This is a genomic window from Streptomyces sp. NBC_00086 (assembly GCF_026343255.1).
GTDB lineage: Bacteria > Actinomycetota > Actinomycetes > Streptomycetales > Streptomycetaceae > Streptomyces.
Map to the genome: position 1 here is coordinate 6,822,582 of NZ_JAPELZ010000001.1, position 56,003 is coordinate 6,878,584.

At 71.9% G+C, this 56,003-nt stretch carries 53 protein-coding genes and 7 tRNA genes (2 of these 60 cut by a window edge); 37 read left to right on the forward strand and 23 right to left on the reverse strand.

Annotated features, from left to right (window positions below; translation table 11 throughout):
* Positions 1-277, reverse strand: partial view of a serine/threonine-protein kinase gene (locus tag OG276_RS30950; RefSeq protein WP_266910294.1) — the start only. Its footprint begins 977 nt before the window's first position; 277 of the gene's 1,254 nt are visible here — the first part of the coding sequence; its start codon is at positions 275-277; the stop codon falls past the left edge of the window.
* A 548-nt stretch (positions 278-825) separates the two neighbouring features.
* Here OG276_RS30950 and OG276_RS30955 point away from each other — a divergent pair.
* The 3 genes from OG276_RS30955 to OG276_RS30965 all read left to right on the forward strand — a co-directional run bounded on the left by OG276_RS30955 (position 826) and on the right by OG276_RS30965 (position 2,963).
* Positions 826-1,011 (forward strand): hypothetical protein, encoded by a 186-nt coding sequence (locus tag OG276_RS30955; protein WP_266910296.1) that lies wholly within the window; start codon positions 826-828, stop codon positions 1,009-1,011.
* A 372-nt stretch (positions 1,012-1,383) separates the two neighbouring features.
* Entirely contained in the window at positions 1,384-2,577 is a 1,194-nt protein-coding gene (locus OG276_RS30960) for a phosphotransferase family protein (RefSeq protein WP_266910298.1), read from the forward strand.
* A 65-nt stretch (positions 2,578-2,642) separates the two neighbouring features.
* Positions 2,643-2,963 (forward strand): zf-TFIIB domain-containing protein, encoded by a 321-nt coding sequence (locus OG276_RS30965; RefSeq protein WP_250744689.1) that lies wholly within the window; start codon positions 2,643-2,645, stop codon positions 2,961-2,963.
* Between the two features lie 124 nt (positions 2,964-3,087).
* Here the strand turns inward: OG276_RS30965 and OG276_RS30970 are convergent.
* The 5 genes from OG276_RS30970 to OG276_RS30990 all read right to left on the reverse strand — a co-directional run bounded on the left by OG276_RS30970 (position 3,088) and on the right by OG276_RS30990 (position 3,572).
* Positions 3,088-3,162: transfer RNA gene (locus OG276_RS30970), tRNA-Val, on the reverse strand.
* Between the two features lie 54 nt (positions 3,163-3,216).
* Positions 3,217-3,288 (reverse strand) — tRNA-Val (locus OG276_RS30975).
* Between the two features lie 19 nt (positions 3,289-3,307).
* Positions 3,308-3,379, reverse strand: a tRNA-Val gene (locus OG276_RS30980).
* Between the two features lies 1 nt (position 3,380).
* A tRNA-Cys gene (locus tag OG276_RS30985) sits at positions 3,381-3,454 on the reverse strand.
* 45 nt (positions 3,455-3,499) lie between these two features.
* Positions 3,500-3,572, reverse strand: a tRNA-Gly gene (locus OG276_RS30990).
* A 180-nt stretch (positions 3,573-3,752) separates the two neighbouring features.
* On the opposite strand from OG276_RS30990, the gene OG276_RS30995 reads away from it, so the two are divergent.
* The 3 genes from OG276_RS30995 to OG276_RS31005 are packed head-to-tail and all read left to right on the forward strand — an operon-like array spanning position 3,753 to position 6,570.
* Entirely contained in the window at positions 3,753-4,865 is a 1,113-nt protein-coding gene (locus OG276_RS30995) for a chorismate-binding protein (RefSeq protein WP_266910300.1), read from the forward strand.
* Positions 4,862-5,689: an aminotransferase class IV gene (locus OG276_RS31000; protein WP_266910302.1), complete on the forward strand. Its 828-nt coding sequence runs from the start codon at positions 4,862-4,864 to the stop codon at positions 5,687-5,689. The genes OG276_RS30995 and OG276_RS31000 overlap by 4 nt, the downstream gene beginning before the upstream one ends.
* A 56-nt stretch (positions 5,690-5,745) precedes the next feature.
* Positions 5,746-6,570, forward strand: a complete 825-nt coding sequence (locus OG276_RS31005; protein WP_266910304.1) for a GNAT family N-acetyltransferase — start codon at positions 5,746-5,748, stop codon at positions 6,568-6,570.
* 41 nt (positions 6,571-6,611) lie between these two features.
* On the opposite strand, the gene OG276_RS31010 is transcribed toward OG276_RS31005, so the two are convergent.
* Positions 6,612-7,112 (reverse strand): DsbA family protein, encoded by a 501-nt coding sequence (locus tag OG276_RS31010; protein WP_266910306.1) that lies wholly within the window; start codon positions 7,110-7,112, stop codon positions 6,612-6,614.
* 200 nt (positions 7,113-7,312) lie between these two features.
* On the opposite strand from OG276_RS31010, the gene OG276_RS31015 reads away from it, so the two are divergent.
* Both OG276_RS31015 and OG276_RS31020 read left to right on the forward strand, forming a co-directional pair.
* Positions 7,313-7,759, forward strand: a complete 447-nt coding sequence (locus OG276_RS31015) for a hypothetical protein (protein WP_266910308.1) — start codon at positions 7,313-7,315, stop codon at positions 7,757-7,759.
* Between the two features lie 115 nt (positions 7,760-7,874).
* A complete protein-coding gene (locus tag OG276_RS31020; protein ID WP_266910310.1) occupies positions 7,875-8,048 on the forward strand; it encodes a hypothetical protein in 174 nt (57 codons plus the stop codon).
* On the opposite strand, the gene OG276_RS31025 is transcribed toward OG276_RS31020, so the two are convergent.
* Complete coding sequence (locus tag OG276_RS31025; RefSeq protein WP_266910312.1) at positions 7,989-8,615, reverse strand: CGNR zinc finger domain-containing protein; 627 nt, start codon at positions 8,613-8,615, stop codon at positions 7,989-7,991. The genes OG276_RS31020 and OG276_RS31025 overlap by 60 nt on opposite strands.
* Before the next feature lie 231 nt (positions 8,616-8,846).
* Positions 8,847-9,260, reverse strand: a complete 414-nt coding sequence (locus OG276_RS31030) for an SsgA family sporulation/cell division regulator (protein WP_030011909.1) — start codon at positions 9,258-9,260, stop codon at positions 8,847-8,849.
* A gap of 177 nt (positions 9,261-9,437) precedes the next feature.
* Between OG276_RS31030 and OG276_RS31035 the strand changes: the two genes are divergently transcribed.
* Both OG276_RS31035 and OG276_RS31040 read left to right on the forward strand, forming a co-directional pair.
* Positions 9,438-9,920 carry a TIGR02611 family protein gene (locus tag OG276_RS31035; protein ID WP_266910314.1) on the forward strand — a complete coding sequence of 161 codons (483 nt, stop codon included), beginning with the start codon at positions 9,438-9,440 and terminating at the stop codon, positions 9,918-9,920.
* Between the two features lie 58 nt (positions 9,921-9,978).
* Positions 9,979-10,050 (forward strand) — tRNA-Val (locus OG276_RS31040).
* 95 nt (positions 10,051-10,145) lie between these two features.
* Here the strand turns inward: OG276_RS31040 and OG276_RS31045 are convergent.
* Positions 10,146-12,512 carry an SCO7613 C-terminal domain-containing membrane protein gene (locus OG276_RS31045; protein ID WP_266910316.1) on the reverse strand — a complete coding sequence of 789 codons (2,367 nt, stop codon included), beginning with the start codon at positions 12,510-12,512 and terminating at the stop codon, positions 10,146-10,148.
* A gap of 114 nt (positions 12,513-12,626) precedes the next feature.
* Between OG276_RS31045 and OG276_RS31050 the strand changes: the two genes are divergently transcribed.
* Together OG276_RS31050 and OG276_RS31055 are read left to right on the forward strand one after the other, a co-directional pair.
* Positions 12,627-13,169, forward strand: coding sequence for an SRPBCC family protein (locus OG276_RS31050; RefSeq protein WP_266910318.1), 543 nt, complete (start codon positions 12,627-12,629; stop codon positions 13,167-13,169).
* Positions 13,170-13,206: 37 nt separating this feature from the next.
* Positions 13,207-13,278: transfer RNA gene (locus OG276_RS31055), tRNA-Val, on the forward strand.
* Positions 13,279-13,348: 70 nt separating this feature from the next.
* On the opposite strand, the gene OG276_RS31060 is transcribed toward OG276_RS31055, so the two are convergent.
* Complete coding sequence (locus OG276_RS31060; protein ID WP_266910320.1) at positions 13,349-14,074, reverse strand: 3'-5' exonuclease; 726 nt, start codon at positions 14,072-14,074, stop codon at positions 13,349-13,351.
* A 255-nt stretch (positions 14,075-14,329) separates the two neighbouring features.
* Between OG276_RS31060 and OG276_RS31065 the strand changes: the two genes are divergently transcribed.
* Positions 14,330-14,920: a DUF4365 domain-containing protein gene (locus OG276_RS31065; RefSeq protein ID WP_266910322.1), complete on the forward strand. Its 591-nt coding sequence runs from the start codon at positions 14,330-14,332 to the stop codon at positions 14,918-14,920.
* Entirely contained in the window at positions 14,920-16,140 is a 1,221-nt protein-coding gene (locus OG276_RS31070; RefSeq protein ID WP_266910324.1) for a hypothetical protein, read from the forward strand. Before OG276_RS31065 ends, OG276_RS31070 begins: the two co-directional genes overlap by 1 nt.
* Before the next feature lie 17 nt (positions 16,141-16,157).
* Here OG276_RS31070 and OG276_RS31075 read toward each other — a convergent pair whose 3' ends face one another.
* Positions 16,158-16,781, reverse strand: a complete 624-nt coding sequence (locus OG276_RS31075) for a histidine phosphatase family protein (protein WP_266910326.1) — start codon at positions 16,779-16,781, stop codon at positions 16,158-16,160.
* 273 nt (positions 16,782-17,054) lie between these two features.
* On the opposite strand from OG276_RS31075, the gene thrS reads away from it, so the two are divergent.
* Positions 17,055-19,031: a threonine--tRNA ligase gene (gene thrS, locus OG276_RS31080; protein ID WP_266910328.1), complete on the forward strand. Its 1,977-nt coding sequence runs from the start codon at positions 17,055-17,057 to the stop codon at positions 19,029-19,031.
* A gap of 42 nt (positions 19,032-19,073) precedes the next feature.
* Here the strand turns inward: thrS and OG276_RS31085 are convergent, their stop codons facing one another.
* Positions 19,074-19,736, reverse strand: coding sequence for a potassium channel family protein (locus OG276_RS31085; RefSeq protein WP_266910330.1), 663 nt, complete (start codon positions 19,734-19,736; stop codon positions 19,074-19,076).
* A 67-nt stretch (positions 19,737-19,803) separates the two neighbouring features.
* On the opposite strand from OG276_RS31085, the gene OG276_RS31090 reads away from it, so the two are divergent.
* Positions 19,804-20,364 carry an HIT domain-containing protein gene (locus OG276_RS31090; RefSeq protein ID WP_254384876.1) on the forward strand — a complete coding sequence of 187 codons (561 nt, stop codon included), beginning with the start codon at positions 19,804-19,806 and terminating at the stop codon, positions 20,362-20,364.
* Between the two features lie 27 nt (positions 20,365-20,391).
* On the opposite strand, the gene OG276_RS31095 is transcribed toward OG276_RS31090, so the two are convergent.
* Both OG276_RS31095 and OG276_RS31100 read right to left on the reverse strand, forming a co-directional pair.
* Entirely contained in the window at positions 20,392-22,062 is a 1,671-nt protein-coding gene (locus OG276_RS31095) for a hypothetical protein (RefSeq protein WP_266910333.1), read from the reverse strand.
* A gap of 238 nt (positions 22,063-22,300) precedes the next feature.
* Positions 22,301-24,514, reverse strand: a complete 2,214-nt coding sequence (locus OG276_RS31100; RefSeq protein WP_266910335.1) for an elongation factor G-like protein EF-G2 — start codon at positions 24,512-24,514, stop codon at positions 22,301-22,303.
* A 322-nt stretch (positions 24,515-24,836) separates the two neighbouring features.
* Here OG276_RS31100 and pgsA point away from each other — a divergent pair, with 322 nt between their 5' ends.
* From pgsA to OG276_RS31175, 15 genes are all read left to right on the forward strand, one after another.
* A complete protein-coding gene (pgsA, locus tag OG276_RS31105) occupies positions 24,837-25,514 on the forward strand; it encodes a phosphatidylinositol phosphate synthase (protein ID WP_266910337.1) in 678 nt (225 codons plus the stop codon).
* A complete protein-coding gene (locus OG276_RS31110; RefSeq protein WP_266910339.1) occupies positions 25,514-26,437 on the forward strand; it encodes a phosphatidylinositol mannoside acyltransferase in 924 nt (307 codons plus the stop codon). Before pgsA ends, OG276_RS31110 begins: the two co-directional genes overlap by 1 nt.
* Complete coding sequence (locus OG276_RS31115) at positions 26,434-27,597, forward strand: glycosyltransferase family 4 protein (RefSeq protein WP_266910341.1); 1,164 nt, start codon at positions 26,434-26,436, stop codon at positions 27,595-27,597. Before OG276_RS31110 ends, OG276_RS31115 begins: the two co-directional genes overlap by 4 nt.
* Before the next feature lie 701 nt (positions 27,598-28,298).
* The gene (locus OG276_RS31120; protein WP_266910343.1) at positions 28,299-28,838 is read left to right on the forward strand and encodes a hypothetical protein; all 540 of its coding nucleotides are present in this window, start codon (positions 28,299-28,301) and stop codon (positions 28,836-28,838) included.
* Between the two features lie 152 nt (positions 28,839-28,990).
* Positions 28,991-29,908, forward strand: a complete 918-nt coding sequence (gene pdxS, locus OG276_RS31125; protein WP_112446777.1) for a pyridoxal 5'-phosphate synthase lyase subunit PdxS — start codon at positions 28,991-28,993, stop codon at positions 29,906-29,908.
* Positions 29,909-29,916: 8 nt separating this feature from the next.
* Positions 29,917-30,510 (forward strand): pyridoxal 5'-phosphate synthase glutaminase subunit PdxT, encoded by a 594-nt coding sequence (gene pdxT, locus OG276_RS31130; protein ID WP_266910345.1) that lies wholly within the window; start codon positions 29,917-29,919, stop codon positions 30,508-30,510.
* 57 nt (positions 30,511-30,567) lie between these two features.
* On the forward strand, positions 30,568-31,320 hold the full coding sequence (locus OG276_RS31135) for a YebC/PmpR family DNA-binding transcriptional regulator (RefSeq protein ID WP_266910347.1): 753 nt from the start codon (positions 30,568-30,570) through the stop codon (positions 31,318-31,320).
* A 129-nt stretch (positions 31,321-31,449) separates the two neighbouring features.
* Positions 31,450-31,986, forward strand: a complete 537-nt coding sequence (gene ruvC / locus OG276_RS31140) for a crossover junction endodeoxyribonuclease RuvC (RefSeq protein WP_266910349.1) — start codon at positions 31,450-31,452, stop codon at positions 31,984-31,986.
* Entirely contained in the window at positions 31,983-32,615 is a 633-nt protein-coding gene (gene ruvA, locus OG276_RS31145) for a Holliday junction branch migration protein RuvA (RefSeq protein WP_266910351.1), read from the forward strand. The genes ruvC and ruvA overlap by 4 nt, the downstream gene beginning before the upstream one ends.
* A gap of 210 nt (positions 32,616-32,825) precedes the next feature.
* Positions 32,826-33,887, forward strand: a complete 1,062-nt coding sequence (gene ruvB / locus OG276_RS31150; RefSeq protein ID WP_266910353.1) for a Holliday junction branch migration DNA helicase RuvB — start codon at positions 32,826-32,828, stop codon at positions 33,885-33,887.
* A 165-nt stretch (positions 33,888-34,052) separates the two neighbouring features.
* A complete protein-coding gene (gene yajC / locus OG276_RS31155) occupies positions 34,053-34,520 on the forward strand; it encodes a preprotein translocase subunit YajC (protein WP_266910355.1) in 468 nt (155 codons plus the stop codon).
* Positions 34,521-34,674: 154 nt separating this feature from the next.
* Positions 34,675-36,462 (forward strand): protein translocase subunit SecD, encoded by a 1,788-nt coding sequence (secD, locus tag OG276_RS31160; protein WP_266910357.1) that lies wholly within the window; start codon positions 34,675-34,677, stop codon positions 36,460-36,462.
* Positions 36,463-36,465: 3 nt separating this feature from the next.
* A complete protein-coding gene (gene secF / locus OG276_RS31165) occupies positions 36,466-37,518 on the forward strand; it encodes a protein translocase subunit SecF (RefSeq protein ID WP_266910359.1) in 1,053 nt (350 codons plus the stop codon).
* Positions 37,515-38,069, forward strand: coding sequence for an adenine phosphoribosyltransferase (locus tag OG276_RS31170; protein ID WP_266910361.1), 555 nt, complete (start codon positions 37,515-37,517; stop codon positions 38,067-38,069). The genes secF and OG276_RS31170 overlap by 4 nt, the downstream gene beginning before the upstream one ends.
* Positions 38,070-38,360: 291 nt before the next feature.
* On the forward strand, positions 38,361-40,811 hold the full coding sequence (locus tag OG276_RS31175) for a bifunctional (p)ppGpp synthetase/guanosine-3',5'-bis(diphosphate) 3'-pyrophosphohydrolase (RefSeq protein WP_266910363.1): 2,451 nt from the start codon (positions 38,361-38,363) through the stop codon (positions 40,809-40,811).
* A gap of 96 nt (positions 40,812-40,907) precedes the next feature.
* Here OG276_RS31175 and OG276_RS31180 read toward each other — a convergent pair whose 3' ends face one another.
* Together OG276_RS31180 and OG276_RS31185 are read right to left on the reverse strand one after the other, a co-directional pair.
* Entirely contained in the window at positions 40,908-42,137 is a 1,230-nt protein-coding gene (locus OG276_RS31180) for a DUF349 domain-containing protein (protein ID WP_266910365.1), read from the reverse strand.
* Between the two features lie 223 nt (positions 42,138-42,360).
* Positions 42,361-43,143, reverse strand: coding sequence for a peptidylprolyl isomerase (locus tag OG276_RS31185; RefSeq protein ID WP_266910367.1), 783 nt, complete (start codon positions 43,141-43,143; stop codon positions 42,361-42,363).
* Positions 43,144-43,296: 153 nt separating this feature from the next.
* Here OG276_RS31185 and OG276_RS31190 point away from each other — a divergent pair, with 153 nt between their 5' ends.
* Both OG276_RS31190 and hisS read left to right on the forward strand, forming a co-directional pair.
* Entirely contained in the window at positions 43,297-44,007 is a 711-nt protein-coding gene (locus OG276_RS31190; RefSeq protein WP_266910369.1) for an MBL fold metallo-hydrolase, read from the forward strand.
* Between the two features lie 10 nt (positions 44,008-44,017).
* Positions 44,018-45,277 carry a histidine--tRNA ligase gene (gene hisS, locus OG276_RS31195; RefSeq protein ID WP_266910371.1) on the forward strand — a complete coding sequence of 420 codons (1,260 nt, stop codon included), beginning with the start codon at positions 44,018-44,020 and terminating at the stop codon, positions 45,275-45,277.
* Between the two features lie 205 nt (positions 45,278-45,482).
* Here hisS and OG276_RS31200 read toward each other — a convergent pair whose 3' ends face one another.
* From OG276_RS31200 to OG276_RS31215, 4 genes are read right to left on the reverse strand one after another with little or no spacing between them, the layout of a single operon-like run.
* Complete coding sequence (locus OG276_RS31200) at positions 45,483-46,115, reverse strand: response regulator transcription factor (RefSeq protein ID WP_266910373.1); 633 nt, start codon at positions 46,113-46,115, stop codon at positions 45,483-45,485.
* Between the two features lie 13 nt (positions 46,116-46,128).
* The gene (locus tag OG276_RS31205; RefSeq protein WP_266910375.1) at positions 46,129-47,367 is read right to left on the reverse strand and encodes a sensor histidine kinase; all 1,239 of its coding nucleotides are present in this window, start codon (positions 47,365-47,367) and stop codon (positions 46,129-46,131) included.
* The gene (locus OG276_RS31210) at positions 47,325-48,194 is read right to left on the reverse strand and encodes an ABC transporter permease (protein WP_266910377.1); all 870 of its coding nucleotides are present in this window, start codon (positions 48,192-48,194) and stop codon (positions 47,325-47,327) included. Before OG276_RS31210 ends, OG276_RS31205 begins: the two co-directional genes overlap by 43 nt.
* Positions 48,191-49,069 carry an ABC transporter ATP-binding protein gene (locus OG276_RS31215; protein ID WP_266910379.1) on the reverse strand — a complete coding sequence of 293 codons (879 nt, stop codon included), beginning with the start codon at positions 49,067-49,069 and terminating at the stop codon, positions 48,191-48,193. The genes OG276_RS31210 and OG276_RS31215 overlap by 4 nt, the downstream gene beginning before the upstream one ends.
* 156 nt (positions 49,070-49,225) lie before the next feature.
* Here OG276_RS31215 and OG276_RS31220 point away from each other — a divergent pair, with 156 nt between their 5' ends.
* From OG276_RS31220 to OG276_RS31230, 3 genes are all read left to right on the forward strand, one after another.
* On the forward strand, positions 49,226-49,846 hold the full coding sequence (locus tag OG276_RS31220) for a vitamin K epoxide reductase family protein (RefSeq protein ID WP_266910381.1): 621 nt from the start codon (positions 49,226-49,228) through the stop codon (positions 49,844-49,846).
* A 68-nt stretch (positions 49,847-49,914) separates the two neighbouring features.
* A complete protein-coding gene (locus tag OG276_RS31225; protein ID WP_266910383.1) occupies positions 49,915-51,270 on the forward strand; it encodes a replication-associated recombination protein A in 1,356 nt (451 codons plus the stop codon).
* A 150-nt stretch (positions 51,271-51,420) separates the two neighbouring features.
* The gene (locus tag OG276_RS31230) at positions 51,421-52,131 is read left to right on the forward strand and encodes an HNH endonuclease family protein (RefSeq protein WP_266910385.1); all 711 of its coding nucleotides are present in this window, start codon (positions 51,421-51,423) and stop codon (positions 52,129-52,131) included.
* Between the two features lie 14 nt (positions 52,132-52,145).
* Here OG276_RS31230 and OG276_RS31235 read toward each other — a convergent pair whose 3' ends face one another.
* Complete coding sequence (locus OG276_RS31235) at positions 52,146-52,814, reverse strand: DUF2470 domain-containing protein (protein ID WP_266910387.1); 669 nt, start codon at positions 52,812-52,814, stop codon at positions 52,146-52,148.
* Between the two features lie 277 nt (positions 52,815-53,091).
* Between OG276_RS31235 and rpsD the strand changes: the two genes are divergently transcribed.
* Positions 53,092-53,703 (forward strand): 30S ribosomal protein S4, encoded by a 612-nt coding sequence (gene rpsD / locus OG276_RS31240; protein ID WP_008740451.1) that lies wholly within the window; start codon positions 53,092-53,094, stop codon positions 53,701-53,703.
* Between the two features lie 38 nt (positions 53,704-53,741).
* Here rpsD and OG276_RS31245 read toward each other — a convergent pair whose 3' ends face one another.
* Positions 53,742-56,003: the 3' portion of an AAA family ATPase gene (locus tag OG276_RS31245; RefSeq protein ID WP_266910389.1), read on the reverse strand. Its footprint extends 15 nt past the window's final position; 2,262 of the gene's 2,277 nt are visible here — the last part of the coding sequence; its start codon lies beyond the right edge, outside the window; the stop codon is at positions 53,742-53,744.

The window sequence follows — 56,003 nt, forward strand, 5'->3', positions numbered from 1 at the left end:
ACCAGGGACGCTCCGCCTCCAGGTCCGCGGCCACCAGGCGCGCGGTGCACCCGCCGCGGATCCGCCGGGCGGCGGAGACCTCGCGCGCGAAGCGCGAACGGAACTCCTGGTCCTCGGCCAGGTCCGGCCGGATCACCTTGAGCGCGACGCGCTGTCCGCGCCGGTCGGAGCCCAGATAGACGACGCCCATGCCGCCGGCGCCGAGGCGCCGGTGCAGCCTGAACGAGCCGACGACACGCGGGTCCTCGCGCCGGAGCCGCATCATCGCCATGTCCACCCCGCTGACCGGTCGTCCTGTTGACGTGGCACAGCTTACGGACCATCCGGCATGCGCGCTCAGAGGCCGCGCCCTCGCCGGGGGATTCGATTGTCAGTACGGGGCAGTCCACTTGGGGAATCGCCGGACCACCGGTAGGACGCATGTACGGAGCGGGGTGCTCCGGTCAAGCCGGGCCGGAGCCAAGGGAATTGGGGTTCGAGGCGGGGTGGCGGGGGAGCGGCGGCCGCAGGGGCGGCCGGGCCCGGCCCGTTGATCTTGGGAGTGCCTGGTCGGCGGCCGGACGTGTGCGGGGAGTGACGGAAGTGAGCGAAGTCACCACGCTCTGGTCATCCCCTCCGGGATGACCCTCAGAGCGGGGGGCCGGTCTCCACCCAGGGGAGTACGCGCGAGGTGGGCTCCTCATCCTCCTGGAGGCCAGGCAATGGGTACGAAGGCATGAGGCCAGGAGCCTTCCCCGCACCTAGTGTTGAAGACAAGCGGCGGGTGGAAAGTACTCGTCCCCCGAGGTCATAAACCCGCCGCTGCCAATCGACAGGGAGAGGACCATGGCGGACATCGCACGGCAAGGACGCAAGGCATTCGCGTTCAACAGCCATGAGTCCGGTCGTCGCCACCCACTGGTGGCCGCGGCCATGGTGCTCCCCCTGGCCGCCGTCCTGCTCTTCCTCTTCGGAGGCTTCGACCAGGTGGTGGCGCAGGCGTCGTCCGTAAGCGTGATGCTGGGGCGCTGAGCGGCGCCCCGGGCCCAGGAGAGCGGCCTGGGCCGGGACTATCACCGGCCGAACCCCGTGGGGACGGGGGAGCGGTCGACGGACGGCAGGTGAAGGGTGCTGCGCGTACGGCTGGGGAGCCGGACGCGCAGCACCCTTTTTCATGCCCGCCCCTTCTTCGCGCGTTCCGCGCACCGATCGGCGCCGGCGCGCTTCCCGGGCGTCGGGCCGCCGAGCCGGATGCTGTCCGGCTGATGTGACGTCCGTCCGGTGGCGTCCGTCCGGCGGTACCGCCACTGCCGCGCGGCCCCGTGCTGCGTACGCTCGTCCCGAGGAGCACCCGCCCGGGGTGCGGAGCGCGGGGAGAGCCGAGGCGTGGTTCCGCTGGAGCGAGTGAGTGCGGCCGAGCTCGCCGCGTACGCGGGCGCGGCGGAGTACGTACTCCTCGCGGACCGCGACGACGGCACGGTGGTCCGCTGCGGGGACGTGGTGGCCAAGGCGCACGCGCGCGACAGCGATCCCGACGCCCTGGCGGTACGGATCCGCGTGGCCGGGGACCCCGCTCTTTCCGGGGTGCTGCTGCCCCCGCTGCGGACCGGGCTCGGCCTGGTCGGATCCCGGCCCGTCTCCCTGTGGCCCTACGGTGCTCCGGTCGCTCCGGACCGCCCCGAGGAGGCCCCCTGGGAGCCGGCCGCCGAGCTCCTGGCCGCCCTCCACCGGACCCCGCTCCACCACCTCCCGTACCCGCTCCCCCCGATGCGCGGCCCGGCGAAACTCGCCCGCGCCCTCCACCGCCTCGACGCGGCGCACCCTCCCGCGGCCCCGGTCGCCGCGCGGCGCGCCGTGCCGGGACGCCCCGGGCCCACGGGCGCGGAAGCCGAAGACTCGGGCGGCGCGACGCGGGGGCGCCCGGCTGGGGAAGGCCCCGCCGGCCACGACCACGACCGCGGCGCCGGGGGCGGGCCGACCCGGACCGAGGCGGTCGCCGCCCTCCCCGTCGCGACGTCCTCGGGCCGGGCCGACCGGGCCCGCCGCGCCGTCCTGTCCATCCCCGCCGGGCAGGCGACCGCGGCCGGGCCGACGGGCGCGGACGCCGACGCCGCGGAGTTGGCGCGGCTCGTCCGGGTCGCCGCGGCCACGCTCCCCGGGTGGGCCCGGGGGGAGGAGCCGGCGCCGTCCGGCGGGGCGCTGTGCCACGGCGACCTGCACCTCGGGCAGCTGGTCCGGGGCCCGGCCGGGGGCTGGCGGCTGATCGACGTGGACGACCTGGGGCTGGGCACGCCCGCCTGGGACCTGGCCCGGCCCGCGGCCTGGTACGCCGCCGGGCTGCTGGACACCGGGACCTGGCTGCGCTTCCTGGACGCCTACCGCGCCGCCGGCGGGCCCGCCGCCGGTGCGGTAGGCAGCGATCCCTGGCCGGAACTCGACCTGGCCGCCCGTGCGCTCACCGTGCAGACGGCCGCGCTGGCCCTCGCCAAGGCCGCCGGAGAACGGCGCCGACTCGACGACGTGGAGCGGCTGATGGTGGAAGCCTGTGCCCGAATTGCCTCCCTCCCGCCCGACTTGGAGCCGAAGGCTCCGTCGTAGGGTGAGGCTCACGCCACCGGGTACGCATCCGGTGTCGAAGCGAACGGCGAGGAGTTGATCCGGTCATGCAGTGTCCGAAGTGTCACGCGATGATGCACACCTACAACCGCAACGGTGTCCAGATAGAGCAGTGCAGCGGCTGCAGGGGCATCTTCCTCGACTACGGCGAGCTCGAAGCGCTGACCCGCCTGGAATCCCAGTACACCTCCCAGTACGGCCAGGTCCCGCCCCCGGCCGCCCCGCCGGCCCCGGCCCCTGCGGCGTACCCGCAGCAGCACGCCGCCCCCGCGCCCGCCTGGGGCGCCCCGCAGCACGGCGGCTACGGCCACGGCCACGGCCACGGCCACCGCAAGGGCGGCTTCGGCCGGATGCTCTTCTCCTCCTGAGCCGCAAGGGCGGGACGGGAGGACCGGAACCGACCGGCACCGGCCCGCCCCACCGGCCTGCGGGCCCAGGGTCCCGAGCACGCGAAAGCCCCGACCGTGGGAACGGCCGGGGCTTGTCGACATCTGGTGCGCGATACTGGGATTGAACCAGTGACCTCTTCCGTGTCAGGGAAGCGCTCTCCCGCTGAGCTAATCGCGCGGGACCACACTCACGGTGAGAACACCGCAGGTGGCAAGTGTGAAGCGTACTGCGTGCGCGATACTGGGATTGAACCAGTGACCTCTTCCGTGTCAGGGAAGCGCTCTCCCGCTGAGCTAATCGCGCGGGGATCCTTGCGGATCAGTGGACGATACTGGGATTGAACCAGTGACCTCTTCCGTGTCAGGGAAGCGCTCTCCCGCTGAGCTAATCGTCCTTGGAGGTGGAGACGGGATTTGAACCCGTGTAGACGGCTTTGCAGGCCGTTGCCTCGCCTCTCGGCCACTCCACCATGGAGCAAGCAGGGGGTCCTCGGGAAGATGATCCCCCACCTTAGAGCGGACGACGAGACTCGAACTCGCGACATCCACCTTGGCAAGGTGGTGCTCTACCAACTGAGCTACGTCCGCAGGTCGCCGTGTTCGCTCCGGGGTTTTGCCCCTTCGCTCCCTGGCGACGAGTTGAACTCTAGCGGATTCCCGGGCCAGCTCAAAAACGCGTTTCCGCAGCGTGCTGCCGCCCGATCACCGCCGGTCACCCGGCGGACGCCTCACCGGCGCCCGGGCGTCACCGGTCATAGACTCGCAGCCGTGCACGACCTGCCTCCCCTCGCCCGCTTCGGCGGCCTCCTCGCGACCGATCTCCGAGATGTCACCAGTGATCCTGGTGCCCTCGACTCCACCGGCTTCTGGGCGGTGACGGCCGATTTCGAAGGCCGTCTCGTCTGCGCGCGCTTCGGGGACATACGCCCCGACCCGGTGCCGGCCCCCGTACCCGGGGCCTGGCGCGGCCCCGACGCCGACGCGTGGACCTCCTCCCTCGACCGCGCCGCGTACACCGCGGGCGTACGCCGCATCCGCGAGCACATCGAGGCGGGCGAGGTCTACCAGGCCAACCTCTGCCGCGTGATGTCCGCGCCGCTTCCCGATCCGGCGGGCGCCGATGTGGACGCCCTGACCGCGCTGCTCGCGCGCGGCAACCCGGCCCCGTATGCAGGAACGATTCGGCTTCCGGCCCACGGCGTGGAGATCGCCACCGCGTCCCCCGAGCTCTACCTGCGCCGCAGCGGCCGCCGCGTCGAGTCCGGCCCGATCAAGGGCACCGGCCGCACCGCCGCCGATCTGCTGCCCAAGGACCACGCCGAGAACGTGATGATCGTGGACCTCGTACGCAACGACCTCGGCCGGGTCTGCGCCACCGGCTCCGTGACCGTCCCCGAGCTCTGCGCGCTCGAAGAGCACCCGGGCCTGGTCCACCTCGTGTCCACCGTCGCCGGGGAACTCGCCGACGGCGCCGGCTGGCCCGAGCTGCTCGCGGCCACCTTCCCGCCCGGCTCCGTCACCGGAGCCCCCAAGTCCTCGGCCCTGCGGATCATCGAGGCCCTGGAGACCGCCCCGCGCGGCCCCTACTGCGGCGGCATCGGCTGGGTCGACGCCGACCGGGGCACGGCCGAGCTCGCCGTCGGGATCCGGACCTTCTGGATCGACCGCGCTGCCCCCGGCGGCCCCCGGCTGCTCTTCGGAACCGGCGCCGGGATCACCTGGGGCTCCGACCCCGACCGCGAGTGGGCGGAGACCGAGCTGAAGGCCGCCCGGCTGCTGCGGGTAGCGTCGGGAGCGATCGAAGCGCACACGACCGGTACGACCGGCATGACCGGACCGGTCGATGCACAGACGGACGAAAGCGGGAGGACCGTACGGTGAGGATCTGGCTCGACGGAGCACTGAGGGACGCCGACGAAGCGAAGGTGTCCGTGTTCGACCACGGGCTCACCGTCGGCGACGGGGTCTTCGAGACGCTCAAGGCGGAGCGCGGGACGACCTTCGCACTCACCCGGCACCTGGAGCGGCTGACCCGCTCGGCCCGCGGCCTCGGCCTGCCGGACCCCGACCTGGACGAGGTGCGCCGCGCCTGCGCCGCCGTACTGGACGCCAATGCGCTGCCGCTCGGCCGGCTGCGCGTCACCTACACCGGGGGCGTCTCCCCGCTCGGCTCCGACCGAGGCGAGGCCGGCCCGACGCTGATCGTCGCCCTCGCGGGGGCAACCCGCCGCCCCGACACCACCGCCGTGGTCACCGTGCCGTGGGTGCGCAACGAGCGCTCCGCCGTGGCGGGCCTGAAGACCACCTCGTACGCCGAGAACGTGGTCGCGCTCGCCGCCGCCCACCGGGCGGGCGCCTCCGAGGCACTCTTCGCCAACACCGTCGGGCGGCTCTGCGAGGGCACCGGCTCCAACGTGTTCGTCGTCCTCGACGGGCAGCTGCACACCCCGCCCGTGGCCTCCGGCTGCCTCGCGGGCATCACCCGGGCCCTCGTAGCCGAATGGTGCGGGGCCAAGGAGACCGACCTGCCCTTCGAAGCGCTGGAACAGGCGGAGGAGGTCTTCCTGACCTCCTCCCTGCGTGACGTCCAGGCCGTCGTACGGATCGACGGGCGCGAGCTGGGCTCCGCCCCCGGCCCCGTCACGGCCGAGGCCATGCGGATCTTCGACGCCCGCTCCGCCGAGGACGCCGACCCCCGCTCCTGACCGGTGCCTGACCTATTCGCTGTCCATCGGGCCGCAGGGCGGGTAGAACTCGATTGATGACCACCACCCTGCGGCCGAGCGGGCCGCTTCAGCAGAGCACCGGCGGGGCGCGCTCGCGCCCCTACGAGATCCGCGTCAACAGCAGGCGCGTCGGCGCCCTGCTGCTCGCCGCCGACACCCCCTTCGGGCCGACGGTGGCCGAGATCCGCGAACTCGCCGTCGACGAGCCCGACCGCCGACGCGGCCGTGCCACCGTCGCCGCGCTCGCCGCCGAGGAAGTACTGCGCGGCTGGGGCTGCCGGCGGGTCCGCGTCTCGGCCCCGGCGGACTCGGCGGGCGGCCTGCGCCTGGCCGCCGCCCTCGGGTACGCCGAGTACAGCCGCAACATGGCCAAGGAACTCCCGGCCGAGGCGCCCGCCCTCTCCGAGGGGGTCACGGGCCGCCCGATGACGGAGGCCGAGTTCGAGACCTGGCTCGCGGCGGGGCGGGAGGAGTACGCGCAGAACTGGATCAGCCGCGGCATGTCGGCCGAAGCCGCGCACACGAAGTCGGAGAACGACCACGCGGCCATGCTGCCCCTGGGCCTGGCGACCCCGGGCGTCAGCATCAGCGTGCTGGAGGCGGCCGGCGTCCCCGTGGGCACCGTGTGGGTCTCGCCGAACCAGGGGGACTCCTACGTCTACGACGTCGCGGTCGCCGAGGAGCACCGCGGCCACGGCTACGGCCGGGACCTGATGCTCCTCGCGGAACGCACCGCCCTGGCCGCCGGCCACCGGGTGCTCGGGCTGCACGTCTTCAGCGACAACGTCCCGGCCCTGCGGCTCTACGAGTCCCTCGGCTACCGGACGACCAACTTCAACTACGCCAAGGACCTGATCTGAGGGCCTGATCCGAGGAACCGGAGATTTCCTGCCGGGATGACCTAGGCGTCCTGGGCGAGCAGCCGGTCGGCGATTTCCTCGATGCGCTCGCGCAGGCCCTCCTGGCTCTTGCCGCCGTCGAGGCGCTCTCCGTCGATCACGTAGGTCGGGGTGCCGGTCACGCCGATCGCCTTGCCCTCGGCCTGGTCGGCGTCCACGATCAGCATGTGCCGGCCGTCGATCAGGGCGGTGTCGAACTCCTCGGCGTCCAGGCCCAGTTCGCGCGCGACCTCGACCAGTACCGATTCGCCGGCCTTGCCGAGCTCCGCGGTGCGGGCCAGCACGGCCTCCACGTAGGGCCAGCCCTGACCCTGCTCGACGGCCTCCTCGGCGGCCTGCGCGGCGGCGAAGGCGTGCTTGTGCTTCTCCAGCGGGAAGTGGCGCAGCCGGATGTCCAGCCGGTCGCCGTAGCGGGCCCGCAGGGCGCGCACGTCGTCCAGAGCGCTGTGGCAGTCCGGGCACTGAAGTTCGCACCAGACGTCGAGGATCACGGAATCGGTCATACGGACAGTCTCCCAGCCCGCGGGGATGGGTAAGGACCGGGACCTCGGGAGGAGACGGGACCCGGAGATGTCCCGGATATCCGCCCGCGGGGGGCTCCGGCCGTGGCCGGAGCGGGGGTCGCCGGTGCAGGATGGATGGGGACAGAACGCCCGGCCCGCCGGCCGGGCGCGACCGACCGATCCGCTCCTGGAGGCCCCGCATGCTCGCCGAGACCATTTGCTCCGCGGTGTCCGCGGCGGGCCTGGGCATCGCCGCGCTGACCGCCTACCGCAAGCGATTCCTCGCGGCCACGCGCATCGCCGCGTACTCGCTGGTGCCCGTCGGCCTGGTGATGACGGGCGTCGTGGCCTGGGCGACCGGAATCGTCTTCAAACCGACCGTCTGGGCCGGCTTCGCCGTGCTGGGACTGGCCTGGGTGCTCTTCACGACCACCCGCGCGATCGAGCGGCGCGGACGCGGCGCGGGGGAGGGGGAGCAGGAGAAGCCGAAGGCCGTCAAGGGACGCCCGGCACGGGAGGCCGTCGCCCCGGCCGCTTCCGCGCCCTCGCTGGGTGACGGTGCCCGTCCGCGGCCGACTCCGGCCGCCGCCGCCCCCGCCGAGGACTTCTCCGACATCGAGGCGATCCTCAAGAAGCACGGCATCTGACCGCACGGCCGCCGGGACGCGAACCACCTGATCTGACGGGATCCGGTGAACTCGCGGGTTCAGTCTGGCGTGTTGAGCGGCGCGCGCGGCTGCGCTGGGCCATCATCGCCCCGACATGCTCGACACATCACCGGGTGAGCCGGCCGTTCCCGCGCCGGTCACCGTCCCCGTCGCCGAGGAGCCGAGAGGCTGCCTCTTCGCGCTCTCCCAGCCGCCCCTGATGATCTTCCTAGGCGTGATCGGCTGCCTGCTCCTGCTCGCCGCCGTGCACGATCTGTTCCTGCTCTGAGCCCGGCTCCGTGCCCAGCTCCGATTTGCGCCGGGCCCGGTACGCCGCCACGTGCAGCCGGTTCCCGCAGGTACGGCTGTCGCAGTAGCGCCGGGAGCGGTTGCGGGACAGGTCGACGAAGGCGCGCCGGCAGTCCGGGGCCTCGCAGCGGCGCAGCCGCTCCTGCTCGCCCGAGACCACGATGAAGGCCAGCGCCATGCCGCCGTCGGCCGCCAGGTGGTCGCCCACCGAGGCGCCCGGGGCGAAGTAGTGCACGTGCCAGTCATAGCCGTCGTGGTTGGTCAGCTGCGGGGTGGTCCCGGCCGTCGCGACCAGCTCGTTGATCAGCACGGAGGCCACGCGGGAGTTCGGCGCCGCGAAGACCTGGGCGAACTTGCCGCGCACCGTGCGCACGCCGGCGAGGTCGCGGGCGCTGAGCTCGCCGACGTCGCTGATCGCGTACTCGTGGACGAAGGCGCGCAGCGCGTTCACGTCCGCCAGCGCGTCGGGCTGTTCCGTCTCGGCAGAGGTGTTCACCAGCGCGACGACGACGTCGAGCGCGCGACGGGTGTCGTGGGGGATCTGCACGGGGTCTCCCTGAAGGGCCGGGCCTGCGGTGACGGTCTGCTGCCGCCGCCGCTGGCCGACTCTAGCGGGTCCCCCCCAAAGCGCACCGGCGCCGCCCACGCGGGTGGCTTCCACGTGAACAGCGCCGGCACTTCCGTATGTGGTTGTCCGCCGTGCACCGTCGCCCCGAGTCGGACGGTGTCGTACGGCCCCCGGACTCAGCCGGGGGAGGGTTCCCTCTGTAGGCCTGGCTCAGGATTCGGCCAGGATGTGGGAGAGCTCCTTGTCGAGGTCGAAGTGCCGGTGTTCGGTTCCTGGTGGAACCGCGGCGTCCGTCCGCTTGAGGAACGACTCCAGTGCTCGGGCGGGTGCTTCGAGCAGGGCTTCTCCCTCCGGTGAGCTCAGGGCGATGCAGACGACCCCCTGACCGTGACTGCGGGACGGCCAGACACGGACGTCGCCGGTACCGGTGGGCCGGTGAAGGCCCTCGGCGAGGAGGTCGCGGGCGAATACCCATTCGACCGTCTCCTCGGCGCCGGTGTGGAAGGTGGCGTGCACGGCGTAGGGATCGGCCGTGTCATACCGCAGGCCCGCGGGAACAGGCAGTGAGGACTCGCTCGACACAACGAGGCGCAGGTGCAGCTCGCAGCTGACCGTGGTGTTCATAAGCGCCAGGGCCTTTCGCTCAGTGTGCGCTCGGGGATTCGCACGTCGGCGAAATCGACATGCCACCTACGGTGCCGTTGTAAACCCCTCTGACCGTTTTGCGGACCTCTGGGTCCCTCGGACGGCGGATCCAAACGACCATTCACGTGTGCTGGGACCTCGGGTAGATTCGACCTCATGAACACGGGGAGTGACCGCGAGACCAACGAGTCCGCAGCCGAATCCGCAGCCGAATCCACCGAGCAGTCAGCGGGGCAGTCGACGGAGGGGGGCGCCGCCGAGCAGGCGCCGCACGTCTCCAAGGCGCCGGCCTTCATCAAGGCCCGCCGGGGTCTGCACCTGAGCTGGCAGGTCGGCGTCTTCGTCGTCGGTCTCGCCGTCGTCGGCGCCGGCGTCGCCATGCTGGTGCTGCCCGGACCGGGCTGGGTGGCGATCTTCGCGGGCCTCGCGATCTGGGCCACCGAATTCGCCTGGGCCCACCTCGCCCTGCGCTGGACCAAGCGCAAGGTCAGCGAAGCCGCGCAGAAGGCCCTGGACCCGAAGGTCCGCCGCCGCAACATCATCCTGACCAGCGTCGGGCTCGTGATCGCGGGCGTCGCGATCGGCGCCTACCTGTACATCAACGGGTTCGTGCTGCCCTGGAACCGCGAGGTGGAGTGAGCCCGCACAGGCATGGCGGAGAGCACCGCTGACATGCGGTAATGTTTGCGGTGCGTCCGGGCGATTAGCTCAGTGGGAGAGCACTTCGTTCACACCGAAGGGGTCACTGGTTCGAACCCAGTATCGCCCACCCGGACCAGAGGCCCGGAGACTTATCAAGTCTCCGGGCCTCTGGCGTTTTCACCCGTCCGGCCCCGGCTCCGGCCCCGCCGGAGCCCCGCCGGACTACCTCAGTCGGCCGATGGCATCCCGCAGCCGGCGGGCGTCGCGCAGCCGCTTCTCGTAGGTGGCCCCCACCGCCAGCAGCAGCACCCCCGCCAGGGCCGGCGGCAGCCAGCGCGGCAGCGCGTCCACCACCTGGACCACGTACGGGGTCAGCTCGTGCAGGGCCACCGCCGCCAGCGTCGCCCCGCCCAGCAGCAGCGGCGCCCGGAGCCGGCCCCGGGCACCGGCCAGGGTCACCCCGAGCGCGGCCGTGCCCAGCAGCAGCGGCCGCAGCCAGTGCGGATCGCCCCACACCGCGAGGGTGCTCGGCAGCAGGGTCGCCGCCAGACCCGGCCCGTACGCCGTCCAGGACCCGGCCAGCGGATCGCGGCGCCGCCGCAGGAATCCCACGGCCAGCGCCGCCGCCGTCACCGGCAGGGTGTAGGCCTCGGGCACCGTCACCTCCGAAGCCGCGAGCCGTACCCAGGTCGCCGCCAGGAACAGCGCCCCGGCCGGCCAGCCCGCCGCCGACCGGCGCTCGGGCCGCACCGCCGCCGCCGCGCACACCACCCCGGCCAGCGCCAGGACCAGCGCGAGCACCGGAGCGTCCCCGGTGGCCAGGGCCACCGCGAGGAGGCCCGCCGCGGCCGCCGCGGCCTCCGCCGGGACCCGTACGGAGCCCAGCCGCGGCCCGAGCGCCGCCACCGCCGCCGGGATCACCAGCACCGGCGGCGCCCACCAGGCCACCGGCCGCTCCAGCAGTGCGCCCAGCGCCACCGCGAGCAGCGCCGCGTACCCGACGGCGAGCGCGGCCGCCCCCGAGCGGGCCCACGCCGGAGCGGGCCGGTACGCCGCCCCCGCCGCGCAGGCGGCCCCCAGCAGGCCGAGCACCCCGAAGGTGGCCAGTCGGCCGTCCAGGGCCGCCACGGACACGCTCCCGGCCCCCGCCAGCGCACAGGCGCCCGCGGCGAACCCGGCGCCCGCGGGAATGCCGCCCGCCGCCCCGGACCGCAGCGCGAGCGCCCCCGCCGCCAGCGTCACCGCGACCTGGGCCGCGAAGACCGCGCCCGGGGCCGGGTCCAGCACCACGGGTGCCGCGAACAGCGCCGCCCAGCCCAGGACCACCGCCGCCACCCCCGGCTCCCGGCGCCCCGGGAACACCCGGACCAGCCACCACGCCGCCCCGGCCGTCAGCAGCAGCGCCACCAGCGGAGCCAGCCCCGGGCCGTTCACGGCCGCCGCGGGGGGCGTCGTCACCGACCAGACCTCCTCCAGCACCCGCAGCCGGCCCAGCAGCACCGTCGCCACCCAGGCCGCGGCGGTGACCGCCTCCAGGACGGCCACCCCCGCACCGGCCAGGGCGAGGCCGCGCCGGACCGGCTCCGGGAGCGCGGAGACCCGTAGGGCTCCCAGCAGGGGCAGGGCCACCACCAGGTAGCCGACCGCAGCCCAGGGCGGGCGCAGCTCCGGCGCCGCCAGACCGCCCAGGGCGGCCACCGCCGCGAGGCCGCCCGCCGTCGCGAACGCCACCGGCATCCGGGCGCTGCGCCAGGCCACCGCCACCGCCAGTGCGGCGCCCGCCGCCAGCAGCGCCGACGGGCCCAGGGCCGCGCCCGCCGACCGTGCAGCCACCGAATCCGCCAGACCCGTCAGCAGCGCCGCCCCGGCCGCCACCGAGCCCGCCGTCCCCGCCCAGGAGGACCAGCGCCCCGGCCGGAGCAGTGCGAGACCCGCGTCCAGGGCCGCCGTCGCCAGCAGCGCCCAGCCCAGCTCCGCCCCCGACGCCCCGCCGGCCAGCGCCGCCAGTGGCAGGGGGAGCTGGGCCGTCAGCAGCGCCGCGGGCAAGGGGGCCCGCAGTTCCTGTACGGCCGGGGTCCGGCCGTACGCCGCCCAGCCCGCCGCCAGTACCGCGCTCGCGCCCGCCGCGTACGCCGTGCCGTCCACCTCCGGCATGCCGACGGCGTACAGCGCGTACGCGTCCAGCACCGTCAGCAGCAGGCCGACGGCGGCCACCGCCTCGGCGGTCGAGCGCAGCCCCCTGCGCAGCAGCGCCAGCGGGGCGCCCAGCGCCGCCGCCGTCACCACGGCGAGCACGGCGCTGCGCCCGGCGATCCCGAGCGAGCCCCAGCTGACCAGCGTGAACGCCAGCGCCGCGACGGCCAGCAGCACCGCGCCCAGGACCAGCAGCACGTTCTGCGCACTCGGGGCCGAGGCCTCCGTCGCCCGTACGGGCACCTTCGGCACGGCCGGCGCACCCCACGCGTGGGGGGCCTGAGCGCCCAGCAGCCACGCGCGGCGACTCAGCAGGAAGTGGCGCCGGGCGTCGAGTTGGATCAGTTCGCGGTCGATGAGCACGAGCTCCTCGGCCGGCGGCAGGGGGTTGTTCATGGTTCGGAGTGTGGTGCCCGTCACCCCGTCAGCACATGGGTGCGCGTACTCATCTCCGGACGGGTTCCCGCTGAGTACCGGGTGCGCGCCCCCGCCGCGCGCAAGACTGGAGGCATGGACCGAAGCAGCGGCGGCCCCGACGGCACCCACGGCGGCGCGGACGGCAGGAGCCGCGGCGCCCCCGCCAACCCCGGTGGCCGGTGGACCCGTTACCGCTTCCGCAGCGTGTGGGACCTCGACGCTGCGCCCGCCCGCGTCTACGCCGCCCTGGAACGCCCCGAGTCCTACCCCCTGTGGTGGCCCCAGATCCGTGCCGTCGCCCCCGACGGCGACGGGAGCGGCGGCACCGCCCTCATCCGCTCCGCCCTCCCGTACACCCTGCGCGTGAGCGCGGCCGAACTCCTGCGGGACCCCGTGCGCGGAATCCTGGAGGTCGCCCTGCTCGGCGATCTGGAGGGCTGGGCGCGCTGGACCGTGGAACCGCGGTCCGGCGGGACGCGGGCCCTGTACGAGCAGGAGGTCGAGGTGCGCCGCCCCCTCATGCGGTTGCTCGCGTTCCCCGGGCGGCCGGTGTTCCGGCTCAACCACACCCTGATGATGCGGGCCGGACGGCGCGGACTCGCCGCACATCTGGCGGCCCCGCCGGAAGCGGTTTGAACCAGCCCCGAGCCTTCTGTATTGTTCAACCCGTTCCGGGCGATTAGCTCAGCGGGAGAGCACTTCGTTCACACCGAAGGGGTCACTGGTTCGATCCCAGTATCGCCCACCGGGACAGGCCGGTCCGTCTCATGACGGACCGGCCTTCCGCATGTACGGCCCCTTTGCCGCACGGCCCCTCACGCCGCCGCGGGCAGCTCCGGCCGCAGCGGCCAGTTCGGATCCACCGACTCGGGCGTGCCCTGCCGCGCGAACCACGCCTGCAGGCCGCGCGCCTGCGCCGCGTGCCACACCTGCTGGAGCGTGTGCAGCTCCGCCGGCGTCAGCCGCTCCAGCCGGCCCGCGAACCGGCGCCCCACGGCCCGTACGAGCTCCAGCGATGCCAGCGCGTCCGCGCCCGCGTCATGGGCCCCCTCCAGCTCTATCCCGTAGTGCGCGCACAGGTCCGTCAGCGTCCGGCGCCCCTTGCGGTAGCGGTCCAGATGCTTGTCCAGCACCCGCGGATCCAGCACCGTCAGCGGCCGGTTGTCCAGGTACCGGGACAGTGAGGACGCCCGGTGCCGCCGCAACTCCCGGTCCAGCAGCGTCAGATCGAACGGCGCGTTCATCACCACCACCGGCCTCCCCGCCAGCTGCTGCTCACCGAGCGCGCGGGCTATCTCCTCCACCACCGGCGCGGGCCACCGCCCGTTGCGCTGGAGGTGCTCATCGGTCAGACCGTGCACTTCCGTGGCCCCCGGGGGTACCGGGATGCCGGGATTGACCAGCCAGCGCGTCGAGCGGATCCGGCCGCCCGCGCACTCCTGCACGATGAGCGCGGCGGACACGATCCGGTCCTGTTCCACGTCCACCCCGGTCGTCTCCGTGTCGAATGCGGCCAGCGGGCCCTCATACCAGCGTGTCATGGCGAACTCCTCGTCACCCGTCGGCAGATGGCCCCACCCGGGCACCGCGCCCCAGGCCCCGCCACCCTTGCCCGAAACGGTGATACCCGGGCTCTTTGCCCCGTACGCCGTTTGCGGGACGCCGACTGCGGAGACAACTCAACTGGGGGACCGCACACATGACCGGTCGTCAACCCCGACACCCTGACTCGGACCTGACGCGGCCCGACACGGCCGCTCGGAACAGCACAGCCCGGAAGGCATGGGGAGCCGGCCATGGCGCTCGCGCAGCCCGAACCGGGCGGGGTGCTCGCGGGGCAGATCGATTCGCGGACCGACCCGCGGAGCCGACCGCTGCGCGGCACGCTCGCCACCACCGCCTGCATGGAAACCCTTCAAGTGGGATACCTGCACGCCGTCGTCGCCGCGGCCGGCTGCTCGCTGTCCCAGCCCTTTCCCGACAACGGCATCGACTGGCACGTCAGCCACGGCGCCCCCGAGCACGTCGTCGACGACGAGGTGACCATCAAGGTCCAGCTCAAGGCGACCTACCAGATACCGGCCCGACCGGCCGGGCCCACCTTCGGCTTCACCCTCGACAACGAGCACCTCGTGAAGCTGGCCCGCAGCCCGGTCGCCGTCCACAAGATCCTCGTCGTGATGCTCGTCCCGCGGGAACGCGACCAATGGCTGAGCGCCGGACACGACCGGCTCGACCTGCGGCACTGCTGCTACTGGACCAATCTCGCCGGACACCCGGTGACCGGCCGGCGCCGGACCACCGTACGGATCCCGACCACGCGGATCTTCGACGACCGGGCGCTCTGCGAGATCATGACCCGGGTCGGGTCGGGAGGGACACCTTGATGAACTGGCAGTCACCGCACCTGGAGCCGCTCTCCCCACAGGAGTTCGCCGCGGGCGCCCCCGATCCCGCGCAGATCGATCCGCTCGTGCTCGGCGCCCTGCTGCACCGGCACGGCTGGCTGCGCCGCGGCGGCGCCGCCGGACGGTACGGGCGCTGGACGCCGCCCGCCCCGTACGCCACGGGCAGCGGCGGCACCAGTCTCCTCGTCCCCGAGAGCCGGACCTTCCCCGACTGCGCCGACCTGATCGAAGAGGCGCTCACCGCGCTCTCGCGCAGCGCGCTGCCGTCGGCGCGCGAGGTGCTGTACGGCCTCAGCGTGCCCAGCGACGAGATCCGCTGGGACCGCGAGATCCCGCGAGGGGCGTACGGACTCCAGGGCGAGGCCGACTGGACGATCCAGGAACAGCTCCGCTCGGCCGCCCGCCAGCTGCTCCTCGCCGGGGCCCTGGCCGACCGGGCGCGGGCCGGATACTACGGAGCCCGGCACCGGGGCAGGGCGGAGCGGGCGCTGGACGGGGTCCTGGTCGGGCCGGCTCCGGGCGGCCGGCGGCTGACCGCGTACGTCCCCGTCGACGGGGGCCGGGGCACCGTGATCCGGCTGCACCACGCGCTGCACGCCGCCCGCGAGGCCGTGGACTACCGGCGGGCCACCGGCGGCATGGAGGCCTTCGACGCGGCGATCGAGGCCGGGGTCAGCCGGGAGCTCGCCGAGGCGCTCATCTCGCTGGTCCGCGGCTCCGAAGGGGCCCGGGTGGCCCTCGCGTGGGCCCCGGCGGCGGGAGTCCCGGCCGGGTGCGCCGCCCGGCCGGAGCCGGTGGAGTTCTCGCCCGGCGACCTCCCGGTGCTCCGGGAGGCGGCCGCGCGCTACACGCGGGACGAGCCGGCGGTCCCGGTGCGGGTGGCGGGCGCGGTGGTCCGGATGCGGCGCTCGGCCCCGGGAGGCGGGGGCACGGTCCGGCTGCGGGTCCTCGCCGGGGCGGAGGTCCCGTATGTCCGGGTGGTGCTCGACGAGGAGTCGTACCGCGTGGCGGGCCACGCGCACCTGGTCGGACTGCCGATCCGGGTCAGCGGCCGCTTGCAGCGCCGGGGCGGCTTCCGCCGCCTGACCGACGCCGCGGATGTCCGCCCGGTCCCGCTGGACGAGGTCGAGCGGGACCGGCTGATGAAGTCCCTGGACGAATCCCTCGACGCCGGGGACGTGCTGCCGTCGGACGAATAGGACGGCCGGCCCCGGCGCTAGACGTGCAGCTCCGGCGGGAAGCCGGTCCAGCGCAGCTCGGCGGGCAGGTGTCGCATGTCGTTGGAGACGAGGACGGAGGCCGGGCGGCCGGGCGCGTACCGGATGACCGTGAGGGCGGCGTTGGCGTGGTTGAGACCGAGCCAGCGCCAATGCGGTGCGTCCATGGCTTCCCGGACGAGCCAGGCGATCAGGAAGTTGTGGGTGACGACCAGTTCGTGCCGGTCCTTCCCGCCGTCCACCGGCCCGGTGAACAGGTCGAGCGCCCGCCGGGCCAGCCCGGGTCCGTGCTCCCGCTCCTCCTCCGTGGCACTGGCGAGGAAGCGGAGGAAGAGGTCCGCGGATTCCGCCGGAAGCTCCTCCTTCTCCGGCACGTAGGGGAGGTAGTCGCCGGCCACGTCCGAGACGTGCAGGGGGACGTTCTCCAGCTGGTCGCCGATCAGACGCGCGGTCTGCTCCGCCCGGGGCAGCGGGCCGTGGTGAACGGCCGCGAGAGGGACGCCGCGCAGGCGTCGGCCGAGGAGCACGGCCTGCCGGCGGCCGTCTTCCGTCAGCCCGCTCTCCTCCGACGCCGCCTCGCCGTGCCGCGCCAGATAGAGGTAACGGGTGGCCGTGCCGGTCATAAGGATCTCCTCTGTGCCCACTGATGATCTTCTGCGTCGGGGGACGCCGCTTCCTCCTGCGCCGGTTCCACCCCCCGCCGGGGAGAGGCCCCCCCGGCGGTGCGTGCGGCGCCGTTTTCCGGGGCGCCGGCCCGGACCCCGCGCCCCGAAGGCGGGCGGGGACGGGTGTGGCCCGCCGGCCCGGCGGTAACCGTTTAGCGGCTCAGCCCATCCGCTCGGTACGATTCAGGCGCGCAGTGTTCTCTTGCGCACCCCCTGAGTCAGGAGAGACCGGTGTCAGACGTCCGTGTGTTCATCCAACGCGATTCCGAGCGGGACGAGCGCGTGGTGGCCACGGGCACTACGGCGGCAGAGCTCTTCGCCGGCGAGCGCACCATCGTCGCCGCGCGCATCGCAGGTGAGCTGAAGGACCTCGCGTACGAGGTGCAGGACGGCGAGACCGTCGAGCCCGTGGAGATCTCCTCCCCGGACGGCCTGGACATCCTGCGCCACTCCACCGCGCACGTCATGGCGCAGGCCGTGCAGGAGCTGTTCCCCGAGGCCAAGCTGGGCATCGGCCCGCCGGTCCGGGACGGCTTCTACTACGACTTCGACGTCGCCAGGCCCTTCACCCCCGATGACCTCAAGGCCATCGAGAAGAAGATGCAGGAGATCCAGAAGCGCGGCCAGCGCTTCGCCCGCCGCGTCGTCACCGACGAGGCGGCCCGCGAGGAGCTGGCGAACGAGCCCTACAAGCTCGAACTCATCGGCATCAAGGGTTCGGCCTCGACCGACGACGGCGCGAACGTCGAGGTGGGCGGCGGCGAGCTGACCATCTACGACAACTTCGACGCCAAGACCGGCGACCTGTGCTGGAAGGACCTCTGCCGGGGCCCCCACCTGCCCACCACCCGCAACATCCCCGCGTTCAAGCTGATGCGCAACGCCGCCGCCTACTGGCGCGGCAGCGAGAAGAACCCGATGCTCCAGCGCATCTACGGCACCGCGTGGCCGTCGAAGGACGAGCTGAAGGCCCACCTCGACTTCCTCGCCGAGGCCGAGAAGCGCGACCACCGCAAGCTCGGCGTCGAGCTCGACCTGTTCTCCGTACAGGACGAGATCGGCTCCGGCCTGGCCGTCTTCCACCCGCGCGGCGGCGTCATCCGCCGCACCATGGAGGACTACTCGCGCAAGCGGCACGAGGAAGAGGGCTACGAGTTCGTCTACACCCCGCACGCCACCAAGGGCACCCTCTTCGAGAAGAGCGGCCACCTGGACTGGTACGCGGAGGGCATGTACCCCCCCATGCAGCTCGACGGTGGTACCGACTACTACCTCAAGCCCATGAACTGCCCGATGCACAACCTGATCTTCGATGCGCGCGGTCGCTCCTACCGCGAACTGCCCCTGCGCCTCTTCGAGTTCGGCACCGTGTACCGGTACGAGAAGTCCGGCGTCGTGCACGGCCTGACCCGCTCGCGCGGTTTCACCCAGGACGACGCGCACATCTACTGCACCAAGGAGCAGATGGCGGAGGAGCTCGACCGCACGCTGACCTTCGTGCTGAACCTGCTTCGCGACTACGGTCTGACCGACTTCTACCTGGAGCTGTCGACCAAGGACCCGGAGAAGTTCGTCGGCTCGGACGAGATCTGGGAGGAGGCCACCGCCACCCTCCAGCAGGTCGCCGAGAAGCAGGGCCTGCCCCTGGTCCCGGACCCGGGCGGCGCCGCGTTCTACGGCCCGAAGATCTCCGTCCAGTGCCGTGACGCGATCGGCCGCACCTGGCAGATGTCGACCGTGCAGCTCGACTTCAACCTGCCGGAGCGCTTCAACCTGGAGTACACCGGCCCCGACGGCACCAAGCAGCGGCCGGTCATGATCCACCGTGCGCTGTTCGGTTCCATCGAGCGGTTCTTCGCCGTCCTGCTGGAGCACTACGCGGGCGTCATGCCGCCGTGGCTCGCCCCGGTCCAGGCGGTCGGCATCCCGATCGGCGACTCGCACATCGAGTACCTGCAGGAGTTCGCCGCCGAGGCGAAGAAGAAGGGCCTGCGCGTCGAGGTGGACGCCTCCTCCGACCGCATGCAGAAGAAGATCCGCAACCAGCAGAAGCTGAAGGTCCCCTTCATGATCATCGTCGGTGACGAGGACATGGCCGCGGGCACCGTCTCCTTCCGCTACCGCGACGGTTCGCAGGAGAACGGCGTCCCGCGCGACCAGGCGCTGGCGAAGCTCGTGGACGTCGTGGAGCGCCGCGTCCAGGTGTGATCGTGATCCCCGCGCAAGCGGGGGAGGAGCCCCCGGGAAGTCTCACTTCCCGGGGGCTTCCTCGTCCTCCCGCCGGAAGGCCTGCAGCATCCAGGACGAGAACGAACCCGTCACCGCGCCCAGCAGCGCCAGCCCGCCGGCCATCATGAACCCCGCGATGATCCGGCCCCCCGGGGTCACCGGGGCCATGTCCCCGTAGCCCACCGTCGTCAGCGTCTCGCACACCCACCACACCGCGTCCCCGAGCGTGAGGATCGAGGCTCCCGGGGCCTGGCGCTCGAAGTGGTGGACCCCGAGGGCGCCCGCGAAACCGAGCAGCCCGGCCGACAGGCCCGCGTACGACATCACGCGTGCGTACAGGTTCCGGCGCGGGCGGTTGTAGCGGGCCTGGATCGCGTCGTGGACCTTGACCATGCGCAGCGGCCGCAGCAGCGGCAGCATCACGATCAGGGTGTCCAGCCAGTGCACGCGGACGAAGCGCAGCGGCCGCATGCGGCTCAGGATCAGCCGGGCCAGGTAGTCCACGATGAAGCAGGCCCAGGTCACCGCGACCAGGCCGAGGCCGATGTCCCGCCACACGGGGTGGGCCCGGTAGGCCAGTACGGAGAGCGTGTAGCCGGCGAGGAAGAGCAGGGAGGCGTAGAACAGGGGCAGCTCGGTCCGGCGCTCCCAGGGCTGGTCACCGGTCTCGGGTGCATCGTTCATGGGCTCAGCATCGCGTCCCGCACACCGGTGTTCGCCCCGGCGACACGCCGCCCGGGGGCAAGGTCATATGCTGCATCCCATGACGATTGAGCCGGAGCAGCAGATCGGTGTGGGCACGCAGGACGCGTTCCAGCGTCTGTGGACGCCCCACCGGATGGCCTACATCCAGGGGGAGAACAAGCCGACCGGGCCGGAGGCCGGAGACGGCTGTCCCTTCTGCGGGATTCCGGACATGTCGGACCAGGACGGACTGGTCGTGGCCCGGGGCAAGCACGTCTACGCCGTGCTGAACCTCTACCCGTACAACGGCGGCCACCTGATGGTCGTGCCGTACCGGCACGTCGCCGATTACACGGACCTGGACGCCGCCGAGACCCTCGAACTGGCCGACCTCACGAAGCGGGCGATGGTCGCGCTGCGCAAGGCCTCCGGTGCGCACGGGTTCAACATCGGCATGAACCAGGGCCAGGCCGCCGGCGCGGGCATCGCCGCGCACCTGCACCAGCACATCGTGCCCCGCTGGGGCGGGGACACGAACTTCATGCCGGTCGTGGGCCACACCAAGGTGCTGCCCCAACTCCTCGCGGACACCCGCCAGATGCTCGCCGACGCCTGGCCCACCGACTAGGGCGTGCCCGTGGGCGTCCGCGCGGGCTCACGCGTCGTAGACGTCCGCCTTGCGCGGTGCGGCGTCCTGGATCAGACCGCTGACGATGCTCGACCGGTTGGTGAAGCGGTCGGTGTCGACCCCGTTCTCCTCCAGGACGCGCATTGCGGCGGTGTGCACCGCCCGCAGGACCGGGGTCGCGGTGCGCATGGCGTCGTCCGCCATGAAGCGGTGCTCCCACGGCTGGTCCGCCCAGACATGGCGGACGCCGAAGGGCTCCGGGAGGACGAGCTTGCCGCCGAGGTGGTCCAGCAGCGGCGGGTACCAGGTGAAGGGGGCGCGCACGGTGAGACGGATGACCTCGTCCGTCTCGACCACCGGCCGCAGGAGCTCCATGGTCTCCCAGAACCGTACCGACTTGTGGACCTCGTCGGTCGGTGCCTTCGACTTGGTGGTGAACAGACCGTGCACGGGGCCGAGGGCGTGGCCGGTGACCTCCACGCGGAGGGTCTTGTAGAGCACGGTGACGGTGACCAGCATGGTGATGACGAGCTGGCCGTCCCAGACCGGGTACTGGATGCCGAGGTAGTGCCGGGTGCCCTTGTTGAACTGCTGCTCGTTGCAGATCCGTGTGATCTCGTGCGGCTTGACGAGGAAGGTGTCGACGTCCGCTCCGGTGGGGCGGGCGACCTCCTTGGCTCCCTTTCCGACGTGGGTGACGATCCAGTGCTGGATCGAGGCGGGTGGGAGACCGCCCGTGTGCAGGGGCCCCCGCTCCAGCTTGCGGAGCTCGGCGTCGATGGCCCGGACGACGTCCCAGCTGCGGAAGGGGTGGATCTCGGCGCCCTCGTTCTTGGGGGCGAGTTCCTCGGCCATCTGCCAGCTGCCCCAGCGGGTACCCATGCCGAGGATTCCCTTGGGCCCGGCGTAGAAGGCGGCGTTGCTGCGGTCTTCGGCCGTGAGCTTGGCGAGGGAGTGGCGCAGATCCTCCCGGGCCTTCTCGTCGGGGTTGCCCGGGACGGCTTCGGGGATCTTGGCGGCCACCCCTCCGCCGCCGTCGATGAGGCCGTCCCAGCGCGAGCGCAGGTCGGTGGCGGTGGCCTGGCAGAGCCGCCTGGCGAGGAACCAGCCGAGGACGGGGGCGATGACCATCGCGCGGACGTAGATGCCCAGGAACCCGGTCACCGGGAGCCGGAACATCAGCACGGCGACCACCATGCCCACGCCGACCAGCAGCGCCGTGCCGAGCCACGAGGCACGCTTGGCGTCGGAGGAGGACAGGGCCTTGCGGCCCCAGAAGAGCCCGAGCCACAGGAGCAGGCCCGGGAGGAAGGCCACGCCGCAGGCCAGCATGATCAGGCGGAGCTTACGGTCGCGCTCCTTGCGGATCCGCGAAGCGGCCAGACAGTGCTCGACGACCGTCTGCGGGTCGGCGCCGAAGGACTGGATGAGGGGCTTGCGGGCGGGCGGGATGGTGCGCGTTTCGACGGCGCGGCAGAAGGCCTCGCCGAGGTTGGGGGCGAGCTGGGGGATTTTGCCGGGCTTGATGACCGACTCGTAGTGCTCGTTGTTGGCCTTGAGTATCTCTTCCAGCTTGGTGTCGCGCCCGCCGTCCCGGTAGGCGGCGGAAGCGAGGGCGTTCGTCGCGGCGGTCTGGCCGCCGCCGCCCTGGAGCGGGATCTGTGCCCCGGGCCTGAAGTCGAATCCGTCGTCCGCCACCGCTGCCCCCATCGCTGTGCGTCGTACTCGTGTGCGGGCCTGCCCGCGATGCCGCCCGCTCCGGAGGTGTTCCCGGTGCGGCGTTCCCGCCCTGTGCGTTCGGCCTGTCCGCTTGGTCTACCCGTTCGGCCTGCCCGCCTCACCCGCGGACGAGCCTATCGGCCGATTCCTCCCCGTGGTCATGGGACAGCCAAATGCCGCCCACCGCAAGCGGGTTGGGTGGGCGGCCCGGGTGACGCTATGTCAGCTGGCTTCCCTTCCCTGCCTGTTCGCGCAGCTTGTCCGCTATCTGCGGTGGCATCGGCTCGTGGCGCGCGTACGTACGGCTGAACAGCCCCGTGCCGTGCGATACGGAGCGCAGCTCGACGGCGTACCGGCCGATCTCGATCTCCGGGATCTCGGCGAGGACCCGGGTGCGGCCGGTGCCCGCCGCGTCGGTGCCGACGACGCGGCCCCGGCGGCCGGCGAGGTCGCTCATGACGGGGCCGACGTACTCGTCGGGGACGAGCACGGCGAGCTCGGCGACCGGTTCGAGGAGCCGGACCGAGGCCCCGGCGGCGGCTTCGCGCAGGGCGAGGGCGCCCGCGGTCTGGAAGGCGGCGTCGGAGGAGTCCACCGAGTGGGCCTTGCCGTCGAGCAGGGTGATGCGTACGTCGACCAGCGGATATCCGGCCGCGAGCCCCCGGGCGGCCTGCGCGCGGACCCCCTTCTCCACGGACGGGATGAACTGGCGGGGCACGGCTCCGCCGACGACCTTGTCGACGAACTCGATGCCGCTGCCCGGCGGAAGCGGCTCGACCTCGATCTCGCAGATGGCGAACTGGCCGTGCCCGCCGGACTGTTTGACGTGCCGTCCGCGGCCGCCGGCCTTGGCGCCGAAGGTCTCGCGGAGGCTGACCTTGTGCGGGACCGGGTCGACCTGGACCCCGTACCGGGTGCGCAGTCGTTCGAGGGCGAGGTCCTGATGGGCTTCGCCGAGGCACCACAGGACGAGCTGGCGGGTGTGCGGGTTCTGTTCGAGCCGCATGGTCGGGTCCTCGGCGACCAGCCGGGCCAGGCCCTGGGAGAGCTTGTCCTCGTCGGCCTTGCTGTGGGCCTCGATGGCGAGGGGGAGCAGCGGGTCGGGCATGGACCAGGCCTCCATCAGGAGGGGGTGGTCCTTGGCCGAGAGGGTGTCGCCGGTCTCGGCGCGGGTGAGTTTGGCCACGCAGGCCAGATCGCCGGCGATGCAGTGGGCGAGGGTGCGCTGCTGTTTGCCGAAGGGTGAGGTCAGGGCGCCGACGCGTTCGTCGACGTCGTGGTCCTCGTGCCCGCGGTCGGTCAGTCCGTGACCGCTCACGTGGACCGTCTCGTCGGGGCGCAGGGTGCCGGAGAAGACGCGGACGAGCGAGACGCGGCCGACGTAGGGGTCCGAGGAGGTCTTCACCACCTCGGCGACCAGCGGCCCGTCCGGATCGCAGGTGACCGCGGGGCGGGCCGCGCCCTCGGGGGTGGTGACGCCGACGGGCGCGCGCTCCAGCGGGGTGGGGAAGCCGCCGGTGATCAGTTCGAGGAGCTCTACGGTGCCCAGGCCCTTGCGGGCGCCGTCGGCGGCGGGGGCGGCCATCAGGACGGGGTGGAAGGTGCCGCGGGCCACGGCCCGCTCCAGATCGTCGACCAGGGTCTTGAGGTCGATGTCCTCGCCGCCGAGGTAGCGGTCCATGAGGGTCTCGTCCTCGCTCTCGGCGATGATCCCCTCGATCAGCCGGGCGCGGGCGTCGGTGATCAGGGCGAGCTCGCCGGGATCCGGGTCGCGTTCGACGCGGTCGCCGGAGGTGTAGTCGTAGACGCGCTGGGAGAGCAGTCCGAGCAGTCCGGCCACCGGGGCGTGGCCGTCGGGGGCGGCGGGGCCGTGCAGGGGCAGGTAGAGCGGGCGCACGGCATCGGGGTCGTCCGCTCCGAAGGCGTCGCCGCACACCGTGGTCATCTGCGCGTAGTCGGCGCGGGCGGCTTCCAGGTGGGTCACGACGATGGCGCGCGGCATGCCGACGGCGGCGCACTCGTCCCAGACCATCCGGGTGGCACCGGAGAGCCCGTCGCCGTCCTCGGCGGCCGAGACCACGAAGAGGGCGGCGTCGGCGGCGCGCAGTCCGGCCCGGAGCTCTCCGACGAAGTCGGCGTAACCGGGGGTGTCCAAGATGTTGATCTTGATTCCGGCCCACTCCACGGGGACCAGGGAGAGCTGGATCGAGCGCTGGCGGCGGTGCTCGATCTCGTCGTAGTCGGAGACGGTGGCGCCGTCCTCGACGCGGCCGGCCCGGTTCACGGCGCCGGCGGTCAGGGCCAGGGCTTCGACCAGTGTGGTCTTGCCGGATCCGCTGTGGCCGACCAGCACGACGTTCCGTACGGAGGCCGGGCGGTCGGCCGTCGGTGCTCTGCCGGCGGCTCCGGATTGGTGTGATGCGGCTCCCACGATGCTCTTGCCTCCCGATTGGAGGGGATGGAGGGGAAAAGGCCTTCTTCGAGCTTTGCACTGCCGTCACACGCCGTCCATACGTCGTACCGGAACCGCGGAAACCGCCGGAGCCCCTGGACCTGGGTGGGGACCCCGGCGGGGCCCGGCAGGAGCCGCCGGGAGCCACCGGAAGGGCATCCGGAACGTGGCGAACGGCCCGAGAAAGGCCCGCCTCGTGTGAACCGGTGGGTGCGCGGCGCCGATGGCCCGGGGCCCTGGCTACGATGGGCCAGCCGGTGGCCGTGGTGGCCGTGCGGCCCAGCGACCCTCCGGGAAGGCCATGCTGAACAAGTACGCGCGTGCATTCTTCACGCGTGTTCTCACGCCATTCGCCGCTTTTCTGCTCCGGATGGGAGTGAGTCCCGACGCGGTCACCCTCATCGGCACGGCCGGAGTGGTGGCCGGAGCCCTGGTCTTCTTCCCCATGGGCGAGCTCTTCTGGGGCACGATCACCATCACGCTCTTCGTGTTCTCCGACCTGGTGGACGGGAACATGGCCCGTCAGGCCGGCGTCTCCAGCCGGTGGGGCGCGTTCCTCGACTCCACCCTCGACCGGGTGGCGGACGCGGCGATCTTCGGCGGACTCGCACTCTGGTACGCGGGTTCCGGGAACAACAACGCGCTCTGCGCGGTCGCCATCTTCTGCCTGGCCAGCGGCCAGGTGGTCTCGTACACCAAGGCCCGCGGCGAGTCGATCGGACTGCCGGTGGCCGTCAACGGGCTCATCGAGCGCGCCGAACGCCTCGTGATCACACTGGTCGCGGCCGGTCTGTCCGGTCTGGAAACCTTCGGCGCCCCCTCGTGGATCGGCCTGCTGCTGCCGATCGCGCTGTGGGTGGTCGCGGCGGGCTCGCTCGTGACCCTGATCCAGCGCGTGGTCACCGTACGGCGCGAATCGGCCGAGGCCGATGCCGCCGCCGCTGCCGCGGGTGCTCCCTCCGAAGGCGGTACGCCCTGATGGGCAAGGCACAGGACAAGCTGGTCGACGGGCTCTACGGGCTCGGCTGGGCCGGAGTGAAGAAGCTGCCCGAACCGGCCGCGGCGGCCCTCGGCCGGCGGATCGCGGACTTCGTCTGGAAGCGGCGCGGCAAGAGCGTGCTGCGCCTGGAGTCGAATCTGGCCCGGGTGGTGCCGGACGCCACGCCCGAGCGGCTGCGCGAGCTGTCGCACGCGGGCATGCGCTCCTACATGCGGTACTGGATGGAGTCCTTCCGCCTGCCGACCATGGCCAAGGAACGATTCAGCACCGACGTGGAGATGAAGGACGACCACATCCTGCGCGAGGCCCTGGCCTCCGGACGCGGAGTGATCGTCGCCCTCCCGCACCTGGCCAACTGGGACCTCGCCGGCGCCTGGGCCGTCACCCACATCGGAGTCCCGTTCACCACCGTCGCCGAGCGGCTCAAGCCGGAAACCCTCTACGACCGCTTCGTCGCCTACCGCGAGAGCCTGGGCATGGAGGTGCTTCCGCACAACGGCGGCGCCGCCTTCGGCACGCTCGCGCGGCGGCTGCGCTCCGGCGGACTGGTCTGCCTCGTCGCGGACCGGGACCTGTCGGCCTCCGGGGTGGAAGTGGACTTCTTCGGATCGGCCGCACGGATGCCCGCCGGGCCCGCCCTGCTGGCCCAGCAGACCGGCGCGGTCCTGCTCCCGGCCACCCTGTACTACGGGGACGCGCCGAAGATGTACGGCCGGATCCACGGCCCGGTGGAGGTGCCCGGGACGGGCACCCGGCAGGAGAAGACCGCAGCCATGACGCAGGCGCTGGCCGACGCCTTCGCGCAGGGCATCGCCGAACACCCGCAGGACTGGCACATGCTCCAGCGGCTGTGGCTCGACGATCTGGACAGCGCCGGCCGGCCCGAGGAGCACTCCGCGTGAAGATCGGCATCGTCTGTCCGTACTCCTGGGACGTGCCCGGCGGGGTCCAGTTCCACATCCGGGACCTTGCGGAACACCTGATCGGCCTCGGCCACGAGGTGTCGGTCCTGGCCCCCTCGGACGACGAGACCGGCCTGCCCCCCTACGTGGTGTCGGCGGGCCGGGCGGTGCCGGTGCCGTACAACGGCTCGGTGGCCCGGCTCAACTTCGGCTTCCTGTCGGCGGCCCGCGTACGGCGCTGGCTGCACGACGGGGTCTTCGACGTGGTCCACATCCACGAGCCGATGGCCCCCTCGCTCGGGCTGCTGACCTGCTGGGCGGCGCAGGGCCCGATCGTGGCCACCTTCCACACCTCGAACCCGCGCTCCCGGGCGATGCTCGCGGCGTACCCGATCCTGCAGCCGGCGCTGGAGAAGATCAGCGCCCGGATCGCGGTGAGCGAGTACGCGCGGCGCACGCTGGTCGAGCACCTCGGCGGGGACGCGGTGGTCATCCCCAACGGCGTGGACGTGGACTTCTTCGCCAAGGCCGACGCGAACCCGGCCTGGTCGGGCCAGACCCTCGGCTTCATCGGCCGGATCGACGAACCCCGCAAGGGCCTGCCGGTCCTCATGGCGGCCTTCCCCCGCATCGTGGAGAAGTGCCCGGACGTACGCCTCCTGGTGGCGGGCCGCGGCGACGAGGAGGAGGCGGTCTCCTCCCTGCCGCCCGAACTCCGCTCCCGGGTCGAGTTCCTCGGCATGGTCTCGGACGAGGACAAGGCGCGACTGCTGCGCAGCGTCGACGTGTACGTGGCCCCGAACACGGGCGGCGAGAGCTTCGGCATCATCCTGGTCGAGGCCCTCTCGGCCGGGGCGGCGGTCCTGGCGGCCGACCTCGACGCCTTCGCGCAGGTCCTTGACCAGGGGGCGGCCGGTGAGCTGTTCGCGAACGAGGACCCCGACTCCCTGGCGGCCTCGGCGATCGCCCTCCTGCGCGACCCCGCCCGCCGTGCGGAACTGAGCACCCGCGGCTCGGCCCACGTGCGCCGCTTCGACTGGTCGACGGTGGCGGCGGACATCCTGGCCGTCTACGAAACGGTGACCGACGGCGCGACGGCGGTGGCAGAGGACGAGCGCGTCCCGCTCCGCACCCGCCTGGGCCTCTCCCGAGACGCGTAGCCGCCCGGGGCCCTGCCCCCGCCCCGGGCTCCGGCCAGGGGCCGGCTCCGGTCCCGTCCGTACTCCGGTCCCGTCCGTACTCCGGCCCCGTCTGAGCTCAGGCCCGGCCTGGGCTCAGGTCCGTTCGGTTTCGGCTGCGCCGGCCCGTCCGCGGTGGACCCCGGCTGCGGGTGTGCCGCTGCGCGGGGCGGAGTCCCCTACCCGCCCTTCGCCCGTTCCCCGGGGCTCCGCCCCGGACCCGTTGCCGCGTGCGGCGCCGTTCCCGGGAGCCGGCCCCCGGACCCCCGCTCCTCAAACGCCGGAGGGGCTGGATTGGGCCGGTGTCGGCTTTGACCGTGCGGGCCGGTGGGGCGCTGGACTGCCCGCAGGGCAATTTCAGCCTCGCCGGCGATTGAGGCGCGGGGGTCCGGGGCGGAGCCCCAGGGGGTCAGGGCGCAGCCCGGTACCCCCTCCTCAGCCTGTCCGGCGTGTGAGGACCGGGGTCCGGGCAGCGCCCGGGGAACGGTGGAAGGGCGGGTAGGGGACTTCGCCCCGCAGGGGAGCCCACCCGCACCCGCTCACCGGGACCTGGCGACAGGCGGCCGTGGCCGTACCCTCGACCGGCCACCGCCGGACGGAGTCCGGCGCAGCGCGGCGAAGCCGGGGAGCCCCGCTTGGGCCGCGCCGTGCGAGGGGCGCGTCGAAAGGTAGAGTCGCGGCCCGTGATCGAAACCCTTGTCTGGATTGCCCTCGGCCTCGGCCTCGTCGGGGTGTACCTCAGTTGGACCGCCGGGCGTCTCGACCGGCTGCACTCCCGGATGGACGCCGCCCGCGCCGGCCTCGACGCGCAGCTCGTCCGGCGGGCCTCCGTGGTGCTGGAGGTCGCGACCTCCGGGGTGCTGGACCCCGCCTCCTCCCTCGTCCTGTACGAGGCCGCGCACGCCGCCCGCCAAGCGGAGGAGGAGCACCGCGAGGTCGCAGAGAGCGAGCTCAGCCAGGCACTGCGCGCGGTGTTCGCCGACGTCGGGCAGGTCGACGCGCTCAAGGCGGCCCCGGGCGGGGCGGAGGCCACCGAGGAGCTCGCGGCGGCGGTCCGCCGGGTGCCGATGGCGCGGCGATTCCTCAATGACGCCGTCCGCGCGGCCCGGGCCCTGCGCCGGCACCGCAAGGTCCGCTGGTTCCGGCTGGCGGGCCACGCACCCTTCCCGCTGGCCTTCGAGATGGACGACGAGCCTCCGGTGGATCTGGCCGAGCGGCCGTAACTTGTACCCAATGGCCAAATCGCAAGGAGCCACCGGCTGCACATTGGCCCTTGCCGTGGACTGGTCGAGAAGGTTTCCTCGGTCCAGTACCACCAGGTCGCCCTAGCGATCGCCAGTAGCGCCTGAATCTTCCTTTCGAGTGAGGTCAATCCGTGAGCACGCTTCCCTCCACCCCGCAGTCCGCCGAGTCGGCGATCGGCACCTCCCGCGTCAAGCGCGGCATGGCCGAGCAGCTCAAGGGCGGCGTGATCATGGATGTGGTCAACGCCGAGCAGGCGAAGATCGCCGAGGACGCCGGCGCCGTGGCCGTCATGGCCCTGGAGCGGGTTCCCGCCGACATCCGCAAGGACGGCGGCGTCGCCCGGATGTCCGACCCGAACATGATCGAAGAGATCATCGAGGCCGTCTCCATCCCGGTCATGGCGAAGTCCCGCATCGGCCACTTCGTCGAGGCCCAGGTCCTCCAGTCCCTCGGCGTCGACTACATCGACGAGTCCGAGGTCCTGACCCCGGCCGACGAGGTCAACCACTCCGACAAGTGGGCGTACACCACCCCCTTCGTCTGTGGCGCCACCAACCTGGGCGAGGCCCTGCGCCGCATCGCCGAGGGCGCGGCCATGATCCGCTCGAAGGGCGAGGCCGGCACCGGCAACGTGGTCGAGGCCGTCCGCCACCTGCGCCAGATCAAGAACGAGATCGCCCGCCTGCGCGGCTACGACAACAACGAGCTGTTCGCCGCCGCCAAGGAGCTGCGCGCCCCGTACGAGCTGGTCAAGGAAGTTGCCGAGCTCGGCAAGCTCCCCGTCGTGCTGTTCTCCGCCGGTGGCGTCGCCACCCCCGCCGACGCCGCGCTGATGCGCCAGCTCGGTGCCGAGGGCGTCTTCGTCGGCTCCGGCATCTTCAAGTCGGGCGACCCGGCCAAGCGCGCCGCCGCCATCGTGAAGGCCACCACCTTCTACGACGACCCGAAGATCATCGCGGACGCCTCCCGCAACCTGGGCGAGGCCATGGTCGGCATCAACTGCGACACCCTCCCCGAGTCCGAGCGCTACGCCAACCGCGGCTGGTAGTCATCACCATGACGAACACCCCCGTCATCGGTGTCCTGGCGCTCCAGGGCGACGTACGGGAGCACCTGATCGCCCTGGCCTCGGCTGACGCCGTGGCCAGGCCGGTCCGGCGTCCCGAGGAGCTCGCCGAGGTCGACGCCCTGGTGATCCCCGGCGGCGAGTCCACGACCATGTCGAAGCTCGCCGTGCTGTTCGGCATGCTGGAGCCGCTGCGCGAGCGCGTACGGGCCGGGATGCCGGTCTACGGCACCTGCGCAGGCATGATCATGCTCGCCGACAAGCTGCTGGACGGCCGTGAGGACCAGGAGACCCTGGGCGGCATCGACATGATCGTGCGCCGCAACGCCTTCGGCCGGCAGAACGAGTCCTTCGAGGCGCAGGTCGACTTCGCGGGCATCGAGGGAGGCCCCGTCGAGGGCGTCTTCATCCGCGCCCCCTGGGTCGAGTCCGTCGGCGGAGCCGCCGAGGTGCTCGCCACGTACGACGGCCACACCGTCGCCGTCCGCCAGGGCAATGTCCTCGCCACCTCGTTCCACCCGGAGCTCACGGGTGACGACCGGGTCCACGCGTACTTCGTCGACATGGTGCGCGCGGGGCTGTAACGGCGTCCCGGTAGGATCTGAGGCGAACATTGTTGGTGACGCGAAGGAGACAGGCAGATGTCCGGCCACTCTAAATGGGCTACGACGAAGCACAAGAAGGCCGTGGTTGACGCCAAGCGCGGCAAGCTCTTCGCGAAGCTGATCAAGAACATCGAGGTCGCGGCCCGTATGGGCGGCGCCGACATCGATGGCAACCCGACCCTCTTCGACGCCATCCAGAAGGCGAAGAAGAGCTCGGTCCCGAACAAGAACATCGACTCCGCGGTCAAGCGCGGCGGCGGCCTCGAGGCCGGCGGCGCCGACTACGAGACGATCATGTACGAAGGCTACGGCCCGAACGGTGTCGCGGTGCTCATCGAGTGCCTCACCGACAACCGCAACCGTGCCGCGTCCGACGTACGTGTCGCCATGACCCGCAACGGCGGTTCGATGGCCGACCCGGGCTCGGTCTCGTACCTGTTCAACCGCAAGGGCGTCGTCCTGCTCCCCAAGGGCGAGCTGTCCGAGGACGACGTGCTGGAGACGGTGCTGGAAGCGGGCGCCGAAGAGGTCAACGACCTCGGCGAGCAGTTCGAGATCGTCAGCGAGGCCACCGACATGGTCGCGGTCCGTACGGCGCTCCAGCAGGCCGGCATCGACTACGACTCGGCCGACTCCAACTTCCTGCCGACCATGCAGGTCGAGCTGGACGAAGAGGGCGCGCGCAAGATCTTCAAGCTGATCGACGCGCTGGAGGACAGCGACGACGTGCAGAACGTCTTCGCCAACTTCGACGTCTCGGACGAGGTCATGGAGAAGGTCGACGCCTGATTCGGGCGCCGACCGCTCAGAGCGTCGCAGCGGGCCGACGGGGACACACCCCGTCGGCCCGCTGCTTTGTCAGTGCCGCCCGATAACCTGCGAAGCTGCACGTACAGGAGATCGAAGAAGGGGGCGGGGGTGCGCGTACTCGGCGTTGACCCGGGCCTGACCCGGTGCGGTGTCGGTGTGGTCGAGGGGGTGGCGGGCCGCCCCCTGACGATGCTGGGCGTGGGAGTCGTACGGACGCCCGCGGACGCCGAGTTGGGCAACCGGCTCGTCGCGATCGAGCTGGGCATCGAGGAATGGCTCGACGAGTACCGGCCCGAAGTCGTCGCCGTGGAGCGGGTGTTCAGCCAGCACAACGTCAGCACGGTGATGGGCACCGCCCAGGCCAGTGCCGTTGCCATGCTGTGTGCCGCGCGCCGCGGCATACCGGTCGCCCTGCACACCCCGAGCGAGGTCAAGGCCGCCGTCACCGGCAGCGGTCGCGCCGACAAGGCGCAGGTCGGAGCCATGGTCACCCGGCTGCTGCGGCTGTCCGCCCCGCCCAAGCCCGCCGACGCCGCGGACGCCCTCGCCCTCGCCATCTGCCACATCTGGCGCGCCCCCGCGCAGAACCGCCTCCAGCAGGCCGTCAACCGGCATGCCAGCGCCCTGAAAGGCCGCACCACATGATCGCCTTCGTCAGCGGCCCGGTCGCCGCGCTCGCCCCCACCCTGGCCGTCATCGAGGTCGGGGGAGTGGGCATGGCCGTGCACTGCACGCCGAACACCATCGCGGGCCTGCGGACCGGCGAGCCGGCCCGGCTGGCGACCTCCCTGGTCGTACGGGAGGACTCGCTGACGCTGTACGGCTTCGCCGACGACGACGAGCGCCAGGTGTTCGAGCTCCTGCAGACCGCGAGCGGAGTCGGCCCGAAGCTCGCGCAGGCCATGCTCGGGGTGCACAGCCCGGACGCGCTGCGCGTCGCCGTCTCCGTCGGGGACGAGAAGGCGCTGATGGCGGTCTCCGGCATCGGCAAGAAGGGCGCGCAGAAGCTGCTGCTGGACCTGAAGGACAAGCTGGGTGCTCCGCTGGGGTCGAGCGGGATGGTCGGCGCGCAGCGTGCGGTGGCCTCCGGGCCGGCGCCGTGGTCGGAGCAGCTGTCCGCCGCGCTGATCGGCCTGGGCTACGCACCCCGCGACGCGGACGAGGCGGTCTCGGCCGTGACCCCCCAGGCGGAGGCCGCGATCGCCTCCGGCGGTTCGGCCCCCGTTCCGCAGCTGCTGCGCGCGGCGCTTCAGTCCCTGAACCGAGCCCGGTAAACGGGTGCGGCGCCGTCGCCGGGGGCCGGCCCCCGGACCCCCGCTCCTCAAACGCCGGAGGGGCTGAATATGGCCGGCGTCGGCCCGTCCGGCTGATGGTAGTCATCACCCAGCCCCGCCGGCGTTGAGGCGCGGGGGGTCCGGGGCGGAGCCCCGGGATACGGCCCGCGCACAGACCACCGCACCACCCCGAGAAGGCAGACAGACACCGTGAACTGGGATGACGAGAGCGACGACCGGATCGTCGCAGCCGCGGCGGACGGCGAGGACACGGCCGTCGAGGCGGCCCTGAGGCCCAAGGACCTCGGTGAGTTCGTCGGGCAGGAGAAGGTCCGCCAGCAGTTGGACCTCGTCCTGAAGGCGGCCCGCCAGCGCGGCGCCACCGCCGATCACGTGCTGCTGTCGGGCGCCCCGGGCCTGGGGAAGACCACCCTGTCCATGATCATCGCGGCCGAGATGGGCGCGCCCATCCGGATCACCTCCGGCCCGGCCATCCAGCACGCGGGCGATCTCGCCGCGATCCTCTCCTCCCTCCAGGAGGGAGAGGTCCTCTTCCTGGACGAGATCCACCGCATGTCCCGGCCCGCCGAGGAAATGCTCTACATGGCCATGGAGGACTTCCGCGTCGACGTGATCGTGGGCAAGGGCCCGGGAGCCACCGCCATCCCGCTGGAGCTGCCCCCGTTCACCCTCGTCGGGGCCACGACCCGGGCCGGTCTGCTCCCGCCCCCGCTGCGCGACCGCTTCGGCTTCACCGGCCACATGGAGTTCTACGCCCCCGAGGAGCTGGAGCGCGTCATCCACCGCTCCGCCCGGCTCCTCGACGTGGAGATCGACACCGCCGGCGCCGCCGAGATCGCCGGCCGCTCGCGCGGAACCCCCCGTATCGCCAACCGGCTGCTGCGCCGCGTCCGCGACTACGCCCAGGTCAGGGCCGACGGCGTGATCAACCGCGCGGTCGCCGGCACCGCCCTGAAGGTCTACGAGGTCGACGAGCGCGGGCTCGACCGGCTGGACCGGGCCGTCCTGGAGGCGCTCCTGAAGCTCTTCGGCGGGGGGCCCGTAGGCCTCTCCACGCTCGCCGTCGCCGTCGGTGAGGAGCGGGAGACCGTGGAGGAAGTGGCCGAACCGTTCCTCGTCAGGGAAGGGCTCCTGGCCAGGACTCCGCGGGGGCGGGTCGCGACCCCGGCCGCATGGGCTCACCTGGGACTTGTTCCGCCACAGCAGGGCGGGAACGGATCAAGCGGACAACAGGGCCTCTTCGGGACCTGACGGCGCGGACGTTCGTCCCCTCAGGAACTGCGGTGACATGCTGGGCGTTGTTCCATCGGTGCGGACTCGCCTAGACTCCGCCGATGCCGACCCTTACGGTCGGCGTACCCACCCCCCGTACAAAGGCCGTGCGCTTGTGCGGTCGATGCGAAGGACCTGCGTCCCTTGAATATCATGTCCCTCCTTCCGTTCGTGCTGATCATCGGGGCGATGTTCCTGCTGACCCGCAGCCAGAAGAAGAAGCAGCAGGCGGCCGTGCAGATGCGCGACCAGCTGACCGCCGGCACCGGCGTCCGCACCATCGGCGGCATGTACGCCACGGTGAAGGAGATCGGCGAGGACACCGTCACGCTCGAGGTGGCCCCCGGCGTTCACGCGATCTACGCGAAGAACTCCATCGGCGCCGTGCTGGAGGACGAGGAGTACAACCGCATCGTCCACGGCATCACCGATGATCTGACGATCGACACGCCGGTCGTCCCGGACGACGCTTCCTCCCTGACCGGGGACGACGCACCCAAGCTCGACCTGGGCAAGAAGGACGAGCCCAAGGCCGACGAGCCCGCGGCGGAGGAGCCCAAGGGCGACGAGCCCAAGGACGGCAAGACCGACGGCGAGGCCGGCGCGAAGTAGCGCTGGGCCGGGGACCGTGCGGGGCGCCTGACCGGCAGCCCCGACGGTCCTGGCCAGTGACCCTTCTGCGGGGGGCAGGGGTCCCCACACACATTTCGGTGGCCGTCCACGCGCTGACCCGGCGCGGGACGGTTGGACAGGGAGATACGACAAGGTGGCAGCACCGAAGAAGGGCCGGCGGCCCACGGGGGCTCAGGGGAGGCCGGGGCGTTCCCTGGCCATCATCCTGATCGCGATGGTGGCGCTCACCGCGGGGATGTTCCTCACGAAGCAGACGACGCCGCGACTCGGCATCGACCTCGCCGGCGGTACGAGCATCACGCTCAAGGCCAAGAGCGAGCCCGGCAAGCCGGACGCGATCAACGAGACCAACATGAACACGGCGGTCGGCATCATCGAGCGCCGCGTCAACGGTCTCGGTGTGTCGGAGGCCGAGGTTCAGACCCAGGGCCGCGACCACATCATCGTGAACATCCCCAAGGGGACGAACGATCAGCAGGCGCGCGACCAGGTCGGTACCACCGCCCAGCTGTACTTCCGCCCCGTGCTCGCCACGGCGGAGGGTGCGCCGGTCGCGCCCGAGGCCAACCCGAGCGGCTCCCCGAGCGCCGCCCCGAGCGGTTCCGGCAGCCCGTCCGCCAGCGCGGCCACCCCGTCGTCCAGCGCCACTTCCCAGGGCCGTGCGGTCAGTGAGGCCCTCAAGGCCCCGAACGCCCCCTCTCCCTCGCCCTCGGCGAGCGTGTCGAAGAAGGCAGACGACAAGGCCACCCCGTCCACGTCGCCGTCCGCGCCGACCGCCGACCAGGCCGCCGCCGCGGACCTGCAGGCGAAGTTCGCCGCGCTGGACTGCAGCAACGAGGCGCAGCGCACCGCCGTCAAGCAGAACGTCAAGCCCGAGGACCCGACGCTCGCCTGCGGCAAGCGCGACGGCGTCTGGTTCAAGTGGGTCCTCGGCCCGGCGCAGGTCAACGGCCAGGACGTCAAGGACGCCAAGGGCATCATCGACCCGCAGCGCGGCATGTGGATCGTCACGATGCAGTTCACCGACAGCGGCGCCGACAAGTTCGCCAAGATCACCGGTGAGCTCGCGGCCAAGCAGTCCCCGCAGAACCAGTTCGCCATCGTGCTCGACGGCGAGGTCATCTCCGACCCGTCCGTCAGCCAGGCGCTGACCGGCGGCAACGCCGAGATCTCCGGCGGCTTCAACCAGCAGTCCGCGCAGGACCTGGGCAACATGCTCTCGTACGGCGCCCTGCCGCTGTCCTTCCAGGAGGACAGCGTCACCACCGTCACCGCCGCGCTCGGCGGCGAGCAGCTGAAGGCCGGCCTCATCGCCGGTGCCATCGGCCTCGCCCTCGTGGTGATCTACCTGCTGGCGTACTACCGGGGCCTGGCGTTCGTCGCCATCATCAGCCTCATCGTCTCCGGCATCCTCACCTACACGATCATGGTGCTGCTCGGTAAGGGCATCGGCTTCGCGCTGAACCTGCCGGCCGTCTGCGGTGCCATCGTCGCGATCGGCATCACCGCCGACTCCTTCATCGTGTACTTCGAACGCATCCGGGACGAGATCCGCGAGGGCCGCACCCTGCGTCCGGCCGTCGAGCGCGCCTGGCCGCGCGCCCGTCGCACCATCCTGGTCTCCGACTTCGTGTCGTTCCTGGCCGCCGCGGTGCTGTTCATCGTCACCGTCGGCAAGGTGCAGGGCTTCGCCTTCACCCTGGGTCTGACGACCCTGCTCGACGTGGTCGTGGTGTTCCTCTTCACGAAGCCCGTCATGACGCTGCTGGCCCGTACGAACTTCTTCGCCAGCGGTCACCCGTGGTCCGGGCTGGACCCGAAGCGACTGGGCGCGAAGCCGCCGCTGCGACGCTCGCGTCGTACCGGCTCCGACGCGGCCGCCGCGACCGTCTCCGTTCCCGTCGACGCAAAGGAGGCGTGAGAGATGTCGAAGCTCGGAGATCTCGGCGCCAAGCTGTACCGAGGTGAGGTCGGCTACGACTTCGTCGGCAAGCGCTTCGTCTGGTACGGCGTTTCCATCCTGATCACCATCACGGCGATCGTGGCCGTGGCCGTCTCGGGCCTGAACATGGGCATCGAGTTCAAGGGCGGTGCCGTCTTCACCACCCCGAAGACCTCCGTCTCGGAGGCCCAGGCCCGCGAGGACGCGGAAGAGGCCTCCGGCCACCCCGCGATCGTCCAGAAGCTCGGCACCGGCGGCCTGCGCATCCAGATCTCGGAACTGGGCACCGATGCCGCGGCCGACGTGAAGGCCAAGCTCGCCACCGACCTCAAGGTCGACGCGGCCGACATCAACGCGGACCTGGTCGGCCCCAGCTGGGGCGAGCAGATCGCCAACAAGGCCTGGACGGGCCTCGGCGTCTTCATGGTCCTCGTGGTGATCTACCTGGCCATCGCCTTCGAGTGGCGGATGGCCGTCGCGGCACTGATCGCGCTGATCCACGACCTCACCATCACCGTCGGCGTGTACGCGCTGGTCGGCTTCGAGGTCACCCCGGGTACGGTCATCGGTCTGCTGACCATCCTCGGTTACTCCCTCTACGACACCGTCGTCGTCTTCGACGGTCTCAAGGAGGGCTCGAAGGACATCACCAAGCAGACCCGCTGGACGTACAGCGAGATCGCCAACCGCAGCATCAACGGCACCCTGGTCCGCTCGATCAACACCACCGTCGTGGCGCTGCTCCCCGTCGGCGCGCTGCTCTTCATCGGTGGCGGCATCCTCGACGCCGGCATGCTGAACGACATCTCGCTGTCGCTGTTCGTCGGCCTCGCGGCCGGCGCCTACTCGTCGATCTTCATCGCGACCCCGCTGGTCGTGGACCTGAAGGAGCGCGAGCCGGCGATGAAGGCCCTGAAGAAGCGGGTGCTCGCGAAGCGGGCGTCGGCGGAGGCCAGGGGCGAGTCGCCCGAGGACGCCGGGACCGAAGGCACGCCCGAGGTAGTGGCCCAGGGCCGGTCGGGACGCCGCCGGTGACCGCGGAGCTGCCCTCCGGCGTACGGGACCTGCTGCTCAGCCGGATCACCGACGTGGCGGACTACCCGAAGCCGGGCGTGATGTTCAAGGACATCACCCCGCTGCTGGCCGACCCGAAGGCGTTCGGCGCCCTCACGGACGCGCTGGTGGCCCTGGCCGGGCAGTACGGAGCGACGAAGATCGTCGGTCTGGAGGCGCGGGGATTCATCCTGGCGGCTCCGGTGGCCGTCCAGGCGGGCATCGGCTTCGTGCCGGTCCGCAAGGCCGGGAAGCTGCCCGGGGCGACGCTCCTGCAGTCCTACGACCTGGAGTACGGGTCGGCGGAGATCGAGATCCACGCGGAGGCGCTGTGCGCCGACGACCGGGTCATGGTCATCGACGACGTGCTGGCCACCGGCGGCACCGCTGCCGCCTCGCTGGAGCTGATCCGCCGGGCCGGGGCGGCGGTTGCCGGGGTTGCGGTCCTGATGGAGCTTTCGTTCCTCCCGGGTCGTGAGCGGCTGGCCGGGGCCCTTGGCGGGGCTCCGCTGGATGCGCTGATCGTCGTCTGACGACGCTGTTCCCGCCGAAGCGGGCGTGCACCGGGATTTCCCGGAGCGCGCCCGCTTCGGCGTGTGCGGGCCGCTGCGCGGGGCTGAGTCCCCTACCCGCCCTTCGCCCGTTCCCCGGGGCTCCGCCCCGGACCCCGGTCCTCAAACGCCGGACGGGCTGGATGTGCACTGGTCGGGGTGGACTCGGGGAACGGGGTGGCGGAACCCTCGCTACGATGGGTTATCCGGACCGGACACGGGCACCGGATCCTCCCCCACACTCCGTGCGGGGGGACCCCCTGAGGAGCGCTCTTGCCAGACGAGGTCCAGCCAATCTCCGCCGCGCAGCCCGATCCGCAGGCCGAGCCGGCCGCGGCGGGCCCCGCCGCGCCGCCGGCCGCCCCGGTTCCGCCGACCCCGGCGCCCGCGCCTCCGGTCAAGCCCGCGTCCGCGAAGTCGGCCGGGTCCTCCAATCGGGTGCGCGCCCGGCTGGCCCGTCTCGGCGGGCAGCGTTCCAACCCGTACAACCCGGTCCTGGAACCGCTGCTCCGCATAGTCCGCAGCAACGACCCGAAGATCGAGACGGCCACGCTGCGGCAGATCGAGCAGGCCTACCAGGTCGCCGAGCGCTGGCACCGCGGTCAGAAGCGCAAGAGCGGCGACCCGTACATCACCCACCCGCTCGCGGTGACCACGATCCTCGCCGAGCTGGGCATGGACCCGGCCACGCTGATGGCGGGGCTCCTCCACGACACCGTGGAGGACACCGAGTACGGGCTGGAGGACCTGCGGCGCGACTTCGGCGACGCGGTGACCCTGCTCGTCGACGGGGTCACCAAGCTCGACCGGGTCAAGTTCGGCGAGGCCGCCCAGGCCGAGACCGTCCGCAAGATGGTCGTCGCCATGGCCAAGGACCCCCGGGTCCTGGTCATCAAGCTCGCCGACCGCCTGCACAACATGCGCACCATGCGGTACCTCAAGCGGGAGAAGCAGGAGAAGAAGGCCCGCGAGACCCTTGAGATCTACGCCCCGCTGGCGCACCGGCTGGGCATGAACACCATCAAGTGGGAGCTGGAGGACCTCGCCTTCGCGATCCTCTACCCCAAGATGTACGACGAGATCGTGCGGCTGGTGGCCGAAAGGGCACCCAAGCGGGACGAGTACCTCACGGTCGTCACCGACGAGGTGATGGCCGACCTCCGGGCCGCCCGCATCAAGGCCACCGTCACAGGTCGCCCCAAGCACTACTACAGCGTCTACCAGAAGATGATCGTCCGCGGCCGCGACTTCGCCGAGATCTACGACCTGGTCGGCATCCGGGTCCTCGTCGACACCGTCCGGGACTGCTACGCCGCCCTCGGCACCGTGCACGCGCGATGGAACCCGGTCCCCGGCCGGTTCAAGGACTACATCGCGATGCCGAAGTTCAACATGTACCAGTCGCTCCACACGACGGTCATCGGACCCAGCGGCAAGCCCGTCGAGCTGCAGATCCGCACTTTCGACATGCACCGCCGCGCCGAGTACGGCATCGCCGCGCACTGGAAGTACAAGCAGCAGACGGTCGCCGGCACCTCGAAGGTACGGACGGACGTGCCGCAGGCGGCCAAGGGCAGCGCGGGCCACGACACCGTCAACGACATGGCCTGGCTGCGCCAGCTGCTGGACTGGCAGAAGGAGACCGAGGACCCGAGCGAGTTCCTCGACTCCCTGCGCTTCGACCTCTCGCGCAACGAGGTCTTCGTCTTCACGCCCAAGGGCGATGTCATCGCCCTGCCGGCCGGCGCCACCCCCGTCGACTTCGCGTACGCCGTCCACACCGAGGTCGGCCACCGGACCATAGGGGCGCGGGTCAACGGGCGGCTCGTACCGCTCGAATCGACCCTCGACAACGGCGACCTGGTCGAGGTCTTCACCTCCAAGGCCGAGGGCGCCGGCCCGTCCCGCGACTGGCTGGGCTTCGTCAAGTCCCCCCGGGCCCGCAACAAGATCCGCGCCTGGTTCTCCAAGGAGCGCCGCGACGAGGCGATCGAACACGGCAAGGACGCCATCGCGCGGGCCATGCGCAAGCAGAACCTGCCGATCCAGCGCATCCTGACCGGGGACTCCCTCGTCACCCTCGCGCACGAGATGCGCTACCCCGACATCTCCTCGCTCTACGCGGCGATCGGCGAGGGCCACGTCACCGCGCAGAACGTCGTCCAGAAGCTGGTCCAGGCCCTCGGCGGCGAGGACGCGGCCAACGAGGACATCGAGGACAGCATCCCGCCGGCCCGCGGCCGCAGCACCCGCCGCGGCAACGCCGACCCCGGCGTGGTGGTCAAGGGCGTCGAGGACGTGTGGGTCAAGCTGGCCCGCTGCTGCACCCCGGTGCCGGGCGACCCGATCGTCGGCTTCGTCACGCGCGGCAGCGGCGTATCGGTCCACCGCGCGGACTGCGTCAACGTGGACTCCCTCTCCCAGGAGCCCGAGCGGATGCTGGAGGTCGAGTGGGCGCCCACCCAGTCCTCCGTCTTCCTGGTCGCCATCCAGGTCGAGGCGCTGGACCGGTCCCGGCTGCTCTCCGACGTCACCCGGGTGCTGTCGGACCAGCACGTGAACATCCTGTCGGCGGCCGTACAGACGTCCCGCGACCGGGTGGCCACCTCCCGGTTCACCTTCGAGATGGGCGACCCGAAGCACCTGGGCCACGTCCTGAAGGCCGTACGGGGCGTCGAGGGCGTCTACGACGTCTACCGCGTGACCTCGGCCCGCAGGCCGTAGCAGGGGAACCGTACGAAGGAGCAGGGGAACCGTACGAAGACGGAAGGGCCCCGGTACGCAGTGCGTACCGGGGCCCTTCCACGTGCGGGGCGGTGGTCAGCCGCCGAACTCCTCAAGGCCCTTCAGCGCCTGGTCCAGCAGGGCCTGACGGCCCTCCAGCTCCCGGGACAGCTTGTCGGCCTTGGAGTTGTTGCCCTGCGCGCGCGCCGCGTCGATCTGGCCGCGCAGCTTGTCGACCGCCGCCTGCAGCTGCCCCGTCAGACCGGCCGCACGGGCCCGCGCCTCCGGGTTCGTACGGCGCCACTCGCCTTCCTCGGCTTCCTGGATCGCCCGCTCGATGGTGTGCATCCGGCCCTCCACCTTGGGACGCGCGTCCCGCGGTACGTGGCCGATGGCCTCCCAGCGCTCGTTCAGGGAACGGAACGCGGCACGGGCCGCCTTCAGGTCCGTGATCGGGACGAGCTTCTCGGCCTCGTCGGCCAGCTCCTCCTTCAGCTTCAGGTTCTCCACCTGCTCGGCGTCGCGCTCCGCGAAGACCTCGCTGCGGGCCGCGAAGAACACGTCCTGGGCGCCGCGGAAACGGTTCCACAGGTCGTCCTCGGACTCGCGCTGCGCGCGGCCCGCGGCCTTCCAGTTGTCCATCAGCTCGCGGTAGCGCGCGGCCGTCGGACCCCAGTCGGTCGACTTCGACAGCGACTCGGCCTCCGCGACCAGCTTCTCCTTGACCTTGCGGGCGTCCTCGCGCTGCGCGTCGAGCGAGGCGAAGTGCGCCTTGCGGCGCTTGGAGAAGGCGGAACGGGCGTGCGAGAAGCGGTGCCACAGCTCGTCGTCCGACTTGCGGTCGAGGCGGGGCAGACCCTTCCAGATGTCCACCAGGGCCCGCAGCCGCTCGCCGGCGCTGCGCCACTGGTCGCTCTGCGCCAGCTCCTCGGCCTCGGCCACCAGTGCGTCCTTGGCCGTACGGGCCTCGTCCGTCTGCTTGGCCTTCTGGACCTTGCGCTCCTCGCGGCGCGAGTCCACGGTCGCCACCAGCTTGTCCAGCCGCACGCGCAGCGCGTCGAGGTCACCGACGGCGTGGTGCTCGTCCACCTGCGTACGCAGGTGCTCGATGGCCGTCTGGGCGTCCTTGGCGGCCAGATCGGTGGTCCGCACCCGTCGTTCGAGGAGGCCGATCTCGACCACCAGGCCCTCGTACTTGCGCTCGAAGTAGGCCAGGGCCTCCTCCGGGGTACCGGCCTGCCACGAGCCGACGACCTTCTCGCCATCGGCAGTACGCACGTACACGGTGCCGGTCTCGTCGACTCGGCCCCACGGGTCGCTGCTCACAGCGCCTCCTCCACCTGATGCCTTGCGAGGGGTTCACCCCCTGGGCATCGTCCACAGTTTCCTGGGGCGGGCCGCGCCCGCCCTGCACAACGCCAACATAGGCGACCGCCGGGCCGGCTGTCCGCATCCAGCACGACGGAATATCGCCGTACCGGAGCGCCTTGGAGGAAATCGATTCGGGGAAATCGAGGAGACAGCCCGGGCCCGGGGCGCCCGGTCCCGGTCAGTTCTGGGTGACGGTGCCCTTCTCGATCGTCACGGGGGTCTTGGGGGCCCCGTCCTGGCCGCCGTCGGCCACACCGGCCTTGGCCACCTCTTCGAGGACCTTCAGGCCGGCCGCGTCGATCTTGCCGAAGGGGGTGTACGTGGGGGCGAGCGGGCTGTCCTTGTAGACCAGGAAGAACTGGCTGCCGCCCGAGCCGGGCTGGCCGGTGTTGGCCATCGCCACCGTGCCCGCCGGGTAGATGACCTGTCCGGTCTCGTTGGGCTTGCCCAGGGCGTCGAGGTTCTCGTCCGCGATGGTGTAGCCGGGGCCGCCCGTGCCGGTGCCCTGCGGGTCACCGCACTGCAGGACGAAGATCCCGCCCGTGGTCAGGCGGTGGCACTTGGTGTTGTCGAAGTACTTCTTGTCGGCGAGCGACTTGAACGAGTTGACCGTCTGCGGGGTCTTCGCCGCGTCCATCTCGAACGTGATGTCGCCCGCGCTGGTCTTCAGGCCGAAGGTGTACTTCGCCTTGGCGTCGATCGCCATCGCCGGGGAGGGGGACTGCTGCGGGGTGGGCGCGGCCGAGGGAGTCGCGGCCGGGTCGGCCGCCTCGTCCTTCTTGTCCTTGTCGAACACGCCGCCGGCCACGAGGCCGACCAGCGCCGCGACGACCACGGCCACCGCCGCACCGATCACGGCCAGCCGCTTGCGCGACTTCTGCCGCGCCTCGGCACGCCGCTGCTGCTGGCGTTCGTACTTTTCCCTGGCGAGCTGGCGCCGCCGCTGATCGCTCGTGACCACCGGGTCGTCTCCTTGTGCGTATCTGGTACCACTGTCCGGGCTGGGTTAGGCCGTACCGTATATGGGTTCGCTGTGTAATGAGCGGCGCCGGTAGGCTCTGAGCAGCAGCATTCCTATCTGCAGCCTCCCGCCGGACGACGATTGAGGACGAACGTGCTGATTGCCGGATTCCCCGCCGGGGCCTGGGGGACCAACTGTTACGTGGTCGCCCCCGCCGCCGGTGAGGAGTGCGTCATCATCGACCCGGGCCACCAGGCCACCCAGGGTGTCGAAGAGACGCTGAAGAAGCATCGGCTCAAGCCCGTCGCCGTCGTCCTCACCCATGGCCACATCGATCATGTGGCCTCGGTGGTCCCGGTGTGCGGAGCACACGACGTACCGGCCTGGATCCACCCCGAAGACCGCTTCATGATGAGCGACCCGGAGAAGGCCCTCGGCCGTTCCCTCGGCGCCCAGCTCATGGGCGAGCTCACGGTGGGGGAGCCCTCGGACGTCAAGGAGCTCACCGACGGCGCGAAGCTCGCCCTCGCGGGCATGGAGCTCACCGTGTCGCACGCCCCCGGCCATACCAGGGGGTCGGTGACCTTCGGGATGCCCGCGGCGGCGGACATCCCGCCGCTGCTGTTCTCGGGCGACCTGCTCTTCGCCGGCTCCATCGGGCGTACGGACTTCCCCGGCGGCAGCCACGCCGACATGCTCGAATCGCTGGCCCGCGTGTGCCTGCCGCTCGACGATTCGACCGTGGTGCTGCCCGGACACAACGAGCACACGACCATTGGCCGTGAGCGAGCCACCAACCCGTACCTGCGGCAGGTGGCCGCCGGCCTGGGAGACGGCTTCACGTCTCCACGACGAGGAATGTGACGAGAGTTTCGTGAGTACTTTTCAGGCCCCCAAGGGCACGTACGACCTGCTGCCGCCCCGCTCCGCCACCTTCCTGGCGGTGCGCGAGGCGATCTCCGCGCCCCTGAAGAACTCCGGCTACGGGTACGTGGAGACCCCCGGCTTCGAGAACGTCGAGCTGTTCTCGCGCGGCGTCGGCGAGTCCACCGACATCGTCAGCAAGGAGATGTACACCCTCACCACGAAGGGCGGCGACCAGCTCGCCCTGCGTCCCGAGGGCACCGCCTCCGTGCTCCGCGCCGCCCTGCAGGGCAACCTCCACAAGCTCGGCGGCCTGCCCGTCAAGCTCTGGTACTCCGGCTCCTACTACCGCTACGAGCGGGCCCAGGCGGGCCGTTACCGCCACTTCTCCCAGGTCGGCGCCGAGGCGATCGGAGCCGAGGACCCGGCCCTGGACGCCGAGCTGATCATCCTGGCCGACCAGGCGTACCGCTCACTGGGCCTGCGCAACTTCCGCATCCTGCTGAACTCGCTCGGCGACAAGGAGTGCCGCCCGGTGTACCGGGAGGCCCTCCAGGCCTTCCTGCGCGGGCTCGACCTCGACGCGGAGACCGTGCGACGGGCCGAGATCAACCCGCTGCGCGTGCTCGACGACAAGCGGGCCGACGTGCAGAAGCAGCTCGTCGGCGCCCCGATGCTGCGCGACTACCTCTGCGATGCCTGCAAGGCGTACCACGAGGAGGTGCGGGCGCTGGTGACGGCGGCCGGGGTCGTCTTCGAGGACGACGAGAAGCTCGTGCGCGGCCTGGACTACTACACCCGCACCACCTTCGAGTTCGTCCACGACGGTCTGGGCTCCCAGTCGGCGGTGGGCGGCGGCGGCCGTTACGACGGCCTCTCCGAGATGATCGGCGGCCCGGCGCTGCCTTCGGTGGGCTGGGCGCTGGGCGTCGACCGTACGGTGCTGGCGCTCGAAGCCGAGGGTGTCGAACTGGACATCCCCGCCGCGACCTCCGTCTTCGCGGTGGCGCTCGGTGCGGCGAAGCCGGTGCTGTTCGGTCTGGTGACCGAGCTGCGGCGGGCCGGTGTGGCCGCGGACATCTCCTACGGGGGCAAGGGCCTCAAGGGTGCGATGAAGGACGCGAACCGGAGCGGGGCCCGCTTCGCGGTCGTCGCTGGGGACCGTGACCTCGAAGAGGGCGTGGTCCAGCTGAAGGACATGCAGTCCGGGGAGCAGACGCCGGTGGCCGTCGCCGAGCTCGTGGACACGGTCCGGGCGAAGCTGGCCTGACGGTCGCCGCCTGGTGGGGCGGGGTCGGGGGATCCGCTGCGCGGAGTTCTCCCCGCCCCGCCCTTTCGCCGTTTCCCGGGGCTCCGCCCCGGACCCCGCGCGGCGTTTGAGCGCACCGGGCGCGCAGCGCCCGGAACGGGGTCCGGGGCGGAGCCCCGGTTTCGGGAAGGGGTGGGGTGGGGGAAGCCCCGCGCAGCGGCCGCCGTTACAGGAGGCCGTGCCGCATGGCCGTGGTCACCGCCGCGGTGCGGTCCGTGACCTCCAGCTTCGCGAAGATGCGCAGCATGTGCGTCTTGACCGTGGACTCCGCCACGAACAGCCGGCGGCCGATCTCGGCATTGGTCGCGCCCCCGGCGACCAGGCGGAGCACCTCCACCTCCCGGTCGGAGAGCCGCGGCAGCGACGGGCGGGTGCGGAGCCGGTCCACCAGGCGGCCCGCCACCGTCGGGGCGAGGACCGTCTCGCCGCGCACGGCCGCCCGGACCGCGGCCGCCAGTTCCGCCCGCGCCATGTCCTTCAGCAGATAGCCCGCCGCCCCCGCCTCCACCGCGCGCAGGATGTCCCGGTCCTCCTCGTAGGTGGTCAGCACCACCACCCGTACCGGCAGCCGGGCCGCCGTGATGCGGGCGATCGATTCGACTCCGTCGCCACCCGGCATCCGCAGGTCCATCAGGATCAGGTCCAGGCCGCCTTCGGGGACCAGCCGCGCGGCGAGCGCCTCCGCCTGCGGGCCGTTCGAGGCCTCCGCGACGACCTCCAGGTCCGGTTCGGCGGCGAGCATGCCGCGCAGGCCCTCCCGTACCACCGGGTGGTCGTCGGCCAGCAGGATGCGGATCATCTCGTACGGCTCCTCAGCGGATCGGGAGGGTCACGGTGACGGTGGTTCCGGCCGAGGCGGCGCTGTCCACCCTCGCGGCGCCGCCCACCTCCGCGGCGCGGGCGAACAGTCCCCGCAGGCCGTAGCCGGGGGCGGGGGCCGCCGGGTCGAAGCCCCGGCCGGTGTCCCGGACCGTGAGGGTCAGCTCGGAGCCCCCGTAGGCGAGGGACACCGCACAACGGGCCTGCGGTCCGGCGTGCTTGGCGGCGTTCGACAGGGATTCCTGGCAGGACCGCAGGGCCACCACCTCCAGCACCGCGGCCAGCGGCCGGACCTCCCCGGTCACCGAGACGGCCGCCGGCGGATCGTGCCGGGCCGCGAGCCGCCGTACCGCGTCGGGCAGCGAACCGCCGTCGAGATCGGCGGGCGCGCCGCCCGCGACCAGGGCGCGGGCCTCGGCCAGGTTCTGCCGGGCGGTGACGGCCATCAGGTCCAGATGGCGCCGGGCCCGCTCCGGATCGGTGTCCAGCTCCGACTGCACGGCCTGTACGAGCATCAGCAGACTGGTGAAGCCCTGGGCGAGGGTGTCGTGGATCTCGCGGGACATGCGTTCCCTTTCTGCGTGGGCGCCGCGTTCAGCGGAGAGCCGGGCCACCTCCTCCCGGCTGGCGTCGAGTTCCGCGATGAGGGAGGCCCGCTGCCGGCTCTGCTCGATGATCCGGATGATCCAGGCACCGAAGAAGGCGGAGAAGAGGAAGGTGACGAGCGCGCCGAGCCCGCTCGCGAAGACGAAGTGCCCCTCCGGCCGCCACACCAGCGCCCAGCCCGCCACCGGCAGCAGGCACAGCAGGCCCACCGCGGTGACCGCCCGCCGCAGCGGCAGCAGCATGAAGCACTGCGGGGCGAGGGCGAAGGTGATCAGCCGGGCCTCGCCGGCCAGGGCGGCGGCCGGCAGGAAGAGGGCCAGCGCCACGCCCAGGTAGCGGGCGGAGCGCCGGGACTCGGCGCCGGGCTCCAGCAGGAGCAGCGGGCGTCCGGCGCCCAGGTAGCAGGGGATCAGGAGGGCGAGCAGGGCGGCGGCGGTGATCCGGTACGCCGGCCCGGGGGAGTCCGCGCCGAGGACGAAGGCCGCGGTCGCGATCCACACGACCCCGAAGTAGAGGTCCCACGGCCCGAACGCGCGGTCCCAGACGTGGGACTCGCGCGCTCCGGCCGCCTCCGCGAAGCCGCTCAGCCGTCGCGCCGGTTCTTCCACTTGAAGGTCAGCAGGCACAGCACCAGCCCCCCGAGCACCCAGGCGCCCAGGACCAGGGCGACCCGCCCATACTCCCAGGCACCGGCCTGTTCGAAAACGGCCGCGGACTCGGGAAGGAACACCCCGCGCAGTCCCTGGCACATCCACTTGAGCGGGAACAGCGCACCGATGTTCAGCAGCCAGTCGGGGATCTGGTGGACCGGGATGAACACCCCTGAGATGAACTGCAGGATCAGGAAGGGCAGGACCACGACCGAGCTGGCGCTCTTGCCGGACTTGGGCAGGCTGCTGATCGCGATGCCGAGCAGGGCGCAGCCGGCCAGGCCCAGGGTGAAGATCCACGCGAACGTCAGCCACTTCGCGGCGGACGTCGGCAGATCGAGGTCGAACAGGGTGGAGCCGACCAGCAGCAGGATCGCGGTCTCGGCGAGGCCGGTGGCCAGCACCATCCACACCTTGCCGAGGAAGTACGCCGCCGGCGGCATCGGGGTCCCGCGCAGCCGGCGCAGCACCTTCTCGTCGCGTTCGACGGCGATGGAGATGCCGAGGGACTGGAAGCTGGTGGACATGATGCCGGCGGCGACCATGCCTGCCGCGTACATCTGGGAGGCGGTGACCCCGGTGCCCTCCATGCCTTCGCTGAAGATCGAGGCGAAGAGCGCGAGGAAGACGATGGGGAAGGCGAAGGTGAAGATCACCGCGTCGCGCTGGCGGACGAACTGCCTGATCTCCAGCACCCCGCGGCTCAGACCGAGGGACCAGGCGCCGGGCAGCGCCCCGGCCCCGCCCGTGCCCGTACGCGTGCCCGTGGCCTTGCCCGTACTCGTACCCGTCTGCGTGCTCATCGGGGCTCCCCCTGCCGCGTCGTGTTCCGGTCGAGCTGGCCCGTGAGGCGCAGGTACACGTCCTCCAGGGTGGGTCGGGTGATCCTCAGGTCGGGGACCTCCCCGTCGAAGCGGGCCGCGAGTTCCGCGACCGTACGGGTGGGCGTCTCGGTGGAGGTGCTGCGCGGGCCGCCGTCCCGGTCGGTCCACTCGACGGTGGCGCCGGTCCCGAGGCGGGCGCGCAGTGCGGCCGGCTCGCCCTCGGCCACGACCTTGCCGCGGGCGATGACCGCGAGCCGGTCGGCGAGGGCCTCGGCCTCCTCCAGGTAGTGGGTGGTGAGCACGATGGTGGTGCCCGAGTCGGACAGCAGCCGGATCAGGTCCCAGAACTGCCGCCGGGCCGCCGGGTCGAAACCGGTCGTGGGCTCGTCCAGGAGCAGCAGCTCGGGGTCGCCGATGACCCCGAGCGCCACGTCGAGGCGGCGCCGCTGCCCGCCGGAGAGGGTCTTGAGCCGGTGGCCGCGCTTGCCCTCCAGGCCGACCAGGGCGATCACCTCGGCCGGATCGCGCGGGGCCGGGTAGTAGCGGGCGAAGTGCTCGACCGTCTCCCGTACCGTCAGTTCGGCGGGCGCCGACTCGTCCTGCCAGACGATGCCGACGCGCGAGCGCCAGGCCCGGCCGGCGGTCGCGGGGTCCGCGCCGAGGACGAGCACCTCGCCGCCGTCCCGCTCCCGGTGCCCCTGGAGTATTTCCACCGTGGTGCTCTTGCCGGCGCCGTTGGGCCCCAGGAGGCCGAAGACCTCGCCCCGCCGGATCGTCAGGTCCAGTCCGTCCACTGCGGTGACCTCGCCGTACTGCTTGCGGAGCCCCCGTACTTCCACCGCGTTCTCTGTCATGTCTCCCATGGTGTGGCGGAAGCCCGCCCACCGGTCCCCCCGTGCGTACCGCCTCCTGTCCGTCGATCGGTGGACAGTCGCCGGACGGTGGACAGCCCGGCCGGGTACGGCACAATGGCCGGTGCTTGTTGACCTTGCAGATGTGGAGCGGGCCGGATGACGACACGAGGGACCGATACGGACACCGCCGAGCCGCGGACGGCCGTCGGCGGCAGCCGGGCGCTCGCCCTGCTGCTGGTGATCACGGGAGCCGCGGGTCTGCTCGCCGCCTGGGTCATCACGATCGACAAGTTCAAGCTGCTGGAGGACCCGGACTTCGTCCCGGGCTGCAGCCTCAACCCGATCGTCTCCTGCGGCAACATCATGAAGAGCGACCAGGCGTCGGTCTTCGGCTTCCCGAACCCGATGCTGGGCCTGGTCGCCTACGGCATGGTCGTGTGCGTCGGCATGAGCCTGCTCGCACGGGCGCGCTTCCCGCGCTGGTACTGGCTCACCCTGAACGCCGGGATGCTCTTCGGCGTCGGCTTCTGCACCTGGCTGATGTACCAGTCGCTGTACAACATCAACTCCCTGTGCCTGTGGTGCTGCCTGGCCTGGGTCGCCACCATCGTCATGTTCTGGTACGTCACCTCGCACAACGTCCGCCACAGGCTGCTGCCGGCCCCCGGCTGGCTGCGCGGCCTCTTCGACGAGTTCACCTGGGTGCTGCCCGTCCTGCACATCGGGATCATCGGGATGCTGATCCTGACCCGCTGGTGGGACTTCTGGATGTCCTGACCTCCTGACCTCCCGCCCACCTGATCCGTCCGGACGGGAGTGTCGGTGGGCTCGCATAGGCTTCCGGTGTGGAACCAGATCTCTTCACCGCAGCCGCCGAAGACCGCCAGGCGAAGGACCCCTCCAGTTCTCCGCTCGCCGTCCGGATGCGTCCGCGCACCCTGGACGAGGTCGTCGGGCAGCAGCACCTGCTGAAGCCCGGCTCCCCGCTGCGCCGGCTCGTCGGGGACGGAGCGGGCGGTCCCGCCGGCGCCTCCTCGGTGATCCTCTGGGGCCCGCCGGGCATCGGTAAGACCACGCTCGCGTACGTGGTGAGCCAGGCGACGAAGAAGCGGTTCGTCGAGCTGTCCGCGATCACCGCCGGTGTGAAGGAAGTACGGGCCGTCATCGAGGGCGCCAAGCGGGCGGCCGGCGGATACGGCAAGGACACCGTCCTCTTCCTCGACGAGATCCACCGCTTCAGCAAGGCGCAGCAGGACTCGCTGCTGCCGGCCGTGGAGAACCGCTGGGTCACGCTGATCGCCGCGACCACGGAGAACCCGTACTTCTCGATCATCTCCCCGCTGCTGTCCCGCTCGCTGCTGCTGACGCTGGAACCGCTGACGGACGAGGACCTGAGCGCCCTGATGCACCGGGCGCTGACGGAGGAACGGGGCCTCGGGGGCGCGGTCACCCTGCCCGCGGACGCGGAGGCGCACCTGCTGCGGATCGCCGGCGGAGACGCGCGGCGCGCGCTGACGGCCCTGGAAGCGGGCGCGGGCTCGGCGATCGCCAAGGGGGAGCCGGAGATCAGCCTCCAGACGGTGGAGGAGGCCGTCGACCGGGCCGCGGTGAAGTACGACCGGGACGGCGACCAGCACTACGACGTGGCGAGCGCGCTGATCAAGTCGATCCGGGGCTCGGACGTGGACGCGGCGCTGCACTATCTGGCCCGCATGATCGAAGCGGGGGAGGACCCGCGGTTCATCGCGCGCCGGCTGATGATCTCGGCCAGCGAGGACATCGGACTGGCCGACCCGACGGCCCTGCCGCTCGCCGTGGCCGCCGCCCAGGCGGTGGCGATGATCGGCTTCCCGGAGGCCTCGCTCACGCTGTCGCACGTGACGATCGCGCTGGCGCTGGCCCCGAAGTCGAACACCGCGACGACGGCGATCGGCGCGGCGCTGGCCGATGTCCGGGCCGGACTGGCGGGGACCGTCCCGGCGCACCTCCGCGACGGCCACTACAAGGGGGCGGCGAAGCTGGGGCACGCGGTGGGGTACGTGTACCCGCACGACGTGCCCGGCGCGATTGCTGCGCAGCAGTACGCGCCGGATGCCGTGCACGGCAAGCGGTACTACGAGCCGACCCGGTACGGGGCCGAAGCCCGTTACGCGGACGTGGTGGAAAAGGTCCGCGAGCGGCTCCGGGGCGCCGGCTCCTGACCTGCGGGGCCGCTCCCGGGGGCGCCGCCCCCGGACCCCCGCGCCTCCAACGCCGGCGGGGCTGAATGCGGCTGAGGCCGGGGCTTCACCCCGCGCAGCGGCGTCGTGTCGCGGGTGCCGGGCAAGAGGGCCGGGCCTAGGCTCCGTCGCATGGGACGTCCCGCTCCGCTCATCGCCGTCGCGGCCACGCTGCTGCTCAGTGGGTGTCACCACGGAGACGGCGAAAGGGCACAGGCCAGCGCCGCCGCACTCGTCGCCCAGGTCCCCCTCGCGAGCGCCGGGTTCCCGCCCACCGCGGCCACGGCCAAGACCCAGCTGGGCAAGCTCAAGGTCGAGTGGGGCAAGAACTGGGAGACGTACAAGCGCGAGAACTTCGGCAAGTACTGGTCCGACGAGACCGACGCCATCGGCGGACGCAACGGCTGCGACACCCGCGACGACGTCCTGCGCAGGGACCTCCGGGAGCTGCGCGAGGGCGACAGGAACCCCTGCGTCGTGCTGTCCGGGGTGCTGAAGGATCCGTACACGGGGAAGGAGCTCCCCTATTACTACCGCCGCGCCTCGCAGATCCAGACCGACCACGTCGTCGCCCTCGGCGCCGCCTGGCGCGGGGGCGCGTACGCCTGGACCCCGCAGCGGCGCCTGGAGTACGCCAACGACCTGGACGTGCTGCTCGCCGTGGACAAGCAGACCAACTACGACAAGAGCAGCAAGACCGCGGACAAGTGGAAGCCGCCCCAGAAGGGCTACTGGTGCGAGTACGCGCGGCGGTACACCGGGATCAAGGCGAAGTACGGGCTCTCCGTGACCCCGCCGGAGAAGCAGGCGCTGCAGGAGATGCTCGGCACCTGCCCGGCCTAGCCCGCCCAGTCGGCCTAACCGGCGAAGAGGGTGCTCATCGCCCGGCGCAGGCCGCAGACGTCGGTCACCGGCTCCGGGAAGTCGAAGCGGGCGTCGAAGGCGGTGGCGCCGCGGGTGAAGCGCACGCGCAGGCCCAGCCGGTCCAGCGCGAGGGGGACCGCCGTCAGGTCCGCCGTCTCCCGGGTGCCCAGCAGGCCGCACAGGTCACCCATCCGGTCCCCGTGCGAAGAGGCCAGGTGCTGGAGGAGCTCCGTCTCGTGGGCCACCATCGGGTCGGGCTCGGCCCCGGCCAGCAGCTCGGGGTCCACGTGCTCGGCCCCCCACAGGTCGTCCACGGAGATCTCGCCGACCTCCAGGCGCAGCAGCATCCAGGCGGGCCGCCCGGCGGGCGGAGCGTCGAGGGACTCGGTCAGGCCGAGGAGCTCGCCGACCGGGTGCCGCTCGGCCAGCAGCGCCGCGCAGGCCGCCCGCTCGGCGGCCCCGCGCACCGGCGTGAGCCACCCGGCGAGCCAGGCGCGGCCTCGGATACGATGGGGCACGGACACCGGCGCCACATCCGTGATCTCGATCACGGCGGTGAGGTCGTCGTCCTGGGCGTGAGCGGCTGCCCTGGCAGCCGCGGATTCCCCTGATACCAGGAGAATCACGTCCCCGTCCGGGGTGACGGTCCTTGCGGCCGGCATCCCTGTCCCGAACTCCCCCTGGTCACGAGCACCGGGGAGCGTGAGGGATACTGAGGCGTTGGACTCTACGAGGGTTCGTACGCGTTCGGCTCCGGTGAGCTGCCGAACGCCTTCCCTGGGACGCGGCTGACCTTGCTTATCGTCGCCGAAAGCAGATCCTGTTTCGTTTGGATCTGAACTTCGGTGCGCACTGGGCAGGGGGATCCCATGTGGTCGAGACATTACGTCCTCCTCGCTAAGGTAAGCCTCACCTAACTTACATGGAGGTAGGTTCCACGTGAACCAGAAGCGACCCAAGGTCAAGAAGTCGCGTGCCCTCGGCATTGCGCTGACCCCGAAGGCCGTCAAGTACTTCGAGGCCCGCCCCTACCCGCCGGGCGAGCACGGCCGTGGCCGCAAGCAGAACTCGGACTACAAGGTTCGTCTGCTGGAGAAGCAGCGTCTGCGCGCTCAGTACGACATCTCTGAGCGTCAGATGGCCCGCGCGTACGACCGCGCCAAGAAGGCCGAAGGCAAGACGGGCGAGGCGCTGGTCGTCGAGCTCGAGCGTCGCCTCGACGCCCTGGTTCTGCGTTCGGGCATTGCCCGCACCATCTACCAGGCTCGCCAGATGGTCGTTCACGGCCACATCGAGGTCAACGGCGACAAGGTCGACAAGCCGTCGTTCCGCGTCCGTCCGGACGACGTCATCACGGTGCGCGAGCGCAGCCGCGAGAAGGTTCCGTTCCAGGTTGCCCGTGAGGGTGGCTACGCAGGCGAGGGCGAAACCCCGCGTTACCTGCAGGTCAACCTGAAGGCCCTGGCCTTCCGCCTGGACCGCGACCCGAACCGCAAGGAAATCCCGGTCATCTGCGACGAGCAGCTGGTCGTCGAGTACTACGCCCGCTGATCCAGCAGTACCAGCGGACGTAGCCCTCACAGGCTGGTTCAGCCCGCCGGTTCCCCCTCGGGGGAGCCGGCGGGTTTCCTGTTTTTCGCCCCCGGGTGCGCCAACGGCCGCTCGGTCCGTTCGGCCCGCTCCGCGGCGCCGCGCGGCCTCGGCAGCGGACCCGCCGGCACGGGCGCCGGCTCCGGTCCCCGCAGGGCCCGCTCCACCAGAACGTCCAGCGGCAGGGTCCGGCCGTGCCGGGCGCAGGACGCGTACCGCTCGGCGCCCAGCAGTTCGCCCGCCCGCTCCTGGCACATCAGCCGCGGGGCGTTGAAGTACCCCGAGCCGAACAGCCGCATCCCCACCCCGTCCCACAGGGGCTCCGCCGCGCCCTGCAGGACGGCCGCCTCCGCCGGATGCCCCTCGGCGACCGTGACCAGCGCCAGCAGCTCCACCGCCAGCACCAGCCCCACCAGGTCGCGGAACGTGTGGTTGATGGCCACGCACTCGGCCAGCAGCAGCCGCGCCTCGGCCGTGCCTCCGGTGTCCAGCGCCGCGTACGCGAGGACGTACAGGGCGTACGCCTTGGTCCAGCGCTCCCCGCGCTCCTCGCAGATGTCCCGGACCTCCCGGCACAGGGTGAGCGCGCCCGCCAGCTCCCCCTGGAAGGCCAGCGCCATCGCCAGCTCCACCTGGCACATCAGCACGTTGCTGTTGAGCTCCCCGGCTTCCCGGTAGCGCTCCAGCGCCGAGCCCAGCAGCTCCCCGGCCCGGGCCATGTCGTCCGAGACCAGTGCCAGGCAGCCCATCCGGTGGACGGCGTACGCACCCGCCACCGGGTTCTCGCTCCGCGCGGCCCCGTCCCGGCACTCGTACAGCGCGCTCATCGAGGCCACCGAGTCGCCCTGCAGGGCGGCCACGTACCCGAGCACCCACAGCGCCTTCAGCCGGGAGCTCTCGTACTCCACCCCCGTCGAGCCGGTGCGCCCGAGGTCGACCTCCAGGGTCCGGTCCAGCCAGTGCCGGCCCTCGGTGAGCCGGCCGCAGCCCGCCCAGTAGAACCAGAGGGTGCCCGCCAGGTACTGGCCCAGGTGGATCTCCTCCGGCTCGTCCAGGCAGCACTCCAGCGCGAGCCGGAGGTTCGGCAGTTCCGCCTCCACCAGTGCGGCGACCTCCTCCTGGCGCGGGCTGAACCAGTCCAGCTCGCACCAGGTCGCCAGGCCCATGTACCAGTCCCGGTGCCGGCGCCGCAGCCGCCGGGCGTCGCCCAGCGACTCCAGCCAGCCCGCCCCGTAGATCCGTACGCTCTCCAGCATCCGGTAGCGGACCCCGGCCGCCGTCTCCTCCCGGACCAGCAGGGACTGCCCCAGCAGCTCCCCGACCAGGTCCAGCACCGAATCCACCGGCAGGTCCGGCCCCGCGCACACGTACTCGGCGGCGTCCAGGTCGAACTGCCCCGCGAACACCGAGAGCCGCGCCCACAGCAGCCGCTCCCCGGACGTGCACAGCTCGTGGCTCCAGCCGATCGCCGTGCGCAGCGCCCGGTGCCGGGGCAGCGCGCCGCGCGAGCCGCCCGTCAGCAGGGCGAAGCGGTCCTCCAGCCGGGACAGCACCTGCGCCGGCGACAGCGTGCGCAGCCGGCCCGCCGCCAGCTCGAGCGCCAGCGGCAGGCCGTCGAGGCGGGCGCACAGCTCGGCCAGCTCCGCCCGGTTGGACTCCGTCACGGAGAAGGCCGGATCGGCCGCCGAGGTCCGCTCGATCAGCAGGGCCAGGGCCTCCTCCGGCCCCAGCGGGGCCAGCGGCCAGGACAGCTCCCCGTCGAGGGTCAGCGGGCGCCGGCCGGCCGCGAGCACGCGCAGGCCGGGGGAGCGGCGCAGGAGGTCCCGTACCAGGTCGGCGGTCTCGTCGACCAGCTGCTCGAAGCCGTCCAGGACCAGCAGCAGCCGCCGCTCGGCCAGGTGTTCGGCAAGGACCGTCCGGGGTGGACGGGTGGTGTGGTCGGTCAGCCCGAGCGCCTCGGCGAGCGTCAGCTCCAGCAGCGCCGGATCCCGTACGGAGGCCAGCTCGGCCAGCCACACGCCATCGCAGTAGCGTTCCTGCGCCGGGTCCGCAGCGCCACCGGCCTCGTCGGGACCGGCCGCCGCGTCGGCGGCCGCCCTGGCGGCCGCCAGTACCAGGCGGGTCTTGCCCACGCCGCCCGCGCCGGTCACCGTGACCAGCCGCGAGGCGTCCAGCAGCCGCCCCAGCTCGGTGAGTTCCCCGCCCCGCCCGACAAAGCCGCTCAGGTCCGAGGGAAGATTGCCCGGCGTCCTTCGTGGAAT

What these genes read in the sequence shown, in the direction of transcription:
- OG276_RS30955 (WP_266910296.1), top strand. Translation starts at nt 826, where the DNA reads ATGGCGGACATCGCACGGCAAGGACGCAAGGCATTCGCGTTCAACAGC.
- OG276_RS30965 (WP_250744689.1), top strand. Translation starts at nt 2,643, where the DNA reads ATGCAGTGTCCGAAGTGTCACGCGATGATGCACACCTACAACCGCAAC.
- OG276_RS31005 (WP_266910304.1), top strand. Translation starts at nt 5,746, where the DNA reads ATGACCACCACCCTGCGGCCGAGCGGGCCGCTTCAGCAGAGCACCGGC.
- OG276_RS31010 (WP_266910306.1), bottom strand. Translation starts at nt 7,112, where the DNA reads ATGACCGATTCCGTGATCCTCGACGTCTGGTGCGAACTTCAGTGCCCG.
- OG276_RS31015 (WP_266910308.1), top strand. Translation starts at nt 7,313, where the DNA reads ATGCTCGCCGAGACCATTTGCTCCGCGGTGTCCGCGGCGGGCCTGGGC.
- OG276_RS31020 (WP_266910310.1), top strand. Translation starts at nt 7,875, where the DNA reads ATGCTCGACACATCACCGGGTGAGCCGGCCGTTCCCGCGCCGGTCACC.
- OG276_RS31030 (WP_030011909.1), bottom strand. Translation starts at nt 9,260, where the DNA reads ATGAACACCACGGTCAGCTGCGAGCTGCACCTGCGCCTCGTTGTGTCG.
- OG276_RS31035 (WP_266910314.1), top strand. Translation starts at nt 9,438, where the DNA reads ATGAACACGGGGAGTGACCGCGAGACCAACGAGTCCGCAGCCGAATCC.
- OG276_RS31045 (WP_266910316.1), bottom strand. Translation starts at nt 12,512, where the DNA reads ATGAACAACCCCCTGCCGCCGGCCGAGGAGCTCGTGCTCATCGACCGC.
- OG276_RS31050 (WP_266910318.1), top strand. Translation starts at nt 12,627, where the DNA reads ATGGACCGAAGCAGCGGCGGCCCCGACGGCACCCACGGCGGCGCGGAC.
- OG276_RS31060 (WP_266910320.1), bottom strand. Translation starts at nt 14,074, where the DNA reads ATGACACGCTGGTATGAGGGCCCGCTGGCCGCATTCGACACGGAGACG.
- OG276_RS31065 (WP_266910322.1), top strand. Translation starts at nt 14,330, where the DNA reads ATGGCGCTCGCGCAGCCCGAACCGGGCGGGGTGCTCGCGGGGCAGATC.
- OG276_RS31070 (WP_266910324.1), top strand. Translation starts at nt 14,920, where the DNA reads ATGAACTGGCAGTCACCGCACCTGGAGCCGCTCTCCCCACAGGAGTTC.
- OG276_RS31075 (WP_266910326.1), bottom strand. Translation starts at nt 16,781, where the DNA reads ATGACCGGCACGGCCACCCGTTACCTCTATCTGGCGCGGCACGGCGAG.
- OG276_RS31085 (WP_266910330.1), bottom strand. Translation starts at nt 19,736, where the DNA reads ATGAACGATGCACCCGAGACCGGTGACCAGCCCTGGGAGCGCCGGACC.
- OG276_RS31090 (WP_254384876.1), top strand. Translation starts at nt 19,804, where the DNA reads ATGCTGCATCCCATGACGATTGAGCCGGAGCAGCAGATCGGTGTGGGC.
- pgsA (WP_266910337.1), top strand. Translation starts at nt 24,837, where the DNA reads ATGCTGAACAAGTACGCGCGTGCATTCTTCACGCGTGTTCTCACGCCA.
- OG276_RS31110 (WP_266910339.1), top strand. Translation starts at nt 25,514, where the DNA reads ATGGGCAAGGCACAGGACAAGCTGGTCGACGGGCTCTACGGGCTCGGC.
- pdxT (WP_266910345.1), top strand. Translation starts at nt 29,917, where the DNA reads ATGACGAACACCCCCGTCATCGGTGTCCTGGCGCTCCAGGGCGACGTA.
- OG276_RS31135 (WP_266910347.1), top strand. Translation starts at nt 30,568, where the DNA reads ATGTCCGGCCACTCTAAATGGGCTACGACGAAGCACAAGAAGGCCGTG.
- ruvA (WP_266910351.1), top strand. Translation starts at nt 31,983, where the DNA reads ATGATCGCCTTCGTCAGCGGCCCGGTCGCCGCGCTCGCCCCCACCCTG.
- secF (WP_266910359.1), top strand. Translation starts at nt 36,466, where the DNA reads ATGTCGAAGCTCGGAGATCTCGGCGCCAAGCTGTACCGAGGTGAGGTC.
- OG276_RS31200 (WP_266910373.1), bottom strand. Translation starts at nt 46,115, where the DNA reads ATGATCCGCATCCTGCTGGCCGACGACCACCCGGTGGTACGGGAGGGC.
- OG276_RS31210 (WP_266910377.1), bottom strand. Translation starts at nt 48,194, where the DNA reads ATGAGCACGCAGACGGGTACGAGTACGGGCAAGGCCACGGGCACGCGT.
- OG276_RS31215 (WP_266910379.1), bottom strand. Translation starts at nt 49,069, where the DNA reads ATGACAGAGAACGCGGTGGAAGTACGGGGGCTCCGCAAGCAGTACGGC.
- OG276_RS31220 (WP_266910381.1), top strand. Translation starts at nt 49,226, where the DNA reads ATGACGACACGAGGGACCGATACGGACACCGCCGAGCCGCGGACGGCC.
- OG276_RS31230 (WP_266910385.1), top strand. Translation starts at nt 51,421, where the DNA reads ATGGGACGTCCCGCTCCGCTCATCGCCGTCGCGGCCACGCTGCTGCTC.
- OG276_RS31235 (WP_266910387.1), bottom strand. Translation starts at nt 52,814, where the DNA reads ATGCCGGCCGCAAGGACCGTCACCCCGGACGGGGACGTGATTCTCCTG.